Raw genomic sequence first — 57,671 nt, 5'->3', positions numbered from 1 at the left:
CTGCTGTTGCCCAGGCAAGATCCAGTTCCATGAACACTTTATTTTTATCGGTATTACCCAAAACATAGTCGAAAGCAGATGTACCTTCAATGACAGTAAACTCCGACTGATGGTTATGGTATGCAAATTTCATTTTATTTTTCGCAGCGGCATCACCTGCTTTAATAAAGATTTCAGTAGTTTTTTTAATCTCATCAAGATTATTGATTGATGAACTTGAACAAATTACCCAGCCACATCCACCTTCAGCAGCCTCATCGACGATTTGCTGCAAATTATCTCTCAGATTTCGTGAGCCTGCTGCTATCTGTGCAGTACGGGGTAGGCCACCCACATGATTTCCAATCCATTTTAAGCCCAGATCATTCACAATTGCCGCAAAATCCCTGGCAGAATGTCTGTAATATAAGCCACCGGAGCCTGTTGCCGTTTCAAGTTCCTTGATTCCTAGGTCCGCGATTTGTTTAAGAACAGTTTTAGTATCCGCACCTGGAGCATTAATTATGCTGTTCAATGTGTAAACCTGTAAACCGAATGGCGGATATTTAAGTGCAGGATATTCATTTATTGAATTAGCCCATACAGGTAATGCACTACTCAATGCAATAATCCCTGAGGTTTTAAGGAAAGATCTTCTATTGATCATATATTTTTTATTTTATGACTATTTTTCTATAGTGTAGAACTGATATTTAATTGTCCAGTTAAATCCCTTACCCGGATCTGCATCTACCTTAATAAATGGCTCAGGACTCAAGGTGGTAGGAACTGACCAGTACATAAATTTTGATAAGGCCTTGTCGGCAGTTATTCTTACACCGGCACCTGTTTTTTTGTTTTCGATTCTGAAATCATAATCTTCAACCTTATCACCCGAATATCCTGTAGGGTACTCCATTGTACTTTCACCTTTTTTGAGATCTCTTAAATAGCTCATTTTATTTTCACTAAAGTCCATCAGATTTTTACCTGTCGGTTTATTGGCAATTTTAAAAGGAAGGGTAACCGTAAAATCGGATCCCGTAGTCTGACTGTCGATTACGAAGAAATTATGGTTAAAAACACTTGTGTTAATTGATTTCTGACCGGTGTTTTTTAATTTATGCTCCAATATCATCTCAGGTTTGCCTTTTAATAATCTTACCGTTTTAGTATAGGTGTATGAATACCCTTTACCATCATTCAGTTTATGAATAAATACAATCCTGTCATGTTTTTTACGGACTTTCCATGCCCCAGCATTAACCAGCTCAAAAGGAGCATTGAAGCGGTATGGATTATTATTTATCTTTTTAACTGTTCCAATTCCTATTTTAATGAAGGTTTCACCAGGAGCGGCTGATTCATACTCAATCGGATCAAAAGCCTCTACGGGGCCGGTAATCGCATCGTGTCTTTTAGGGTCATGCTTTGCATACCACTCCCCGAAATACTCATGACCCTTATATTTAAGGCTTGGGATTACACCAGCCCAGTCAAACCTGGTACCGCGATAAAACCCTTCTTTTGAATCAGGCAAGTATAATCTGGCTTCAATTTCTCCATTTGAGATTCGGGCTTCAGGATATTGGGCAATGACCTGATAGCTGGAAAGTAGAAGACATATAGTTAAAATCTGTTTTAGCATTATGATTAATATTTATTGTTTATTTTTAAAATAAGGGCTATGGTCTGATCAGTGTACCATCTGCTTTACGTACCTGCCAGTTAGATTTAGTACCAATCGGATATTTTGCAGCTTCCTTTTCATTGATATCCACACCTAATCCCGGAACTTCATTCACATACATGTAGCCATTTTTCATTGTAGGGCATCCTGAGAACACCTCTTTTATTTTATCTGAAAAACGAATCGATTCCTGTATTCCGAAATTCCAGACTGCCAGGTCGATGTGGGCATTTGCTGCATGACCTACAGGTGAAACATCGCCAGGGCCATGCCAGGCAGTTTTTATGTTGAACCATTCCCCAAGTCTCGCAACTTTCATAGCAGGAGTAATGCCCCCGATCTGGGAGATATGAATCCGGATATAATCAAACCATTGGTTCACCATTGGGAGTTTAAATTCGTTAATATTGTTAAATAGTTCGCCCATCGCAATGGGAACAGAAGTGCTTGTTCTGAGTTGCTTGAACCATTCCATATTTTCAGGTGAAAAAGGGTCCTCTATGAAAAAAGGGCGATATGGCTCCAGTTGTTTGATCATATTGATGGCATCCATTGGTTGTACACGTTCATGAATATCATGCAATAGCTCCACATCATCGCCGCACTTTTTTCTGACGGCTTCAAAAATCTTTGGAACAGATCTCAAATAAGTCCGTTCATCCATATAGGCGTCATTGGCCCCACCAAATCCAGCCTCTTTAAAATCCGGCTTTTTCTGAGTTACTCCAACGGCGCCATAACCACCCTGCTGTATCCTGACGTATTTATATCCCTCGTCCATAAATTTCTGGACATTATCTGCCACTTCCTCAGGAGTGCTTCCACTTGCATGGGCATAACAGGGTACGGCAAATCTTACCTTGCCGCCAAGAAGTTGATATACAGGCATATTTGCACGTTTTCCCTTGATATCCCACAAAGCCTGATCTAAGCCGCTAAGCGCATTATTCAGCACCGGGCCATTTCGCCAGTATGAGCTGACATAGACCCCGTGCCACATATCCTCGATATTGTCTACATCCTTTCCAATACAGAAATCATTGAGGTAACTATTGATCGCAGTAACCACAGCCATTGCTCTTTGAGTGAATGTGGCACATCCCAAACCATATAAGCCGGGTTCTGTGGTCTCTACTCTTACTACTATCAAGTTGGATCCAGCCGGAGCGCATGCAATGGCTCTGACGCTTTTAATCTTGACGGGAGCCATTCCACGTGTGTATGATGATGCTTCTTTTTCAGAGGCACTTGCAGAAGATGATGAGCCAAACATACCCATGATTCCTGCGGTTGAGCCTATGCCAAGCATTTTCAATGCTTCACGACGGTCAAAAATGCTTTGATCTTTTTTGGTATTCATATTCAAAAACTGATTAATTTTTATGATTGTTATCCTGATATTACCTGTCAAAAGATAATTATTTTTTAGCTTTTATATCAAAACACACTACTTAAACTCTATGATAATCAGGTTTCCAATTTTTGATTATCAATTTAATGGCTTTATTTGTCATATTCTCTGCCAGTGCTTTTTGTACAAGTTCCAAAAACTCCTCATCAGATGCAAAACGAAGCGCTACAATCTGACTAATGCGTAATCCTGCCGGAAGGGGTTTACCGCTCAGAATGAAGTGTCTGAAATTTTCTTCTGCACGTATTGCTCTGTCCTGGGCCTTGAGTGGAAAAACCCGAACAAACCAGTATAGCATAATACAACATATAAATAAGAGCAGCAGCAGACTTGCAGCGTATAAATTATCAGTCCCAAATGATTCATACAGATTGACTGATGATCCGATTAATCCTGATACTAAAAATAAAGCAAGTATTCTGTGATAACTTGTGATCAAGCGTGTATGATTTTTGAAATTTTGTTCCATTTTATTTCGTTGTGATTTTAAATTCCGTTCTCCTGTTATTTTTTCTGTTTTCTTCAGATGAATTATCATTAAGCGGAAGCCCTTCGCCATAACCCTTGTAACTTATCTTATTTACAGAAATAAAGTTGCTTACGAGATAATCATAAACAGTACGGGCCCTGTTTTCGGAAAGCTCCAGATTTGACTTCTCATCGCCGACATCATCTGTATGCCCGCCAATTTCGATAGAGACTGATGGATTCTCCTTCATAAAACGAATCAAATGTTGTAATTCGGTTTTCGATTCAGGGAGGAGATTATATTTGCCGCTCTCGAAAAAGATATTATTAAGTATTACCAGTCCGCCAACCTCTATTTTCTTTAAAGGAATTTCCAATATAAATGGTTTATTAATCAGGTTCAGATCAGGTGTGAAGTTTTGGGAATAGAACAGGTACCCATCTTTAGAAACATTTAATCCAAAAGACTTACCGGCCATCATGGTCGCCAGAAACTCACCGGTTTCGGGATCGGTAACATCGTCAAAAATGGCTTTCCCGTCTTTAAGATTAATAATTTCGACTTTCGCGTCGAGAATTTCCTTTGTGATTTTGTCAAAAACCATTCCCTTAACATAGGTTACAGTATTGGGTCTCATGGCTTCCGGCAATTCGAAAGAGTAAATGTCAAGTCCGCCAAACCCACCTTTCTGGTTTGTAGAAAAGAAAGCAAGTTTACCATTGCTGCTGATACTTAACCCGCTTTCTTCTCCAAAGGTATTGATTGGATATCCCAGATTATGAGGTTTTTTCCAGCCAGTTTGAATATTCTCCTTAAAAAGTTTGCGGCTCATAAAAAGATCTTTGTTTCCCAGTCCGGGCCAGCCATTTGAAGAAAAATAAAGGCTTTCATCATCGGGGTGAATAAATGGTGATTGCTCATCATATGGGGTATTTATCTCTGGTCCTAGATTTAATGGGATACCCCATGATCCATCATTATTAAGTTCTGATTTCCAGATGTCATAACCGCCGTATCCTCCATTTCGGGTACTTACAAAGTATAAGGTTCTGCCATCAGCACTAATAGATGGTTGAGATTCCCAGCCGGGAGTATTAACTGGCCCACCTATATTAAAAGGTTTACTCCAGGTATTTCCTTCCCACCTGGAAATATAGATATCACATCTTCCCAAACCATCCGGACGGTTACAACCAGTGAAAAACAAATAATTCCCATCTGGCGAAATGCATTGAGCTCCTTCGTTATAATTAAACGTATTAATTTCTTTGCTCAGATACTCAGCTGAAGCCCAGAGACTGTCGCGCTTAACACTTTTGAAAAAATCTTCGTTTCTGTTAGTCTGCCGGGTGAATATTATCATTTTCTCATCGGCAGTAATTACAGGCAGATATTCTTCTTCTTTTGAATTAATTCCGGGGCCCAGATTGACAGGTTTAAAGCTTACTGGATTTTTTATTGCTTCAAGGCTAAAACTGCAATCGGCAATATATTTTGCTGTTTTTTGTTTGCTTTCTGCACTCAGGCCGGGATACGAAAGATATTTATTGAAATGTTCATACGCATTGGCATAATTGCCCGTATTTAATTCGCTTTCGCCAAGACCAAAATATGTTAGTGGTAAGAATTCAGGATCTATTTCAAGAACCTTTTTATAACTGATGAGGGCTTTACTAAAATTTCCGGACTTTCGATAAATATCCCCTAGCTGCTGATAAGCAGCAGTAAAATTTTTATCAAGTATTACTGCCTGATTCAGCTCAGCAATTGCCTTATCATATAGTCTGTAGCTTAAATATTGATTTGCCAGATTGTATGTTTTTTGCGCCTGTTTAACCTGGGAGGAAGTTTGTTTTTGTGCTAAACAAATACAAGGTAAAAGACATAATAATAGCAGTAATATTTTCATTCTTATAAGACTTTCCCTTTGTATGAAGGTAGAAAATATTCTGTATTAAGCCTATTGATTAATTAAGCATCAATAAAAAAAATCGGCATATAATTATATGTCAAATAACCGCCAATAATCCGAATGAAAGAAGAATCAGGGAATATTAAGATATTTATGAGTCTGAAGAGAAATTTCCCATTTTGGGTTCTCCATAACATAATCAATGATTAGCGGAATCACTTCTGCCGATTTTGACCATTCAGGTTGCAGGTATAGTTTACATCCTTCGGATACTGTAGCGGCATATTCCTCCGCCCATTTAAAATCACTTTTGTTGAATACAATCACTTTTAATTCTCCGGCCAGTGGAGCGATATCCGGACGCGGGGCTTTGAATTTCTTTGGTGAAAGACAAATCCAGTCCCAGGTACCTGAAAGGGGATAGGCCCCAGAGGTTTCAATAAATGTTTTAATCCCCCTTTTTTGTAATTCTGATGTAAGATAGTCCAGATTATAGATAAGAGGTTCACCACCAGTCACTACTACTGCTTTGCCGGGGTATTTTTCTGCATTTTTTACGATTTGATCGGTTTCAGTTAATGGGTGTAATTCTGCATCCCAGCTTTCCTTAACATCACACCAGTGACAACCCACATCACAACCGCCCAAACGAATGAAATATGCTGCTTTTCCAGAATGAAATCCTTCACCCTGTATGGTGTAGAACTCTTCCATTAATGGTAATAAGGTGCCGTCGGCTGGAATTTGGTGTGCCATTTTGTAATTTAAGCGCAAATATACTTAAGTTTAAGAGATCAACCTTGTGCAAAACAGATAGAGACACAATGCTGACAATTTAATTTTAATATGAACTGGATTAATATACTTCCCAAAAGCATCACAGCTTCTGAAGATTTTATCAGAACTGTGCAGGTATCTGGAAGAAAGCTGTGTATAGTGAAAACTGGGAAAGAATTTTATGCTGTGCAAAGTAAATGCCCCCATGCAGGTGCTGAACTTAGTAATGGCTGGTGTGCTTCAGGTAAGCTGGTATGTCCTTACCACAGGCATGAATTTGATCTTAAAACAGGCCGTGGTGCCGAAGGACAAGGTAATTATATTGATACCTATCCGGTTGAGCTGAGAAAGGACGGACTTTATGTCGGAATTTCCAGACCCTGGTGGAAGTTCTGGTAAATTTCTAAGCTTTTTTAAAAAGGTATTTTTTGCAGAATTCTTCACTATTCAGTACTTCAATTTCAGAAAAATAGAAATCTGTTTTATTTTCAGTGATGATGCAGTTACACCTACTTTCCAGGGCAGCAAAATATTCAAGTCCATCTTCAAAATCATGAATGGAAGGATTCGCTATACATTTCAAAACAGCTTCACATGAATTTGCTGCAATGCTAATATGTTCTGAAAGTATTTTTATTTTGGACTTTGCAACACTGCTCTTATGCTTTTTTTCTGCAAAATAATAGGCAATAGCTAGACATATTGGTGAAGTCAGTAGACGAAATTTTTTGTTTCCGGCCAGACTCAATATTCTCGCTGAATTTGTAAAAGTGGGATATTCCTTGTTCAATACAGAAACAAGAATATTGGCATCCAGGAAAATATTCATTTTTTTGAATCGAAAAATTCCTTTTTAGCTGATTTTCTGCTTCGTTTAGTTTGATATTCAGCTTTGCCTTCGGCAATCAGATTTACCCAATCAGCTATGGGGTATTCTTCGAGGGATTGGTAATCTGTTGAAGTAACTTTTGTTAAAAGAAATTCTATGAGCCTTGATAGACTGATGTCGTTTTCTTCTGCATACTTTTTTGCTTTATTGATAACCTCTTCATTAAAGCTTAGCGTTAATTTAGCGTTCATGAAAACTCCTTTCTGTTTTGATTCAAAAGTAATATTAATTACGTATATTTTAAAATCATATTACGTATAATTAATAAATTTCTTTTTTTGCAGAGGCCAGGGTGTTTTTCAGTAAACCTACGATTGTCATCAAGCCAACACCTCCCGGAACAGGGGTGATCCATGAGCTTTTAGGTGCTACATTTTCAAAATCTACATCTCCGTATAGTTTGAATCCTGATTTGGTCTCTGAGGAAATCTCTCGATTCATACCAACATCAATCACAATGGCACCCTCTTTTACCATGTCGGCAGTAATGAAATTCTTTTTACCAATAGCAACAATAAGAATGTCAGCATCCAGACTATATTTTTTAATATCCGGAGTTTTACTGTGACAGATAGTAACCGTGCAATTTCCAGGATTTGTATTCCTGGCCATTAATATACTCATCGGTGAACCTACAATATTACTTCTGCCAACAACCACACAATGTTTGCCGGTAGTATCGATTCCATATTCCTGAAGCATCAGTAAAATACCATAAGGAGTTGCTGGTAAAAAGGAGGGAAGGTTACGCTGCATCCTGCCGAGGTTAACCGGATGGAAGCCGTCCACATCTTTTTCAGGAGATATTTTTTCTGTGACTTTATCTGCAGAGATATGTTTTGGTAGAGGAAGCTGAACAAGGATACCATCTGTTTCAGGATCTTTATTTACCTCATCAATTTTTTGAAGTAATTCTTCTTCTGTGATTGTATTCTCAAAGCGATATAAGGTTGAATTAAAACCTACTTTTTCACAGTTTTTTATTTTACTGGCAACATAGGTTTCCGAGCCACCATCATGCCCTACGAGTATGGCTACCAGGTGAGGTTTACGGCCTGTATTCTTTAAAATTTCGGCCGCCTCGATTGCGATTCTTTCTTTTAGTTTCTCTGAAACAAATTTACCGTCGAGTAACTGCATTTTTATTAAAATATGTTATTTATTAACATTTAGTGGCTTATTAACATATTAATTTCGCAATTCGCGTAATGCGAATTATTGAAATTAATCTAATTTAAGGACTGCCATGAAGGCTGTTTGAGGTATTTCAACATTACCTACCTGCCTCATGCGCTTTTTACCTTTTTTCTGCTTCTCAAGAAGCTTACGTTTCCTTGAAATATCACCGCCATAACATTTTGCCGTTACATCTTTACGCAGTGCTTTAACAGTTTCACGGGCAATAATTTTCGCTCCGATGGATGCCTGAATAATAATCTCAAACTGCTGGCGCGGAATCAGTTCCCGAAGTTTTTCACAGATCTTTTTTCCGAAATTATAAGAGTTCGTTCTATGAATCAATGAGGAAAGAGCATCAACAGGCTCACTGTTTAAGAGTATATCCAAACGAACCAGGTCAGACTGCCGGTAACCGATCTGATGATAATCAAATGAAGCGTATCCTTTGGAGATTGTTTTCAGGCGATCATAAAAATCGAATACAATTTCACCCATTGGCATTTCAAATATCAGTTCAACCCGGTCGGATGTTAAATAGGATTGATTGATTATTGTGCCACGTTTCTGAATACATAGCGACATGATTGGCCCTACAAATTCAGATTTCGTGATAATATTAGCCTTAATATAAGGCTCTTCAACATGATCCAGTTTACTTGGATCAGGCAGATCGGATGGGTTATGTACGTCGATCTCCAAACCTTTAGAGGTAAAGGCCTTATAGGATACGTTCGGAACAGTGGTAATCACTGTCATGTCGAACTCTCTTTCCAGTCGCTCCTGTATAATTTCCATGTGGAGCATACCCAGGAAACCGCAACGGAAACCGAATCCTAAAGCCGCTGATGACTCAGGTTCGAAAACGATAGAAGCATCATTCAGCTGCAGTTTGTGCATGCTTTCACGAAGTTCTTCGTACTCATCTGTATCAACCGGATAGATGCCGGCAAATACCATTGGTTTTACTTCCTCAAAACCTTTGATTGGCTCTGAACTTGGCTTATCTTTATGTGTAATCGTATCTCCAACCTTAACCTCACGTGCTTCTTTTATCCCGGAAATGATATATCCCACATCACCGGTTTTAATCACGTCCTTTGGTTTCTGAGTCAGTTTTAAAGTTCCTACTTCCTCTGCGATATAATCCTTATCGGTTGCTACAAACTTCACCTTATCGCCCTTGCGAATCTCACCATTGAGAACCTTGAAATATGCAATGATACCTCTGAATGAATTAAAAACAGAGTCGAATATCAAAGCCTGCAATTCTCCGTCCGGATTACCCTTTGGAGCAGGAATACGTTCAACTATAGCTTTTAAGATGTTATCTACACCTAAGCCTGTTTTGCCTGAAGCCGGAATAATTTCTTCACGTTTACAACCAATCAACTCAATGATCTGGTCTTTCACTTCCTCGGGCATAGCTCCCGGAAGGTCCATCTTGTTCAGGATTGGAATAATTTCCAGATCGTGCTCAAGTGCCAGATACAAATTAGATATGGTCTGCGCTTGTATTCCCTGTGATGCATCCACTATTAATAATGCACCTTCACAGGCAGCAATCGAACGGGAAACTTCATAGGAAAAATCCACATGACCTGGTGTGTCTATCAGATTAAGAACATAGGGCTGGCCATCCTGAATGTAATCCATCTGGATTGCATGACTCTTAATGGTAATCCCGCGCTCACGTTCCAAATCCATATCATCAAGCAGTTGAGCCTGGGATTCACGCTGAGTGATTGTGTTAGTATACTCCAGAAGACGGTCAGCTAAAGTGCTTTTACCGTGATCAATATGAGCAATTATGCAAAAGTTACGTATATACTTCATTTGAGGCGCAAATATAGTTTATTAAGCTCAAATTTTGTTCGACATAAATGATTTCATCATCCTTATTAGTCTGGTAGCATGTACCTGATGCTCAGCTTAAAATATTTGTAATTTTTTCAATGCAGCTTTCTTTATAGCTAATTTTTTTTTCTATTTTGGGAAATAATCACTTAATAATATTAATGAATTCATGACGATTGGTATTTTGCTTGAACCCTCCCCGGAAACACGGGTATCATTAATCCCCGAACACATTTCAGTCCTGAAGAAACAAAATATAAATGTATTAAGCGAAAGCAATTGCGGTGCAAATGCATTTGCTCCAGATACGCTCTATTCTGATCAGGGTGCAGAGGTAAGTTCAAGAGAGAATGTTTTAAAAAATTCAGATATTTTATTGAGTATTCATCCCTTAACTGAGGATGATCTTAACAAAGCCAAAAAATCAGCTGTAATATTGGGTGTTTTTAATCCGCTGGCCAATTTCGAATTAATTAAGAAGTGGGCAGAGCGTGGATTCACTACATTTAGTATGGATATGCTGCCCCGGACAACCAGAGCACAAAGTATGGATATACTGAGCTCTCAGGCTAATATTGCAGGCTATAAAGCTGTGATTCTGGCTGCTATGCAGCTTCCCAAGTATTTTCCAATGTTTATGACCGCTGCAGGAAGTATAGCGCCTGCAAAAGTGATGATACTGGGAGCAGGAGTTGCAGGACTCCAGGCAATCGCAACAGCTAAACGTTTAGGTGCTGTTGTTGAAGTTTTTGATACCCGTCCGGCAGTTAAAGAGGAAGTTATGAGTTTGGGTGCCAAGTTTATAGAAGTTGAAGGTGCCCTTGATGCTTCAAAAGCTGGTGGTTATGCAGTTGATCAGACTGAAGAATATAAACAAAAACAACAGGCAAGGATTGCCGAGGTTGCATCTAAGGCTGATGTAATCATTACAACCGCACAGATTCCGGGAAAAAAAGCTCCAATTCTATTACCCGACAGTATTTTGGATAATATGAAGCCTGGTTCTCTTATTATCGATCTGGCTTCGATCACAGGAGGTAATACAACCAGAACTAAAGACCGTGAAACCGTCGTGTATAAAAATGTAACAATCATTGGCAATTCAAACCTGCAGGGTACAATGCCATCTGATGCAAGTAAATTATATGGAAAGAATATTTTAAACTTTCTGCAACTCATCATCGGTAAAGAGGGACAACTCAATTTAAATTTTGAAGATGACCTGGTGAAAGGTACATGCATCAGCAATAATGGCGAAGTGTGTAATGACAGGGTGAAGGAATTGACAGGTAATAAGTTGTAAGTAATAAGTTGTAGGTAATAAGTGATAAGTTTTAAAACTGCTTCAAACTACTGAACATAATATTGGATAGATAATATATAATATGGACGAGATATTCAACTGGCTTAGCCAGCATCAACAGATGATTTACATTGTTATTCTGAGTGTATTTCTTGGGATTGAGGTCATTGGAAGAGTTCCCAGCGTTTTACATACGCCATTGATGAGTGGTGCTAATGCAATTCACGGAGTGGTTATAATAGGGGCTATTATTGTGATGGGAAAAGCCGAAGGTGATAATTTGCTTGCCCTTATTCTGGGATTCCTTGCGGTGATTCTGGGCACCTTAAATGTTGTGGGTGGTTTTGTGGTGACAGACCGTATGCTTGAAATGTTTAAAAAGAAGAAATAATAAACCTGGTTTATGTCAGATCGGTTTTAATCCAAGCCTTATAAAATTCAGAAATAGAGTACAATGGAATTAAATATCTTAATTATTTGTTACCTGATCGGTTCCGTAACCTTCATTATTGGTTTAAAGATGTTAAGTCATCCGGAGAGTGCAAGAAAAGGTAATCTTATTGCTGCTGCTGGTATGGCTGTTTCTATTTTGGGTACAATCTTTCTTTATGAGGAAGAGGGTCTTAAGCTTGGGAATTATACCTGGATTTTTTCAGCATTAATCATTGGTACAATTTTGGGTACTATGGCTGCAAAGAGAGTAAAAATGACAGCTATGCCCGAAATGGTGAGTTTGTTTAACGGAATGGGAGGGGCCTGTGCTGCACTTATTTCCATTGTAGAATTTGACCACCTCTCTCATCAAATTCAGGCAGGAGCTACAGCTGATCGTGGAATATTGCTGATTATTTTTGCAGGATTGATTATCGGAACGGTTTCATTTTCAGGTAGTATGGTTGCCTGGGGTAAATTAAACGGAAAAATCAAGGACTTTTCATTCAATGGGCAACATATCGTAAACCTGATTATTTTTGGTGTAATAATTGCACTTTCTGCTTATCTTATTATTTCCCTTGATACAGCAGCCAGTACATTATTCTATGTCATATTTGCCTTGTCAATCGTTTACGGACTCTTTTTCGTTTTTCCAATTGGAGGTGCCGACATGCCCGTTGTTATTTCATTATTAAACTCATTTACCGGGGTCGCCGCTGCATTTGGAGGTTTCCTGTATGATAATCCTGTAATGTTAACAGGTGGTATTCTGGTTGGTTCTGCGGGTACTATTCTGACAATTCTGATGTGTAAAGCAATGAACCGTCCGCTGAGCAATGTCTTGATAGGTTCGTTCGGTGGTTCTTCTGCCGGATCTTCAGGAAAGGAGCAGGGGGCCTATAAAGAAATCAGCATCAGCGACTCTGCTGTAGTCATGAGTTATGCTAAACGGGTAATGATCGTGCCGGGTTATGGTCTTGCTGTTGCTCAGGCTCAGCATGTATGCCATGAGCTGGAAAAATTACTGAGTGATAAAGGAGTGGAGGTTAATTATGCTATTCATCCCGTTGCAGGGCGTATGCCTGGTCATATGAACGTTCTTCTTGCCGAAGCAGATGTTGATTATGCAAGATTACTTGAAATGGAACAGGCAAATGAGGAATTTCCTATGACTGATGTTGTCTTGATTTTGGGAGCCAATGATGTGGTCAACCCCGCAGCAAAAACAGATCCCGGATCTCCAATTTATGGTATGCCTGTCTTGGATGTAGAACTTGCTAAGCTGGTAATTATTAATAAGCGTAGCATGAACCCCGGATATGCCGGAATCGAAAATGAGCTTTTCTTTCAGCCTAAATCTTCCATGCTTTTCGGAGATGCTAAATCGGTTCTTCAGCAGCTGGTTACTGAAATAAAAACACTTTAGTAAGCTAAAAGTTTAAAGCTGAAAGGATAAAGCTGGATTCGCTTTAAGCTTTCTGCTTTAAGCTTAATCGGCTCTTTTCAGACCATATTTTTCTATTTTACTGTATAGATGACTTCTTTGTATATCTATGTCATCTGCAGTTTTAGACACATTCCAGTTGTTTTTTTCCAGTTTATATTTGATATAATCCTTTTCGGCAAAGTCTTTATACTCCTGAAAGTTGCTGAACTGATCAAAATTTTGCTGAGGCGCTGCTGACGGGCTTTCAGATCCCAATGAAAAAGAAGAGGGATTTGCATAATTGGTAACATCAGCTTCGGTAATTAATTTATCACTCAAAATGATCAGTCTTTCAATCATATTGCGAAGCTCCCGGATATTTCCGGTCCAGTTCATCTCCTGTAATGCAACCATTGCCGAATCACTGATTTTTTTAACCGGCATTCCGTAATCATTACAGATTTCTTCACAGAAACTTTGTGCAATAAGTGGTATATCTTCCTTCCGCTCAGTTAAATGGGGTACATGAATCAGTATTACACTTAAGCGATGGTATAAATCCATTCTGAAATTTCCTGCTTCAATTTCCTTTTGAAGGTCCTTATTTGTTGCAGCAATTACCCTGACATCTACATCGATCTCTTTTTCGCCACCAACGCGGGTTACTTTATTTTCCTGAAGAGCACGCAGAACTTTTGCCTGTGCTGAAAGACTCATGTCTCCGATTTCATCAAGAAACAAAGTGCCGCCGCTTGCCTGTTCAAATTTCCCAATTCTTTGCTTGATGGCTGAAGTAAAAGATCCTTTCTCATGCCCAAAAAGCTCACTTTCAATTAGTTCTGAGGGTATTGCAGCACAATTTACCTCAACAAGTACAGAGCCGGCACGATTTGATTTTTCATGCAGCCAGCGGGCCACAAGCTCTTTTCCACTTCCATTTGCCCCTGTAATAAGTACCCTTGCGTCAGTAGGGGCAACCCGTTCAATAGTAGCTTTGATTCGTTCAATAGCTGCTGAATTACCCAGCATCTCACGGGTCTTGCTTACCTTACGCTTTAAAACTTTTGTTTCTGTTACCAGAGTTTTACGTTCTAATGCATTTCTTACTGTAATCAGTAAGCGATTAAGATCAGGCGGTTTTGAAATAAAGTCATAGGCTCCCTTTTTACTTGCCTCAACAGCTGTTTCGATCGTCCCATGACCAGAAATCATGATGAATGGCAGATCAGGCTGGATTTTAAGTCCTTCAGTAAGAACCTCCAGACCATCCATTTTATTCATTTTTATATCACAAAGAACCAGATCGTACTCATTTTTCCTGATCAGCTCTAATGCATCAATTCCATTATCTACATCCTCAACCTGGTACTCCTCATATTCAAGTATTTCTCTTAAAGTATTTCGGATTGCCCTCTCATCGTCAATGATTAATATTTTTGCCATAAGTATCGTGTAGATTTTTAATATAAATCGGTTTAATGCCGAATATAATAATCCTATTTTTTATTACAAACAAGATGCCGAAAACCCTATAATTCAGGGGTTTTGAAAAATAAAAAAAATGCAAGCCTGTAAGCCGGGTTCTGTATCCCGCAGATGCGGAACCTCTATCATTTATCTGGTCGCGCAATTGCTTGCGAGATCTAACGACCTACCCATTCCGGATAATCCCGTACGTACGGGATAAGGAAGCGAGCAGCTTCACGTCCGGAACCTATTTGGTCTTTCAACTCCTGGGGTTTACCGCATTGCATGTCACCATACAATACCGTGAGCTCTTACCTCACGTTTTCACCTTTTCCCCCAAACCTAAGTTTAGGAGTAGTATATTTTCTGTGGCACTTTCCGTCTCCACTTTCGTGGAGCCTTCCCGTTAAGAAGCAGGATGCTCTGTGTTGCCCGGACTTTCCTCTCTCCCGCAAATGCGGGACAGCGATAGAACGGCTTGCTTTACAAAGATAGTGATTTGTTATTAAGGGTTTATGCGGACAAGATTTTTGTCAAGACTGATGATGCTTTTCAGGATTGCATTACTCGCTGAATGGAAGAAATCCTGATTGATATTCGCAAAATCATCACTTGGCTTGTGATAATCATCATGGTCTTCAACACCAAAATAAACAAAAGGAATATTCTCCTTTGCAAATGGCCCATGATCACTTTGCATAGTCCAGTCATCTTTCCCTGATCCCGGTTCATCATGACCGAATCTTATAGTAATACCAGTATTCTTATCAGCATGCTGAAGAATTTCTCTAAGAACCGGGGTTTTATTGGTGCCGGCAGCATAAAGTTCGGATTTGTCATTATGGGAAACCATATCCAGATTGATATTCAATTTTATATGTTTCCTTGATGGGATAGGGGCCTTTAAAAACGAATATGCCCCCTGTAAACCCATTTCTTCGGCGTCAAAGGCTATGAACAGAAGCGTATTTTTAGGCTTATGTTCCTTGAAATATTTTGCAATGGATAATATTGCAGCTACTCCTGAAGCATTATCATCAGCCCCGTTAAAAATCTCAGAATTGTTCATTCCGACATGATCATAATGTGCTGAAATAACGATTACCTGGTCCGATTTGCCTTTAATATATCCAATCAGGTTGATGCCTTTGATTTCTTCATTCCTTCGGTTTTTGAATTTAAATGGATGCTTAAAATCCTTATTGTAAGCATCAAGCCCAATCTCTTTGAATCTGTTGATGATATATTCAGCAGCCATGAAATTTCCCCTGCTTCCTGTTTTCCTGCCCTCATACTTGTCGGATGAAAGAGTTTCTATATCATTAAGTAATACTTTCCGATCGATATTTTGTGCATTAACACTATAAACTGAAAATATCAGGAGAATTATTATGAGGTTCTTCATTTTTTGATTTTGAATAAGTACATGAATTTTATCATAATTCATGTGCTTAAAATTGATATGATTTTATGCTACTTCGCGAATATCAACAGCCACCACCCTTGAAACACCCTGTTCTGCCATAGTCACACCATAAATAATATCTGTACTTGCGATTGTCCGTTTATTATGAGAAACAATAATAAACTGTGACTGATCTGAAAATTCCCTAATGATATTATTGAATTTATCAATGTTTGTATCATCCAATGGTGCATCAACTTCATCGAAAATACAGAATGGGGCTGGTTTTAATAGATATAATGAGAAGAGCAATGCTGTGGCCGTCAACGTTTTTTCACCTCCGGATAATTGATTGATGGATAGTGGCCGCTTACCTTTCGGACGGGCAATAATATCAATGTCTGATTCCAGCGGATTCGAAGGATCTGCCAATACCAGATCGCAGCTGTCTTCTTCATTAAAAAGAGAACGGAAAACCTGTATAAAATGTGTCCTGACATCGCTGAAGGCTGCCATAAACTTCTCCTTTGCGGTATCATCAATTTCTTTAATAGTTTGTAATAAAGATGATTTAGCTTCAGCCAGATCTTTTTTCTGAGATTGAATAAAGTTATAGCGTTCATTCATTTCCTGATAGGCTTCCATGGCCATTGGGTTTATTGCACCAAATTCATCCAGTTGTCTTTTTATCCGCTCGGTCTTCTCACGAATATTCTGCTCACTATCAGTCTGTTGCTCGTATGGTTCTTCATCCAGCAATACGGAAATATCAACATCGAATTCTATAGATAGTCTTTCCTTTAAGGCATTTAACTCCAGTTTAATTGCCGTTTTCTCGTCTTTTAACTCGTTGGAAATGAGCTCGGCCTGTTCTTTATTTCTGCGTAGCAGGCTAATTTTTTCTTCCATCTCAGAAATCTGTAATCTGGAAGCATAATAGCTCTGTTCAGCTTCATTAACAGCCGTTTCAAATTCCTCTTTTTGAACATACATCGCGATCAGATCTTCATCAGAATGATCTGCATGCTGAAGTGTTTCTTTAATTCCTGCCTGTGTCTTTTCAAGTTCAGCCTGATTTAAACCGATACGCGTTTCCAGGTTTTTTTGCTGACTTTCACGGTATTCAAGGTCTTTTTCTATACCTGATACTTTATTTTGCTGCTGGTGGAAGCGGATATTCTCCTGGTTATAAAGTGCCGATTTTGAATTTAGGCTTTCTGCAAGCTCATTATAGCTTTGCTGGTCATTTAAAACCTGCTCCTGCTTAATTCGCTTGTTGACTTTTAGCTCAATTAGAAGGGGTTCTGCAGCAATTAACTCGTTTCCTATACTCGCTATTTTTTGCTCGATATCCTGTTTTCTATTGAGGCTATTTTCAATGAAAGCAAGATATTGTTCCTGTTTGGTTTTAACAGAAGTATATTCATTGCTCAATCTGTTGATTTCCAGTTGAGATTCCTGAAGGAGATCTTTTTGTGAAGAATCTATCAGATCTTTTAATTTGATCTCTTCTTCTGCAATGGAGTTCTTTAATTTAGCAATTAAGGTTTCTCCGTTATTAATTTCTTTAGAAAGCTTTTCAAGATTTTTAGCTCTCCCGATTCGTTTTCCTTCAAAAAGTCCGACCGATCCACCCGACATTCCCGTTCTGGTTTTTGTAAACATCCCGGTCTTACTTAAGATAACAACCTGTTCTGATGGCAATGCCGAGCGTAATTCATTTTCTTCTCCTGATTGCAGCAGATAAACATTATAAAGCAGCATTTCACAAAGTGGCCGATATTTGGCGTCTGTGTCGATTATTTCTAAGGCAGGAATCAGGTCTTTACGTTCAGTGTTTACTGAAGGTCGTTTTCCTGCTAAATTTAAAGCCTCCAGAATAAAAAAATTAGCCCGGCCTCTTGATGAATCACTCAGTAATTGGATTGCCTGGACTGCCTCTGCCTGCGTTTCTACGACATAATGATTCATAACCGGTTCGAGGTAGTTCTCAATGGCTATTCTGAATTCTTCCCTGCAAAATAATATGTCTGAGAAAAGTGGTGCCTGTTTTGTCCAGCCTGCATTTTTTTTCAGAAAACGGATCGATTCCGGAAATCCTTCCAGGTTATCAACCATCGATTTGGTCAGGTTATATTCATTCTGTTTGGAATCGAGTTTTCGGCTTTCCTGATTGAGAATTTCTTTTTGCTCCTTCAGATGTTCAGTACTGCGCTGAATTTGTCGCTCGAGTTCATCTTCGAGCTCTTTATTCCGAATATATTCCTTTTGTTTACTTTCCAGTTTGCCCTTTAACTCAGTAATTACCTTGTTAAATTCATTGAGTTCAGTTTCTTTGGATTCTGTATCAGCCATATTCCTGCTGCTTTCCTGATGAAGTGCTTCCTTCTGAATATTCAATATGGCAATCTCCTTTTCAAGTTTATAGACCTGATTTTGGAGTTCATTATTCTCAAGGCTTATGGAATCAAGTGCTGCTTTTGATTTCTGCTGTTCTGATCTTAGTTCAATGATCCCCTGGTGCTGATTTTCTGTCGATATACGAAGTTTCTCAAGAATCTCACTTTCCTGTAAATGTTCCTCATTTAAGCGCTTCTGATTGTAAAAGACATGATTAAGTTGATTCTGATCTTTTTCAAGCTCATCACTTAGTCTGTTTTTTTTATCTTCAAGAAAGCGTAATTGCTCGTTCTTTAATTTCTTATCACTTTCATAAGTTCGAATCTTAGCAATAAATTCATTGGTGGCTTTTTGCTGAATGGAAAGATTCTTTTCCAGATTCAGGTTTTCAAGTTTTAATTTCTGCAGAAATGCCTCTAGATTGCTTATTTCAGTGTTTATTCCGCTGCTCTCTAGTGAATGCTGCTGCTCCTTGTCTTCAAGCTTATTCAGGGATTCTCTAAATCCAATGATACGATAGGAGGCCAGGCTCAGACTTAATGTCTTGTATTGTTCCTTAAGCCGGTAATACCTCTCTGCTTTTTTAGCCTGATTTTCAAGGGTTTTCAGATTTTTTTCAATCTCGAACAAAAGATCCTCTACACGGCTAAGGTCTGCCTCTGTATCTTTTAATTTATTGAAGGTTTGTTTTTTCCTAAGCTTGTATTTAGATATTCCTGAAGCCTCCTCAAATAAAGCTCGTCTTGAATTGTCTTTATTGGCAATGATCTCATCAATCATTTTCAATTCGATAATAGAGTAGGAGTCTGATCCTATACCGGTATCAAGAAACAGATCTGTGATGTCTTTCAGACGGCATTGCACATCATTTAATCGGTATTCGCTTTCGCCCGAACGATATAACTTTCGGGTAATGGTGACCTTTGTAAAATCAGTAGGGAGAATATTTTTGGTGTTATCGAATGTCAGGGATACCTCTGCTAAATTAGAAGGCTTGCGTGTTTTTGTTCCATTGAAAATGATATTTTCCATTTTCTCAGAACGCAGCATACGGGTACTCTGCTCACCAAGTACCCAGCGTATAGCATCTACAACATTTGATTTTCCGCAGCCATTAGGACCCACAATAGCAGTTACACCATCATTGAAATTGATCGTGATCTTATCGCCAAAGCTTTTAAAACCTTTAATTTCCAGTTGTGTAAGCTGCATTTTCTTCTTTCCGCTCCGGGCGGATCATGATTAGTTTTGAGGGTTCAATTTATAAAATTCTCCATATCTATTAATATTTTAAACAATGAAATCATAACTATTTTTTACGATTACAAAACGTATTTTTAACTAAGAAATGAACATTGAATTTTAATTGTATAAAGCTATGGAATACAGACGTTTAGGTAAATCAGGTTTAAAAGTAAGTGCCCTTTCATTAGGAAGCTGGTTAACTTTTGGACAGCAGATAGAGGATAAGGTTGCCGAAGAATTAATGGACATTGCCTATGAAGGTGGAGTAAATTTCTTTGATAATGCCGAAGGGTATGCAGGGGGGAAGTCGGAAATTGTAATGGGCAACATTTTAAAAAAGAAAAAATGGGATCGCAGTTCCTACATTGTATCCAGCAAGATCTTCTTTGGAGCCGAAGAAAAGAAACCGAATATGATCGGGCTCTCAAAAAAGCATTTATTTGAGGGGACTCATAATGCCCTTAAACGCCTGCAGTTGGATTATGTGGATCTGATCTACTGTCACAGACCTGATAAGGAAACCCCGATAGAGGAAACGGTTTGGGCAATGCATCAATTGATTCAGCAAGGAAAAGCATTGTATTGGGGAACATCTGAATGGAGCGCCCTGGAAATAATGCAGGCTTATTATTTTGCTGAAAAAAATCATCTGGTTCCACCGGTGATGGAACAGCCGCAATATAATATGCTTTGGCGTGATAAAATGGAAATGGAATTTTTATTATTGTTCAGGGATTTTGGAATGGGAACCACAATCTGGAGCCCAATGGCCTCCGGATTACTTTCGGGAAAATACAATAATGCCGATCCAAAAGATGCCCGTTTCAGCATGGATAATCTTGAATGGTTAAGAAACAGACTGCTGGTTGAATCAAATATACATAAGGTTAAATTATTGCAGGCAGTTGCAGAGAGACTGAATACCTCATTAGCTAAACTCGCTATTGCATGGTGCTTAAAAAATCCTCACGTCAGTACCGTCATTTTAGGTGCTTCTAAGGCTGCACAACTAAAAGAGAATCTTACTTCACTGGAAGTAGTGCCATTACTCACGAATGAAATTATGCTGGAAATTGATGAAATTACAGGAACTAAACCACAGGTTATAATTCCTTGATTATAAGGCTGACAGGGTTTTAAACCCTGTCAGCCTTTAAAACCCTGTCAGCCTTATAAAATATCAGTTAATTTAAAGGTATCCTTTACACGGATGCCTTTTTCTGTTTCCTGAAGGGTGCAACATTCGTTTACCGGATCGTGTTCCAGATAGAGGATGTAATCGTTCTCAAGGGCCTCAGTAAGAAATTTCTTCTTCTCATTCAGGGTTTTGAGCGGAAACATATCATATGACATTACGTAAGGCATAGGAATATGTCCGATAGAAGGAAGCATATCAGCCATGTAAAGTATCGTCTTGCCTTTATAGTTGATCTGCGGCAGCATCATAGCATCAGTATGCCCGAAAGCAAATCGAATTTTGATATGATCTGTGAAGGCTACACCGTCTGTATTTTCAATGAACTTAAGTTTGCCACTTTCCTTAATCGGGAGAATGTTTTCTTTTAGAAAAGATGCCTTTTCACGATCATTTGGATGAACAGCCCATTCCCAATGTGCCTTATTGCTCCAATAAATAGCGTTTTTAAATGCAGGTACAAGGCTTCCGTCCTCAAGTTTCTCTATCGAGCCACCACAGTGATCGAAATGAAGATGGGTTAAAAAGACATCAGTGATTTCATCTTTGGTAAAACCGTGATTTTCAAGGGATTTTTCAAGAGTATCATCACCATGCAGGTAATAATGCTTTAAAAAGCGCTCATCCTGTTTGTGTCCTATTCCATTGTCAATAAGTATTTTACGATCTCCATCTACGATCAGAAGGCAGCGCATTGCCCAATTGCAAAGGTTGTTCTCATCTGCCGGATTGGTTTTCTGCCAGATTGATTTCGGTACTACTCCAAACATAGCACCACCGTCCAGCTTAAAAAATCCTGCGTTTATTGTAAATAATTTCATTTCAGACTTTGCTTGAAAGTTTTAATCCAATGATTGAAGATATTAAAAGAAACAGGAAAAACAGCCTCCAGAAGTCGGTTGGGTCTTTAAACAGAATTATTCCTGCAATAACCGATCCAGCAGCTCCAATTCCGGCCCAAACGGCATAGGATGTACCCATTGGTAAGGTTTTGGATGCAAGGAATAAGAGATACATACTAATAGACACACTGATCAGAAAGCCCGTTATCCATAAAACAAACTCAATACCTGTAGCTTCCTTTGCTTTAGCCAGACAGCTTGTAAAGGCTACTTCAAATAAGCCACCGATGATGAGATAAATCCAGGCCATGGTCATTTAATTGATAGTTGACAATTGACAGTTGACAACTGGTATCCAGTAGTTGTCAATTGTCAACTATCAATTTTCAATTTTTAAAGATGTATTACTTCACCGTATGCATCAGCTGCCGCTTCCATGATCGCTTCACTCATTGTAGGGTGTGGGTGTACTGTTTTTACAATATCCATACCAGTGGTCTCCAGCTTTCTTGCTACTACCACCTCAGCAATCATTTCAGTCACATTGGCGCCGATCATATGAGCCCCCAGAAACTCTCCGTATTTGGCATCGAATATCACCTTTACGAAGCCGTCTTTAGCACCGGCAGCACTTGCCTTACCTGAAGCAGAAAATGGAAATTTGCCGACTTTAATCTCGTATCCGGCTTCTTTTGCAGCCTTTTCTGTATAACCAACTGATGCAATCTCCGGAGAGCAGTATGTACAACCCGGTATGTTATTATAATTTAAGGGCTCGGGATGGTGACCTGCAATCTTTTCGACACAAATAATGCCTTCGGCAGATGCAACATGTGCCAGAGCCTGACCTTTTACAATATCACCTATTGCATAAACACCATCTATATTGGTTTTGTAAAAATCATCAACCTGAACTCGTCCTTTGTCAATTGTGATACCAAGTTCTTCAAGTCCGATATTTTCAATATTTGGACTTACCCCAATTGCAGAAAGCACAATATCGCACTCAATTGTCTCAGTACCAACAGCTGTCTTTACCAGTACTTTACATCCGCTGCCGGAAGTATCTACCGATTCGACGTTTGTGCCTGTCATAACATTGATACCTGCTTTTTTAAAGCTTCTCAATAATTGTTTTGATATATCTTCGTCCTCTACAGGAACTATATTGTCGAGATATTCAACGATCGTAACTTTAGTTCCTATAGCATTGTAGAAATATGCAAATTCAACTCCTATTGCCCCTGAACCAACAATAACCATAGATTTAGGTTGTTGTGGTAAAACCATTGCCTGACGGTATCCGATCACTTTTTTTCCATCCTGTTTCAGGTTTGGCAATTCCCTTGATCTTCCTCCGGTTGCTAGAATTATATGTTTAGCTGTGAACTCTTTCTCTGTACCATCCGGACCTTTAACCTCAACTTTTCCGCCTTTTTTTATCTTGCCGGTTCCAATGATCACATCGATCTTGTTCTTCTTCATCAGGAACTGAACTCCTTTGCTCATTCCGTCTGCAACACCACGGCTGCGTTTTATTATAGCACCAAAATCAGCCGCAGCATCCTTCACACTTATTCCATAATCCGCAGCATGGTTTATGTATTCAAACACATTAGCACTTTTCAGAAGGGCTTTGGTAGGAATACAACCCCAGTTTAAACAAATACCACCCAGGGATTCCCGTTCAACAACGGCAACTTTTAAGCCTAACTGAGATGCACGAATAGCTGCCACATAACCGCCTGGTCCGCTTCCTATAACTATGATGTCGTAGTTCATATTTTATATAAATAATACAATAGAGATTCAGCGCAAATCTAACAAAATACTTATCGGGTTGAAAATATTTGATTTGACTATCAGCACAGATTTAATTTCAGAATGTTGAAAAGTGTAAATTGTCGAAAAAATCTCCGAAAATTAACATTAACTTAATACTGGAACTGCCTAATATTCAGATTGTGTACATATCTTTGCGCTGATTATAACAAACCAATTAATCAATCTCATTTAAAGTACAATTTATGAAGAAGTTTTTACTCTCAACGCTTGTTGTAGTATTTGTTGCATTTAATATTAGTGCGCAGGTTACAACCAGTAGTTTGTCGGGTACTATTCGCGATTCTAAGGAATCGCTTATTGGTGCTACGATAAAGGCTACACATCAGCCTACAGGTACCGTTTACGGTTCTTCTTCCGGTATAGACGGAAGATTCAACATCCCTAACATGCGTGTTGGAGGTCCCTATTTAATCGTGGTATCCTATGTAGGTTATCAATCAGAGTCATTCAGTGAAGTAATATTGAAACTGGGTGAGCCCTTTGTTTTAAATGTTTTATTGACTCCTTCAGGCAGAGAGCTGCAGGAAGTTGTGATTACGGCCCAGGATCCAAATTCAGTATTGAATGCGAACCGTACCGGCTCAACAACTAACCTTGGCCGTGCTCAGATTCAGTCCGTTCCAACAATAACCAGGAGTGTAAACGATCTTACTAAGTTTACACCTCAAGCAAATGGTGCATCTATCGGCGGTGGTAATTATCGTCAGAACAACTTTACAGTGGATGGTTCTGATTTTAACAACCAGTTTGGAATTGGCAGTAATTTACCGGCAGGTGGTTCACCAATCTCTATCGATGCGATCGAAGAAATTTCAGTGAATGTAACACCCTATGACGTTAGAATGTCTGGTTTTGTGGGTAGTGCCATTAATGCAGTTACCCGTTCAGGAAGAAATGATTTTTTTGGAAATGCCTTTTTTGGATTTAGAAATGAGAGTAATCAGGGAAATAAAGTTGGTGGAAATAACATTGTATTACAACCTCTTGATGAAACCCAATATTCTCTTAGTTTAGGTGGACCGATCATTAAAAACAAGCTTTTTTTCTTTGCAAATATTGACCGAACCAGTCAGGTTAGACCAGGTCAGAGTAGGATGGCAGCGTCTCCATCTGCACCATTTGGTTCTAATCCCAATATCGCTCGTCCAACAATGTCCGAATTGGATAATATTCGCAGTTATTTGATGAGAACATATAATTATGATCCGGGTATTTATCAGGGATATGCCAATGAAAGCTATAATAATAAAATCTTAGCCAGATTGGACTGGAATATTAATAAGGATCACCGCTTTAATATCCGCTATAATCAGGTTGAAAGTGCTACCCCATCTTTTATCAGTACTTCAACAAGTGGAACAGGATATAATTTCCCAAACAATGGCGGAAGAAATAACCCTGGTCACCTGCATTTCAGCAATTCAAATTATACTCAGGAAGCTAATCAATACTCATTGGCTGCGGAGTTGAACTCTTCATTTGGTTCCAAACTTTCAAATACCCTGAGAGGAAGTTTTACACACCAGAATGATCCAAGAGGCTCAGAAAGCGATGTTTTTCCATTAGTTGATATCATGAAAGATGGTACGGCTTTTACAACTTTTGGATATGAGCCTTTTACCTATGGAAACTTAAGAGATGTACAAACCTATAGTTTCACAGATAACCTAACCATGAGTTTGGGAAATCATGAACTAACTCTTGGTTTACAGATGGATTTCAGTACCACGAAGAATGGTTTCCAGCGTTTTGGAACCGGTGCTTACCGGTTTAATTCATGGGATGATTTTGTGAATGGTGCAAATCCAAATGATTATGCAATCACTTATTCACTATCACCTGGTTATGCTCAGGCATTCCCAACCTTTAAATTTCAGCAGTATTCAGCCTATTTTCAAGATAATTTCCGTGTAGGTGAGAAACTGAATATCACAGCAGGTTTACGCCTTGAATTGCCTACCTATCCGGATGTACCTGAAATCAAAACACATCTTCTAATAGCTCCTTTAACTTTTTCGGAAGGCAGAAAACTGGATACAGGAGTTTTACCTAAAGAAAGAATCATGTTATCGCCAAGAATTGGCTTCAATTATGATGTAAAAGGCGATCGTTCTTTACAGTTGAGAGGTGGAACCGGTATATTTACTACCAAAGTGCCTTTTGTATGGATTGTAGCGCAATCAGGTGATGCCGGTCTGATTCAGTTTACCCAAAACTGGAATGGTACCGCAAATACTCCGGGACCTTTCAGTCAGGATATCCGGAAATACCTTCCTGCAACTCCTCCAGCCGCAGGAACGTCTATTCCGGCAACAATCAGTGCTATTGATCCTGATTTCAAGTTTCCTCAAACATGGAAAAGTAGCTTAGCTTTAGATGCGAAATTGCCATGGGGAATTGTCGGTACTTTAGAAGGTATTTATAACAAGGACCTTAACATCGCTAAAGGATTCAATGTCAATCTTGTTGATCCAACTGCATTGAATGTTAGTGGATATCCGGATAATCGTCCAATCTATCCTGCGGCAAATGTTAGTAAGTTTATTAATAAACTTACTAATGGTCAGGCAAGTGCGACTGGAACAGGTGCATTAAACCCTGTAGTTTTAGATAACGTTCAGGATGGCCATTCATGGTTTCTTACCGCATCTTTAAATAAATCATTCAGCAGAGGCTTATCAGCTCAATTGTCTTATACCAGAAGCGAGCAAAAAGTACTTTATGATGGCAATGGTGACCAATTGTTTAATACCTGGTCATTGACTCAAACATCAAATACGGGAAATAATCCGGGATTGAGTTATTCAAACTTCAATATTCCTCACCGTGTAATTGCAGGTATTTCATACCGTAAAGAGTATATCAAAAACCTTGCAACTTCAGTTTCAATGTTCTTAGAGGCTTCACATCAGGGTAGGTTCTCTTATACCTATTCTACTGACTTTAACCGTGATGGGCAGACTAATGACCTGATTTATATACCAAGAGATCCTAGTGAAATTACTTTCGCAGCTCGTCCTGCTTCTTCTGCTACAGGTAATGTAGCTTATACAGCACAACAGCAAAGTGATTTGTTCTTCGCTTATATCGAGCAGGATGATTACCTGAAGAAAAATAAAGGAAAATATGCTGAGCGTAATGGCGGCGTTATGCCGTGGAGAAATCAGGTAGATATCAGATTAACTCAGGAAATTTTCAAAAATTTTGGTAAGAGCAAAAACAATTTCCAGTTCACAATGGATATTATAAACTTTGGAAATATGTTAAACAGCAGCTGGGGTAATGTTGATTTTGTTAAATCTGCTGGTATACTAGTGCCTCAGAACGTTGCTTCTTTAACACCAGGTGGCACAGTAAGGCCTACATTTTGGTTAAATACCTTTGATAACAAGCCTGTGGACTCCACTTTTGGAACTACTCAGACTTTTGCTTCAACTTATTACATGCAATTTGGTTTCCGTTACAATTTCCAATAATAGATTGTACATTTTTAAAAAAGCTCCGGATTTTATCCGGAGCTTTTTTTTTGAACAAAGAAAATCAGTATCAGGTTTTATTGCTTTTGGCTGTATATTTGTCCTAACCAATTAATTAAAATTCCATTTTATGAAAAAAGTGAATTATGCTGTAGCTATGCTGCTGGCATTTGTGCTGGGTTTTGGAAATCCGGTTAAAGCCGACGAAGGTATGTGGCTGCCTATGCTTATAGGCAAGAATTATGATCAAATGAAAAAGCAGGGCTTCAAATTGACCCCTGAAGACTTGTATAGTGTAAATAAGGCAAGTATTAAAGATGCTATTGTATCATTCGGTGGTTTCTGTACCGGTGAAATTGTATCAAAAAATGGTTTGATTTTAACGAATCATCATTGTGGATATGATGCCGTTGCTTCAAATTCAACCGTTGAAAATAATATCCTGGATAATGGATTCTATGCGAAGTCTTATCAGGAAGAGAAACCGATTCAGGGGCTTTTTGTACGTTTTCTTGTACGAATGGAAGATGTTACACCCAAAGTAATGGCTGCTTTAAATGGTGTTGAGGAAAAGGATAAAGCTGCAAAAATTGCAGAAATCAGTAAAACAATCAGTGCTGATGCAACTGCTGGTAAAACCTGGGAGGCAGATGTCAGAGATGTGTATAAAGCCAATCAATACCTGCTTTTTATCTATGAGAGATTTAATGACATCCGTTTGGTAGGGACTCCTCCTCAGTCAATTGGTAAATTCGGTGGAGATACTGATAACTGGGAATGGCCGCGTCAAACCGGTGATTTCTCTGTGTTTCGTGTTTATGCAGATCAGAATAATAAATCTGCAACTTATTCTGCTGCAAATAAGCCTTATACCCCCAAAAAATCACTTCCTATTTCTATCAAAGGGGTAAAGAATGGTGATTTTTCAATGGTTTATGGTTTCCCAGGACGTACAGACCGTTATCTTACCTCTTATGGGGTTCAAATGGCTGTTGAAAAGACAAACCCAACGATTGTTAAACTGCGTGATATTCGCTTAAAAGCATGGAAAGAAGAGATGGATAAAAGTGACGATACACGGCTTGCCCTTTCATCAATCTATGCTAATATTGCAAATTACTGGAAGTATTTTATTGGTCAGACAGAGCAATTAAAGAGATTAAAAATATATGAAGAAAAGCAAAAACAGGAAAATGATTTCAACAAATGGGCTTCGTCATCTCCTGAAAATGCAAATTTAATGGCTCAATATAAAAATGCCTATTCAGCATTCGAGCCATATGCTGTTCATTTTGCATATCTCAATGAAGGGCTTCTTGCCTCACCATGGGTTAGAAATGTATCCCAGCTAGGAAATACAATTAAGTCTATGAATGCCCGTAAGGATGATTCAGCATATATTTCACAGCTAAATCAGAATTTAAATACTATGGTAAATACCTATCAGAAGACTTATAATGAGACTGCTGATAAGAAAATTTTTGCCCAGATATTAAGTTCCTTTTATAACGATGTTCCTAAATCACAACATCCGAAGTTCATTACGCTAATTGTCGAAGATTTTTGGAAAGGTTCTGCAGATGCTACCTTCCAGAACTATGCTGAGTATTTATGGAAAAACAGCAAGCTGATTGAGCCTGAAAGCCTGAGGAATTTTTTAAGTAATCCATCTATGGAAGAACTTCAGAATGATCCTGCTTATAAATATGCTCTTAATTTAGTTCCTCAGGATTATGTGAAGAACAATTTTGGTACAATATACAGTCAGTTTCAGGCAGAGAAAAATCGCCTGGATAATCTTTACCTGAAGGCTTTATTGACAAAAAATAAGGGTGCTTTAATCTATCCTGATGCGAATTCAACAATGCGTATCAGCTACGGGCAAATTCAGAACTATAGTCCGAAAGATGGAATCACCTATAATATCACCACCACCATTGATGGGATGATGGCTAAATATCAGCCTGGTGATGATGAATTTGATCTTCCTCAATCTTTAATTGATGCATATGCCAAACGAGATTTCAGGCAATATGCAGAGAATGGAACTCTTAATGTCGGGTTTATCAGTAATAATGATATTACTGGGGGAAATTCCGGATCTCCGGTACTGAATGGCAATGGAGAGTTGATTGGTATTGCCTTTGATGGCAACTGGGAAGCCATGAGCGGAGATATTGCCTTTGATAAGCAGTATAAGCGTACAATATCTGTAGATATTCGCTTTGTTCTATGGTGTATCGATGTTCTGGGAGGAGCAAAAAATATCATCAATGAAATGGATATCCGGACTAACAAACTACCTGTTCCAAAGGATAAATTGATAATGAGAAAGACGGAGTAAGTGGTCCTCTGTTGTCAGTTGTCAGTTACCAGCCTGACAACTTATAACGGGCATCTATTAGTAAAAAGGCTGACAGTGTTCCAAACCCTGTCAGCCTTCTTTTTAATCCTATAATCCTACAATCCTTTAATCCTATTCCTATCTCAATAATAGACAAACTCCCCATAATCAGAGCGAATAGTTACCTGTTTCTTTTCTGAATCCTCAACACGGCCGATAATTTGCGCATCTACATTGAATTCTTTTGATATTCTGATGATATCATCGGCTATTTCTGAAGGTACATAGAATTCCATCCGATGACCCATATTGAAAACCTTATACATCTCTTTCCAGTCTGTTCCTGATTGCTCCTGAATTAAGCTAAATAGTGGTGGAACAGGCATCATGTTATCTTTTATGATATGAAGCTTATCAATGAAGTGAAGTATCTTGGTCTGAGCACCTCCACTGCAGTGTACCATACCATGGATCTGAGACCGGTATTGATCAAGAATCTTTTTTATGATAGGAGCATAGGTACGGGTTGGGGAAAGAACCAGTTTGCCCGCACTGATGCTTAAACTTTCATTAAATTCTGTAGCAGGAATTTCAATAGTGTCAGTCAGCTTTTTATTACCTGAGAAAAGCAATTCATAGGGAACTGCCGGATCATAACTTTCAGGATATTTCTCTGCAATGTATTTATGAAAAACATCATGTCTCGCAGAGGTCAAACCATTAGATCCCATCCCTCCATTATATTCAGTTTCATAACTGGCTTTACCATAAGAAGATAGTCCGACTATCACATCGCCTTTCCGGATCTTATCATTCGAGATTATATCCGATCTCTTCATTCTGCAGGTTACTGTAGAATCAACAATGATTGTTCTGACGATATCCCCAACATCAGCGGTTTCACCTCCGGTTGAATAAATTCCTATTCCTAATTTGCGTAATTCAGTCAGGATATCTTCAGTCCCGTTAATCAGCTCCGCAATAACTTCACCCGGAACAAGATTTTTATTCCTTCCTATGGTTGATGACAATAAAATACTATCTGTGGCCCCAACACAAAGCAGGTCGTCAAGATTCATAATGATTGCATCCTGAGCAATTCCTCTCCAAACGGAAATATCACCGGTCTCTTTCCAATAAACATAGGCAAGAGATGATTTTGTACCGGCTCCATCTGCATGCATGATATTGCAGTAATCATCATCAGATCCCAGAATATCCGGGATAATCTTGCAAAAAGCCTTTGGGAAAATACCTTTATCTATATTTTTGATGGCATTATGCACATCTTCTTTATCGGCAGAAACGCCCCGCTGGTTATATTTTAGATCTGACATTGATGCAAAAATAGTACTTAGATGTGAGATACGGGATATGAGATATGAGATAAAAGATATAAGACATGCGATGTGAGATGTAAGATAGGAGATTAGGCTATAAACAACAAAGTTCCGCCGAAGCAGAACTTTGTCTCTTATCTCATATCTGAAATCTCATATCTACTTAATAAACAACAACTCTCTAAACTTAGGAAGAGGCCATTTTGTATCATCAACCAGTTGTTCCAATTTATCAACATGATAACGGATTGGTTCAAAGTATGATTTTACTTTTTCATCATAAGCGATAGACTTATCTCTGATATCTTCAATGTTATTAGCTTTTTTACGCTCATTAACCATTTCCAGATTCGCAGTTCTGATAAAGTTTACGTGCGTTGAAATTTTCTTGATTATCTCAAGCTGAGCATTGTAGGTATCTTCTCCAAGCCCGATCTCTTTCAAACCCTTTACGTTTTCGATCAATGTTGTTTGATAATTGATTGCAGTAGGTATAATCATATTATCAATCAAATCACCCATAACACGGGCTTCTATCTGAAGCTTTTTGAAATAGCTTTCCAGTAAGATTTCATGACGTGCATGCGACTCACGTTTGCTGAATACACCGGTATCTTCAAACAACTTATCAGTTTTAGGGTCTAATAAGACATCCAGTGCTTTCGGAGTGGTTTTAATATTTGATAAACCTCTTTTTGCTGCTTCCTTAGCCCATTCATCGCTGTATCCATTGCCTTCAAAACGGATGTTTTTGGATTCTTTAATGTAGCGTTTGATGATGGTCATGATCGCCACATCTTTCTTTTCGCCTTTTTTGATCAGTTTATCTGCTTCTGCTTTAAATTTATTTAACTGATCAGCAACGATAACGTTTAATATTGTCATCGGATTTGCTGAGTTTGCTGATGATCCAACTGCACGAAGCTCGAACTTATTACCGGTAAATGCCATTGGCGAGGTACGGTTACGGTCAGTATTGTCAAGAAGGATAGAAGGTATTTTTGGAATATTAGTCCACAATGCTGAATCCTGCTTCATTTTTGAAGTTACTCTTGATGTCTCGATCTCATCCAGTAAATCATTTAATTGACTTCCAAGGAAGGTTGAAATAATAGCCGGAGGGGCTTCATTGGCTCCCAAACGGTGATCATTATTAACTGAAGCAATCGATGCTCTTAACAAATCTGAATATTCATATACAGCCCTTATTGTATTCACAAAGAATGTAAGGAACATCAGGTTGTTTTTTGGAGTTTTACCCGGAGAAAGAAGATTCTTGCCTGTATTGGTAATCAGCGACCAGTTATTGTGCTTACCTGAACCATTGATACCAGCATATGGCTTTTCATGTAATAAAACCTTGAAGTTATGTCTTCTGGCTACTTTATCCATTAAATCCATTAGTAGTGAATTATGGTCGATAGCAAGGTTCATCTCCTCATATAAGGGAGCACATTCAAATTGTGAAGGTGCAACCTCATTGTGACGGGTTTTTAAAGGTATACCAAGTTTTATCGCCTCAATTTCCAGATCTTCCATATAGGCAAGAACACGTTCCGGAATTGATCCGAAATAATGATCGTCTAATTGCTGGTTTTTAGCTGACATGTGACCGAATAAGGTACGGCCTGTCAGATACATATCTGGTCTTGCATTAAATAAAGCAATGTCAACCAGGAAATACTCCTGTTCAATTCCCAGTGAACTGTTAACCTTTTCAATTCCTTTGTCAAAGTACTGAGCCACAGCAACTGCTGCCTTATCCATCAGGCTGATTGCCTTCAGAAGTGGAGCCTTGTAATCCAGAGCCTCACCAGTATAAGAAATAAATACAGTAGGTATACATAAGGTAGATCCTATAATAAAGGCGGGTGATGATGGATCCCATGCAGTATATCCGCGGGCTTCAAAAGTGCTTCTGATACCACCATTAGGGAAACTTGAAGCATCCGGCTCTTGTTGTGCTAAAGCCTCACCAGAGAATTTTTCAATCCCATGGCCGTCTGATCCTGGCTCAAAAAAAGAATCATGCTTTTCAGCAGTGCTTCCTGTTAGTGGCTGGAACCAGTGTGTATAATGTGTTGCACCTTTTGCCATAGCCCATGATTTCATTGCTGAAGCCACTTGCTCTGAAATACTTCTGTCAATCGGAGTGCCCGAGTTAACAGACTCAATAATACCGTTGTAAGCTTCCTTGGATAAAGTGTCTTTCATTTTTTTCTGGTCGAAGACATTTACACCATATAATTCAGAAAGTTTTGAGGATAGAGATTTTCCTTCAGGAATTGTCCTGGAAAGTACCGCATTTAATGCTTGGAATCTTAAAGATGACATCGTTTTGCTTGGGTTTGATTAAAATTTTGATAAAAATAAATGTTTTGATGCGTAAAAACATAAAAAATGTCAAAAAAAACATAAAAAAATCAAAAAAATTGATTAAAAATCAAAAAATTACAGAAAAAATCTGTTTTTGGTCTTCAGTTCTCTTAAAATCATCGATTTTTATTTGCGGGATGACAAAATGTGCTTTGTATTAAATATAGGCATAACCTGTCATATGAAATTTTGAAATCTTTCCTTAATGTATCCTGAAAGAAATCCTATTTCATATTCATCAAAAGAAAGCAAAGCTTTTTTCTAAATTTGGATTCCGGGGTATGTTAAGTCTGTACTGCTTGATCTGCGCACATTTGAGATTCGGGAATTCCTGTGAAATGGACTTAATCCCTGTTAATCAAATGCTTTTATCTTATTTTATTGAGAATAAATATGCTTAAATTGAATTCCATACATCATCTGGCAATAATATGTTCCGATTATGAAGTCTCTAAACACTTTTACACTGAAATATTAGGTCTTAAAATATTGAATGAAGTTTACAGAGCTGATCGAAATTCTCATAAACTGGATCTTTCAGTAAATGGCAGATACCAGATCGAATTATTCTCTTTTCCTGATCCTCCTGAGCGGGTTTCAGGTCCCGAAGCCAGAGGTTTGCGGCATATTGCTTTTGAAATAGACGATTTGACTCAATCTGTAAGTGAATTGAAAAGGATGGGGGTGATTACAGAAGAAATAAGGGTTGATGAGTATACCGGTAAGAAGTTAGTATTTTTTTCTGATCCCGATGGATTACCAATAGAATTGTACGAGAGCTGATGTCTTCTATTTTTCATTTCAAGCAGTTTAGAATTGATCAGTCAAACTGTGCTATGAAAGTAAATACCGATGGAGTGTTGCTTGCTGCGATGGCCGATTTCAAATGTCCTGCAAAAATACTCGATGTTGGAACAGGGACAGGATTGATTGCTTTAATGCTTGCTCAGAAATATACTTCGGCAATTGTTCATGCTGTTGAGATAGATCAGAGTGCTGCTGATACGGCTAAATTGAATTTCTTAAAATCTCCATTTTCGAATAGAATAGCATTATTCCACAGTTCAATCAAAGAGCATTTTACAAATAGTACTGAACAGTACGACCTTATTATTTCTAATCCGCCTTTTTTTATTAATTCACTAAGTTCTCAAAACGAGAAAAAAAGTGTTGCCCGTCATACAGATCTTTCTTTTTTTGAGGTATTGCTGACGGAATCAGCGAAACATTTAGATCAATCAGGACATCTATGTATTATTCTTCCTCTGGAAACTGCTGAAATGGTAAAAAAAATGGATTCCGGCTTAAAAGTTCAGAAGGAGATATTGATTTATTCATTTGCTGATTCAAAACCACATCGTACAATTATGGTTATGGGCTTTGAGATACTCGTTCCTCTAGAACAGAAAATCGTTATCTATGAGAGTAAAGGCGTTTATTCAATGGTTTATAGAGATCTTTTAAAGGACTATCTTACAATTTTTTAATGCATATTCAGCAATGAAAACAATCGGACTAATTTCAGATACACATGGATACCTGGATGATTCCGTTTTCAGGCATTTTGAAAACTGCGATGAGATCTGGCATGCCGGTGATTTCGGTACCATTGAAATTGCGGATCAATTGAATGCATTTAAACCACTCAGGGGAGTTTATGGAAATATTGACGGGCAGGATGTAAGGTCACAGTATCCCGAACATTTGAGATTCGACTGTGAAGAACTAAACGTTTGGATTACTCATATTGGAGGTTATCCCGGGAGGTATTCCCCGGGAATCAGAGAGGAAATATACCGAAATCCTCCCGGACTTTTCATCAGTGGTCATTCCCATATCCTCAAGGTTATTTATGATAAAAAAATAAGTTGTTTACACTTAAATCCCGGAGCTGCCGGAAAGCAAGGCTGGCATAAAGTTCGCACATTGCTTCGGTTTTGCATTTCAGGAGAAAAAATTCATAACTTAGACGTCATAGAATTAGCGAATAGATAACGTAAAAAGTACACTAAGTATATGAAGGGCATTTTAACATTAGGACAGTTCATTATTGAAAAGCAAAGCGATTTTCCATATGCAAAAGGGGAGTTGTCACGATTGCTGAGAGATATAGGAATTGCTGCAAAAATTGTTAATCGTGAAGTAAATAAAGCAGGCCTGATGGACATACTTGGGGATGTCGGGACGATCAATATACAAGGTGAATCACAGAAAAAATTGGATGTATTTGCCAATGAACAATTTATAGCTGCACTGAAGAGTGGTGGCGAATGTTGCATCGTTGCTTCAGAGGAGAATGATGAGTTTGTGCATATTGATGGCGAAGTTTCCAAGAACGCAAAATACATAGTAGCTATGGATCCTTTGGACGGATCATCCAATATTGATGTCAATGTAGCAGTAGGTACTATTTTTTCTATTTACAGAAGGGTATCAACAGATGGTAAAGCTACTATTGAAGATGTACTCCAAAAAGGTACAGAGCAGGTCGCTGCAGGCTATATAATTTATGGATCCTCAACTATGCTGGTTTATACAACTGGCAAAGGAGTAAATGGATTTACACTAGACCCTTCTATCGGAGAATTTTGTCTTTCACATCCGAAAATGAAGATTCCTGAGGATGGAACTATTTATTCATTAAATGAAGGAAATTACGTTCACTTTCCTGATGGTGTCAAGAAATACCTGAAATATTGCCAGGTTGAAGACCAGCAAACTTCACGTCCTTATACCTCACGTTATATTGGTTCTATGGTTGCTGATGTGCATCGTAATATGATCAAAGGCGGAATATTTATTTATCCTACCACATCAGGAGCTCCAAATGGTAAACTTCGTCTGGTTTATGAATGTAATCCAATGGCATTTATAATTGAACAGGCCGGTGGCCGGGCAACCGACGGATTCAATAGAATACTCGATAAAGATGTTACTTCTTTGCATCAGCGATCTGCGATTTTTATAGGGTCAAAGAATATGGTACTGAAGGCAGAGGAATTAATGCATAAATTTTCCCGAGAAACCCCTGATGAGAAAGCAGAAGCAACAATGGAGAAATTGGGTATAGTGGGAGGGATTGATTAAAGATTGAGTTTCAGCTCTTCTTTCTCAAAGTAAGTATCAATAAGAAGATTTTTTTGTTTTGAAGCCTGAACTGCCAGTTCATCGCATCGTTCATTCTCCGGATGCCCGTTATGCCCTTTTACCCAGGTAAAACGAATTTTATGTTGTTTGTATACTTCCAGAAATCTCAGCCAGAGGTCCTTGTTTTTCTTATCCTTAAAATTGGTCCTGACCCAGTTAAATACCCATTTTTTCTCAACAGAGTCGATAATATATTTAGAATCTGAATAGATCATAATCTCCTGGCCCGGATTTTTGATACTTTCCAGTCCGGTGATTACGGCGAGCAATTCCATGCGGTTATTGGTTGTTTTTCGATAGCCCTCCGAAATTTCTTTATAATGCTTGCCTGAATGAAGTATTACTCCAAATCCTCCTGGACCAGGATTCCCGCTCGATGCACCGTCAGTATAAATATTGATCATTAAAAATGCTTTTAAGGCGCAATTATAGTGATTTAGTTTTTAAGCGGATAGAATTACCGATCACAATGACATCAGAAAAAGCCATTGTTAAGGCTCCAACCATTGGGTTAAGAAAACCAAATGCCGCTACGGGTATCGCCACGACATTGTAGAAAAATGCCCAGAACAGATTTTGTTTAATCGTTAAGAGGGTATGTTTCCCGATTCTTAACATTTGATCGATAACTCCGAGCTCATTCTTTAACAGGACCACTTCAGCAGACTGGATCGCGATCTGACTGGAATCACTCATTGAAATTCCGACGTCAGAAGTGGTTAAGGCGGGACCATCATTTATTCCATCGCCCACCATTGCCGTTTTACCTCTTTTTTTAATCCTTTCAATGATCTCAAGCTTTTGATGTGGCTGAGTTTCGGCATATACCTCCTCTATACCTAAAATAGCAGCCAGATCTTCACATTTCTTTTTCAGATCACCGCTCAGTAAAACCGGCTGAATACCCATAGATTTCAGGGTGCCGATCAGTTTCAGTGCATCCGGTTTAATTTCATCCTCAATTTCAATTTTCGCAAGGAGGCTTCCATTCATTTTAAGGAAAAGGCTAAAATTTCCCTGTTCTTCTTCCGGATTTAAGATTTGTCTCGATCCGAATTGATAGGTATTACCCTCTGAATCAGTTCCGCTCATTCCGAGGCCCTTTTCTTCTGATACTTTCGTGAATATTATTTTTTCAGGATTCCCTGCACTAAGTTCTGAAACCAGGGATCGTGCAATGGGATGATTTGAATAAGCCTCAATACCATAAATAATCGATTCGGCTTTCTTCTGAGAAATCTTTATACTCTCGATCTTTTTGATTTTGAAGTTTCCGGTTGTGAGAGTCCCTGTTTTATCAAAGACCATATATTTTAACTTCGCTATCTCCTCAAGCGTATTTCCACCCTTGATTAGAATGCCATTTTTAGCCGCCCTGCCCAATCCAACCATCACTGCAGTAGGTGTGGCTAAACCCATAGCACAGGGGCAGGATATAACCAGAACAGCAATTGCATTCAGCATAGATTTTTGAAAGCTGAGATCGAAGGAATAATAGGCCAAAACAAAAGTTAGAACAGCAATACCAACTACTACAGGCACAAATATCGCAGCTACCTGATCTCCAAGCTTCTGAATTGGCGGTTTTGCCGACTGTGCCTTTTTCATCAGATCAATGATCTGGGATAAAATAGTATGTTTTCCGGTTTTAGTTACCAGGATGTGGATGCTGCCCTTCTCAATCAAAGTACCACCGATTACCTTGTCGTATTTCGACTTCTCTACCGGCAGACTCTCGCCGGTAAGCATCGATTCATTAACCGAGGCTTCACCCCAGATGATTTCCCCATCCACAGGAATTTTATCACCTGAATTGATGACCAGTGTATCCCCCGGGACTACTTCCTGTGAGTTTATTGTTATTATTTCTCCATTGAGCAGTTTATTTGCCTTTGCTTCCTGAAATTTCATCAGATCTCTTACAGCTGATGTGGTTTGTGTTACAGACCTCTTTTCTAAAACATTTCCTAATAGCACCAGGGTAATAATGGTTGCTGCAGTCTCATAAAACAAAAAATCAGGACCCAAATTCTGAACTGTCCCATACAAACTATAAATAAAAGCTGCACTCGAACCGATAAAAATCAGTACATCCATATTTGGGATTCCATTCTTTAATGAATTGAAAGCACTTTTGCCGAAATGAATACATCCTAAAATATAAACCGGAATACATAAGCCTAACTGAACCAAAGGGTTGTGAAGCCAATGAAAAGGCAGAAACATATGTGAGAAGAGGGGAATAGTAAAAATGAGGCTGAAATAGAATTTGTTCTCCACTTTTTCGAAGAATTTTTCCTGAATAGGGATACTTTCCTCACTTACCTTATAACCTAAACCTTCGATATCCTTGATAATTAGTGGAGTTTCTGAAGGGTTACTGGTTTTGAATTTTACCTCATCGTTCGCAAAATCAACATAGATATCCTGCAGCCCCTTTTTTTCAAGTAATTTATGGACTGATAACGCACAGTTATTGCAATGCATACCGCTTACCTGAAGTTCAATCAATTCTTCTTTTTCCATAACATGTCTTTTAAGAGGCTGTATACAAATTTAATACTTAAGAAGGCTAAATGTATAAGCTCAGAATATAATGTTCTAAATATGACAGGAACCTCATGTTTAGATTAGGGCTAAACTGAGCTTAAAGCTGTTCTGGAACACCATCATGCTGATTATCAGTATTGAAATTTAATATAAAAAATTTGCAATATCTCCCGAAATGCTTAGTTTTGCAGAAATAAAACGGTGGCTGTAGCTCAGTTGGTTAGAGTATTGGTTTGTGGTGCCGAGGGTCGTGGGTTCGAGCCCCATCAGCCACCCGATTTGGAAAGCAGTTCAGAAATGAGCTGCTTTTTTTTTGTTCCAAGAATTTTTAAGGCTGTAGCTCTTCAGATAGTTATAGGGATGGTGAGATTTCGCGATAATTATCGGGAGGTTTGTGGTGCCAAGGGTCGTGGTCCCGATAGCTATCGGGACGAGCCCCATCAGCCACCCTTAATAGAAAGGTCTTAGTTAAAACTAAGGCTTTTTTAGGTTATTGCTACCCCGATGGTAATTGGGATGCTTAGAGTTCCTGATTGTTATCGGGAGGTTTGTGGTTCTTTTTTTATTTACACATCCCTGGAACAAAATTTTCTCAATAGATTATCTAAAGAATCTTTGCACGATTCTATTTATCAAAATTAGCCCGCAATTTATTGACATAAGCTATATTTATTTATATGTTAATTCAGCAGTTTGAAGTTCTTCCAGAGTTGCAGTCCTACGTAAAACTGATATGCACAATGGACTGCGATAATGGCACTGATACTAACCATATCCGTGTTTTACCTGATACTTGTGTTGAGTTATTTCTGAACTACACCAGTACACCTCTTGCTATTATTGGAAATGAATTATATGATAGGAGCATTGTAACCTCCCGGATGAGCCGTTATTCGGATGTGCAGATGCGCAAAGGCGCTGGTTGCATAGCCATTTGTTTTTATCCCGGAGCAGCATACAGATTTTTTAATTTACCGATGCATTTGTTAGCCGACAGAATTTTAGTGTTGTCTGATTTATGGAATAGTATGGCGGGAGAGATAGAGAGCAAGCTGGCTGATGCCTTTAGTCATAATGAACGTTCAGCTATTGTACAGAAGTATCTCTTGCAGGAATTGACACGAAATGAACATGATCAGCAGATAGCCCATTGTTTGGAGAAGATCCGGCGTTCAGCTGGACACATTCATGTAAGCCAGCTCAGTAGCGATACCGGCATTAGCCAACGCCATCTTTCAAGAAAATTTCAGCAAATTGTAGGTTTGTCGCCAAAGGAATTCCTGCGTGTCTGCAGGTTTATCAGATCGCTTGATCACCTGAAAAAGTATCCTTTACTTTCTTTAACCGAGGTAGCTTATGAAAGTGCTTATTACGATCAGGCGCATTTTAACCGGGATTACAAGTTCTTTACAGGACATACGCCAGGGCAGGTTGCTCTCGCCTCACATATTTTATATTGATGTCCGTTTTGTACAATTTGGAATGACTGGATCTTTTCAATTTTGCCTGACAAAAACATAAAAAATATGCGAAAACTTATATTGGGACTGGCCATAACTTTAGATGGATATATTGAAGGGCCAAATGGTGAATACGACTGGTGTTTTACAGACCAGGACTATGGTTTGAATGAATTCTTTACCCGTGTGGATTCTATCTTCATTGGCCGTAAAAGCTACGAAATAGCGCAGAAGCACGCCGATAGTAATAATGGAGAATCTATACCCGGCATGCCGGTCATGAAGGAATATGTATTCTCCAGAACACTTAAATCAGTAAAGGAAGGTGCTGTGCTTATATCCGAAGATAGTATGACAGAAGCGCGAAAAATAAAAGAACAGTCAGGTAAGGATATCTGGCTTTTTGGCGGTGCATCGCTCACAGATGCACTTTTTAAAGAAGGATTGGTAGACGAATTATGGCTGTCAGTACACCCTATACTGCTTGGTAGTGGTAAAGCTCTTTTCCGTGAAAAGGAAAGTCATACTAAAATTACTCTGCTGGAATCCAAAGCTTATGAGACTGGTTTGGTATCTCTGCGATACAGTATTGATAATTAAGCATTTGGTTTTAGAGCAGATCAGGTTCAGAACCTGTCTGTCCTCTTTTATTTTGAAAATATCAAATGCAAACAGCTCTTAATTTAAAATTAAAAAAAATACCATAGCGGGGAAATATATCTACATATTGGGGTATATTCTCTTCAATCTGGGAATTCCATTCCCGTTAATTCATTCATTTTAAGCATTTGGCATTGATTGCTAAATGGCATATAAATTGTCTTAAATAAGTGCCCCCCAAAGGGCATGTTTTTCATAGGTAGATGTAGGGTCGAATACTAGTTATTCGGCCCTTTTTTTTGCTGTTGCAAGTTTAGGTTCTGAATAGGGGTATGCAGAATCAGTATAAATGAGAATTAATATAATTCATTTGCATTTCTGCCCAATAAATCATAGTTTCATATAGTTTTCCTGATCATAATATAGTGGGAATTAGCTAATCAGGTTTTTCTCCTGGTCTTCGAAATCTCTTGAAGCTATTTAACTTTTAAGAAATATTATCCTTTCAATAATTCCGAAACTTAATTAACCCGGTTTCACTCGGGAACCCTGGGGGAATTGTTCGTATTTTCTTCGTACCAGTTCTGGGACAGTTCCGAGACAGTTCCGGGAAGGCTTCGGGAAAATACCGAAAGCATCCCGGATCCTTCTCGGATACATCCCAGTTCTTTTACGAACCAGAGTCGAACAAATCATAGCCCGGATTCGAACAGAATATGAAGAAATCTTGTATTGGGGAATGTAAGTTTGGAGGGAGGATTTTCGTTTAAGTAAATATAAACATTTACTTTAAAAATAAAAAAAGTGATAAGAATAAGGGAGTAAATGATCGTGTTAGATTCTTCCTAAAGCCTCAGGTAATTATCTGCAATTTTAAAAGAAATAGTGGCACTATTACCTAAGACCTAACACCTAATACCTAACACCTAATGCCTAATACCTCCCACCTCATCAAATACTACCGATAACCATCATTTGATCCATGGTTGGATTGGCACTGCCACCGCGGAGTTCGAGGGTGACTGCAAAAGCCTGTGCATTTTTAACTGACTTCATTTTTTTCATGCCGGTACTGTCGCCCTCGGCGTCGAATACTCCAAGATCTACCGGTTTACCATCTACCATTGCCCATAGCTGATATTGGTGTTCTTTATCGTTGGATGGCATTTTGAGGGAAGAAAGATCAATCATGACTTCTTCTTCATCAGGATTGAAGGCAACCAGCATACTTGCTGCCGGAGCTTTAGCTGAGCCTTTTAATGTCACAAGTTTATAGGCAGCCTGGTTTTGATAAAAGTGTAATGCATTACGGGTATCCCTTAATTCTTCATCAATATAATTGACCTGATTTGAAAAGCGCTGATTTCCGGATTGCAGCACAGCAATCTGGGTATATGAATCGTTGAGTTTACTATTCAGATTAATCAGTAAAACAACGCTAAGGAAAAGCAGGGCGAGAGATGCAGCGAATGCATATTTATAAAATTGTCCCGGTTTTGATGATGCAGGATATAGAGGGTGTATTTCAGCTTCGGCTATTTCGAGGGAATTTAATACTTTATTACGTAATGCTGTTGAAGGTTCAATTGCATTTGAGATAGCATAACTTAAAAGAGCAGATTCAATTTCAATCAGTTCTGCTTTGATCTCAGGATATTTAAGGGCGTTTTTTTCTACTTCAAGCCTCTCTTCAATGCTTAAATCACCAAGAACATATTGTTCAAGGATACCGCTTTCCAAATATGATTTGAGGTTTTCCACTTAGTTAAATACCTTTCTTAAACTGATTATCGCATTTCTTAACCTGGTTTTGACTGTTCCTAATGGAATTTCAAGTTCTTCCGAGACCTCTGCATGAGTAAATCCCCGGAAATAAACCATGTCAAGAATTATTTTCTGTTCGGGCTTCAATTTAGCAACAAGTTCTTTCAATCCCATAGTTTCAGGATTCAAAGTATTATCAGCCCGCATTTCTAAAGATAATACGTTATTTTCTATGTCTTCGGTTTTCGAACTGTTACGAAAATCTTTTGAACGGGTTTTGTCAATTGAAATATTTCGTGCAATATTAACCATCCAGGTGAATAACCTTCCCTTAGAGGCATCATAAGAAGAAAAGGAGTTCCAGATTCTTACAAAGGTGTCCTGAAGCAAATCTTCTGCGATTTCTTCGTGCTGAACAATTCTAAAAATTATACCGTAGAGAGAAGAGGAGTACATATCATACAAAGCTTCAGCTCCGGCTTTTTCCTTATTACGGAGAGCCATCACTAATTCATCTTCAGATAAGGATATTTTTGTTCTAGGGCTCAATGTTTGAATATGTTCACCACAGTTTTCAAGCTGTTATGACAAATATATAAAAACAATAACCCCGGATATATTCCGGGGATATTTTGACATTTAGCTGATTATTTACTTAGGTAAAACTACAGAGTCAATAACATGAATAACTCCATTCTTTTGATTAACATCAGCAATGGTTACTGTAGCAGTGCCACCATTCTCATCTTTTAACACTACATTTTTACCATTCATCATCGCAGATAATTTTCCACCGCTTACAGTTGTAAATACTGCAGTTCCTTTGCCTGCTTTGATTGCTTTTACAACATCTCCTGCAGAAAATTTGCCTGAAACAACATGATAGGTAAGAATTTTTGTAAGCATAGCCTTGTTTTCAGGCTTAACAAGTGTACCAACTGTTCCTTCCGGCAGTTTGTTGAAGGCATCATTTGTTGGAGCAAACACTGTAAACGGACCATCACTTTTCAATGTTTCTACAAGTCCGGCGGCTTTTACCGCTGCCACTAATGTGGTATGGTCTTTTGAGTTTACCGCATTGTCTACAATGTCTTTACTTGGGTACATCTCAGCACCACCTACCATTTTGGTTCCTTGTGCAAAACCAGTTGTGCTCATTGCAGAAGCTACTAATGCAACAGCCAGAATTATTATTTTTTTCATTTGTCTTTTGTTATTTGGCCTGAATTACGAAGTGCAGCAGAAGATGGATTTTGATTTTTTTTTATTTTTATCTAAATCATTGTTCCTCAGTTTATTTGGAGGTATTTTTTTTAAATGAAATGAAATCATTCAATTTTGCTTAATATTTTATTGATCGGATTTAAAACTCTATAATTTTATAGTTATATTCGGGTACGTACACGATTCTTATCAATCTCAACATAAATGGCCGATCATGATTAATAAATTATTTATAGCATTCCTATATCTTGCATTTCTTATGCCCGCATTTGTTTATGGACAGCAGAAATCTGAAAATATAGAAGCTCAAATTGCATCAGTTGAACCTTTGATGAAAATGTCTCTGACTGATGTGAAGAATATGGTGCCACCCGGATCAGGTATTTTCTTTATCGGTTGCCCGAATTGTAAGGGAGGCGCCCAGGAGATGGGAATATTGAACTGGGAGCCTGGAATGGGGGATCAGGTAAAATGTAAGTTCTGCAGCATGACTTTCCCAAATGAAAAATATCCCCATAATGGCGAAAAAGTAATCATAGCACCAAGTGGCGCAAAACAGGTTTACCGTTATTTTCAGGACGCCAAGGGTACTCAATATTTCTATGAGGCACATGCCTGGTTTGATCGCTGGAAATGGATTCAGCAAATGGCGGTACAATTGTCTCAGATATGGTCCCAGACAAAAGATCCTGCTTATGGCGACAGGGCGGCAATGATTGCGGGTCGTTTTGCACAGTTATTCCCTGATTATGCAATACGATACGATTATCCAAGTGCTCCCAAGAAGTTTTTTCCTGCAAATCAGAAATGGCCTTATGAAGGGCTCGTTCCTTACCGGGGGGCCAAATGGAACTGGTGGGCTTATGGGGATATTCCGGTACAGATTGCCATAGCGTATGAAAATTTGCAGAAAGGGGCTTATGACTGGAACAGAATGGATTCACAAATAGGTAAGGACACAGACCAAAGAATCGTAAAAGATCTGTTGATTTTGGGTTATGAGTTTACCGCGGCTAACCCTGAAATTTATACCAATATGTCGCCCGGTATGTACAGAGATATGGTGAGAGTGGGTCGGATACTTAACAGGCCCGACATTGTTCACGATGGAGTGAATCGCTTCAGGGAATTTTTAAAACTCGGGTTTTTTGCGGATGGCTGGTGGAAAGAGGGGACTGTTTCTTATCATGACCAGACGATTGGAGGACTGGAGAGCGTTGCTCAAGCAGCCAGGGGTTATACAGATCCTGCGGACTGGAAGGGGGAGCGTTTTGAAAATCTTGATCTGACTAATGCAATGCCTTTTTATAAAAGTGCTTTAAATGTCAGCCTGCAGGCAGTATTTCCAAATGGTCATAAACTCCCTCTTAATGATACCTGGGCTAACAGAGCTAAACCCGTAAAAACTGAAGGTTTTGCTGTTTCGCGCCTATGGCCATCGCTCGGGAATGCAGCTTTAGCTGCCGGTACCGGAAAGGATCAAACCATGCTCAATGTAAACTGGAGTGGTAATTACGGGCATTCGCATTATGACAATGCTTCCATAATCTTGTTTGCAAATGGTTCTGAGCTGCTTTCAGATATCGGTTATACACATTCCAAGTATCGCGGATGGACATTACATACAGCATCACACAATACCGTTGTTATAGATCAGAAAGCCCAGGACCAGGGAACTTTATTAAAACCTGTAACAGGCCGGCTCATGTATTATGATGATCAGAATCCTCAGGTTAAGGTTATTGATCTTGATGCGTCTCCGGCTTATTCTACGGCCACCCAATACAGGAGAAGGCTGATATTTGTTCATGCGGCTGAAGGCAAGGACTATGTGATTGACCGTTTTGATGTGGAAGGAGGGGAGACACATGACTGGTTTCTGCATGGCATGTGCGAAGAAGAGGGAAAACTGGTAACCAGTATTTCATTGGATCGGGCTGTTAAAACACTGGTACCTGAGTGGGGAGGGACTGCTATACCCATGAACCAGTATGATTCAGATATTATCGGAAAAAAAATCCATGCTTATTCCTATATGAAAGATATTAAGGCTGGGATAACAAGCAAACCATGGACAGCAACCTGGAATTATCAAAATTCTGGGCTGCGCACTCATCATATACCCCAAAAAGATGCTGAGATATTCAGTTTTCGTGCCCCATCGGTCAGACTCGCCGCTGAGGATGATAATAAACTTGATAATTTTATGCGCCTTGGAATTATGCAAAGACATACCGGTAGCAAATCGAGTTTTGTTGCCATTCACGAACCTTTTCTAGGCAAACCATGGATAAAATCAGTCCGTGCAGATGGTGATAGCTATCTTATAGATTATGAATTGAATGGTAAAAATATTCAGGACAGGATTAGTCTGAATGGGAATGAAATTAGTCTTATTTCGAGTGCCGGTTGGAAATATGCGAAGGGGAGAGCAAAGTCGGGCATATTAAAAGGAACCGAAAACTCAGGAGGAAAGCATAATCTTGAATTGGATTCTGCTCAACCTGATGTCACCCATATTCGCCTGGATTTCCCGGATGGATCCAGTTTGTACTTTCCGGCCAGAAATGTTTCGGGAAATATTGTTCAATTGGAAAATGATCCGGGTTTTTCTATGGATAATGACGGAAAGATCCGTTTCTATACCTTTCCTCATAATGAATATTCACAACCAGTGCGTTATACTGTGTTCAGTAAATCCATTCAATGATTTTTATAGTCAAATGGAATCTGCTTGTTCTTTTTATAAGAAAGCAAATAGTTTTTACGTGATAGAAGTAAATAAAATTTGGATATTAAGATTTTATATTTAATTTTCGGGTACGTTACCGTTATGTAAATTTGTCGGTACCAGGGATGTTTTTTTTTAATAAATACGTACTCTTGTAAATGAGGGGCAATATTTTGACATAAATCAGAATATTAAGATGAATAATTATTTAAACAACAACCTTTCTCAATCTGATCAGGAAAGAGGATGTGAAAAATTACCAGATCATATATAATCAAGCAGGGAATGAAGACTAATTTCAGTGGCCGCTCAGCCATATTATTATTACCATTTATTTTATTAGCAGGAAACAGCATGGCTCAGCGTTATCCCGGGCCATTAAGTCCGGAGGAGTCAATGAAGAAACTTAATGTGGCTAAAGGCTATAAAGTTTCCTTATTTGCATCAGAACCTCATGTTTTTGACCCGGTATCACTTGAATTTGACGAACAGGGAAATGCCTATGTGATTGAAATGCCTGATTATCCGTATGAGGTTGAACCTGGTAAGGGTCATGGCCGTATCCGGATACTGAAAGATACTGATGGTGATGGTAAAATTGATCAGTCGATCATATTTGCTGAAAATGTAACCGAAGCAACCAGTATGCTGCCATGGAAAGGCGGACTTATCGTGACTGCCGCTCCCAATATTCTTTATCTGAAGGATACCAATGGGGATGGAAAATCAGATATCAGGGAAATTTTGTTCTCAGGATTTTTTCAGAATAACTCTGAGGCTCAGGTTACCAGTTTGAAATTGGGGATCGATAACTGGATTTATGCAAATAATCGTGGTCAGAGTGGTAAAGTGATTTATAGTAAATCGCCAGATGCGACGCCTGTTGAGGTTAGAGGAGCAGATTTTCGTTTCAGATTGGACCGTGATGTTTTTGAACTTGAGACTGGTCCGGGACAGTTCGGACAAACTATTGACGACTGGGGACATCGTTTCTTTACAGAGAATTCAATACACTTACAGCAGGCAGTAATTCCCTGGAGATATACTCACAGACATGCATTCATGCCAAGCAGTAAGTTTAATGTAACTATAACAGATCATGAAGAGATCATGTTTCAGGAAATCCCGCCGGCTTACTGGAGATCTGAAAGAAGTGCCCGTAGAAACAGGATGTTCAAAGAAGCGAATCTTAATCGGATAGAATGGGCAGAAGATCACTTTACAGGCGCATCCGGAGGTACTATTTATAATGGTGATGCCCTGCCACAGGAATTTTATGGCAATATTTTTACAACGGATGTTTCCGGTAGTCTGATTCACAGAGATATTTTAAGTCCAAGTGAAACAAGTCCGGTTCTGGTTGCAAAACGTGCCGAATCCGAAAAGAACAGAGAATTTATTTATTCCACTGACACCTGGTTCCGACCGGTAACATTCTCTGTTGGCCCTGACGGATACTTATATATTCTTGATTATTACAGACAGCATATCGAAACACCGGTTTCAATTCCCGATGATCTTAAAGCTGAAATGGATTTTATGGCGGGTAGTGATATGGGTAGGATTTATCGACTCCTGCCTGAAAATGGCACATACCAGGGAGTAAAAGTAGATTTGAAGAACGCTACCGGACTTCAATTGGTCGATTATCTGTCGCACAAGAACGGCTGGTATCGCAGTAATGCCCAGCGTTTGCTGCTTGAACGTCAGGATAAAACTGTTATTCCTGCTGTGATTTCATTGTTTTCTAATAGTCAGGATGCAAGAACAAGACTACATGCACTTTACGTGCTCGAAGGTTTGAATGCACTTACTGAAAAGATCGTTAAAAAGTCCCTGCTGGATTCTGAGCCTGGTGTTAGGGAAAATGGCATTATACTTGCAGAAAGATATCCAAAAACCGTTAAACTGTTAATTCCAATGGTTAATGACCCATCTAAGCGGGTTGCCATGCAAGCTGCACTTAGTCTGGGACAGTTTAAAGGAAAGAAGGTGATTGAGGCTTTAGCTGAGGTGATCAGAAAATACGGACAGAATGATTGGTTCAGGAGTGCAGTTATAAGCTCTGAAGCAGGTTCGTCAGTTGAAATTTTAAATTCACTGATGAAGGATAATACATTCTTCAGCAGTGAAGAAAGCTGGAAACTCAGCTTTATTCAGGATTTGTCAAATATTATTGCTGCCAGATATAATAAGGAACAGTATTCAGCGTATTTGAATACACTTTCATCCGGAGCATTATCCGGAGCAAATGTCCAGCTAGCTGCCTTAAAAGGGCTTAAAGCAGGATTAAATAAAAATGAGTCTACAAAAGAGCTTGCAGGACAATTAAATACAGGCTCAATGGAGGAAGTGAAAGCAGGATTTCAATTGCTTAGAAAAAATTAAGGATATACTGAATTTTAAATTGACCGGTAAATAATAGAAAGATGGAAGAACAAAAGTATTCAAGAAGAAGGTTCATTGGTAAGTATATACTTGCTGGTTCAGTTGCAATAGGAACAGGAATATTGGTTGCCGGCAGTTCAGTTAGCAGCATGGCTAAAGAAGGGGATTCGAATCAGCAGCCCAAAACTCCACAGCCAGCACAAAAAAATCCTTGCGATGACCTAACAGGAGTAAGTGCCGAAGAAGTTGCAAAACGTAAAAAGCTTGCATATGTAAACAAAACACCAATACCGGATAGCCATTGCAGTAATTGCGCACTTTACCTTCCGCCGGCGAAGGATAAGCCTTGCGGTGGTTGTATGTTGTTTAAAGGGCCAGTTCGCTCTGAGGGATATTGTGCTTATTGGGCACCGGTTAATAGTTAGGGGAATAGGGAATAGGAAATAGGGAATAGGGAATAGGAAATAGGAAATAGGAAATAGGAAATAGGAAATAGGGAATGGTCATTAAGACTAGTACCTGCTTCTTGAAAATAATTTCCTGGAACAATGAATAAAGAATAATGAAGTTACGTGTTCATTTTAAATATAGCAGGATATTTCTGGCAACAGACAACTGACAACTGACATCTAAACATGAAAGCTCTGATCTGCATTTTTTTCTTATTTCTGGGTTATTCCGGTTTTGCTCAGAAAGGGCAACACATTCAATATTCAGGATCTGCGAATTTTCCGGGAGCTTCGGATGCAGTAGTTGTTGATGATGTTCCGCTAGTTCATACCACACAATTCCTGCCTGTGGATAGATCAGGCAGTATTGTTGGATCTGGTGATATCAATGCGCAGACCAACCAGGTTTTTTTAAATATTATTTCTGCTTTGAAACAGGCTGGGTCAAAACCAGATCAGATCGTTAAACTTAATATCTATATCAGGAATTCAAGTCTGATCTCTACAGTTCAGGAGCAGATATATAAGCGGTTTAAATCAGGGAAGTGTCCTGCTCTGAGTTTTGTTGCCGGGGATCTTTCTCATACCGACGCTTTGATTTCAATGGACGCAATTGCAGTTACAGCTAAAATCAATACAAAGAGTGTTAGTTATTTTATGCCCGGGAATTTATCCTCAGCTCCGGCTGTCGCCCGGGCGTCAATTTTACCTGCAGGTCCTGTTGTTTATGTTTCAGGTCAGGCGGTTAAAGGTGAACTTGCAGAAGCAACACGCGGAACCCTGGAGCAGCTTCAGACTACTCTTGTTTCATTGGGATTAGAGAAAAAGGATATTGTTCAGATTAAATCCTTCGTCAGGCCAATGTCTGACCTTAAAATAGTAGAGGAGGAGTTTGCCAAATTTTTTAAGGGGGGTACTATACCACCCATGGTCAATGTTGAATGGACAAGTAAAGATCCGGTAATTGAAATAGAATTAATTGCTTCATCTCCCAATACAGCATCTAAATCAAATCAGCAGCTTGATTTTATTACTCCTCCCGGAATGACAGCTTCACCCGTTTACTGTAAAGTTACCCGGATTAACTATGGTCAAAAGGTTTATATATCAGGATTATACGGACAAATTTCCGGTAATGCTGATTCTGAATTGGCATCTGTCTTCAATCTAATGGGTACCATATTGAAAAATACGGGCAGTGATTTCAGGCATCTTGTAAAAGCAACCTATTATGTTAGCAATGATGCTCATAGTGCTAAATTAAATGAAATTCGTCCTAAATATTATGATCCGCTTCGTCCGCCAGCCGCCTCGAAAGCTATGGTAAAGGATGTCGGAAAGGCTGAGGCGGGAATTTCTATTGATATGATTGGGGTTGTGATCAGGTAAATAATTTCCATTTTAACTCACATTTATCTTGATAATTCTCCCTGTGAACTATTGTTTTAATAAAAATAATTTATATATTCGGGTACGTAAACGTTAATGTACGCCTAAATCTTTTCGACCTAGCAGACCGGTATTAAAGCAGGAGGATTCCTGACAGGTATTATGTGAATCACTCTTGTTATAATAAACTATAGCTGAAACCTTATATCAAAGCCAAAAAATTGAATTGAAATAAAATAGCCATGAAAAATAAGAATACTGATTCATCGAGACGTAAGTTTTTAAAGCAGAGCTCTCTGGCTGGAGTGGGAGCTGTGCTGACGATGGGTATGACACCTTCTCTGCTAGCAGGGGATTTAAACAATGCAGCGAGACCAGCGATTTTAGGCGGCCCTTCAGCATGGGATAAAGCCAAATGGATCAAATGGCCTATCTGGGTACCAGAAACGGATGAAAAGCGCGTTCTTGAAGTCCTGAGAAGCGGTGTTTGGTCGCGTGCGGGAGTAGTCAACGAGTTTGAAGCCGCCTGGGCAAATGTCAATGGTGCTAAGCGTTGTTTGGTTGTTAACAATGGAACCAATGCTTTGATTGTGGCGTTGAATCAACTGGATATTAAAGGCGGTGATGAAGTACTTGTTCCGCCATATACATTTATATCAACCGTGCAGGCTATTCTTATGAATGGAGCTATGCCGGTATTTGTGGATATTGATCCGGAAACATATCAGATTGATCCTGCAAAAATAGAAGCAAAGATAACACCACGTACAAAAGCAATTTTGCCGGTCCATATTTTAGGAATGCCAGCAGATATGCCAAGAATAATGGAAATTGCAAAAAAGCACAATCTGTTTGTGGTTGAAGATGCCTGCCAGGCTCCATTAACTGAGGTCAATAACCAAAAAGTTGGAACAATCGGCAATGCGGGTTGTTTTAGTTTTCAAAACTCAAAAAATATTCCAATTGGTGAAGGTGGTGCAATTATTAGTAATGACGGAGCCTTTATGGACCGCTGTGTTTCTTTTCAGAATCTTGGCTTACCCTTTGGTACTGCGGTAGGAACTTTTAATGCAGGGAGCATAAGGATTGGCACCAAGGTTCGTATTACTGAATATCAGGCTGCTATTGGTTTAGCTCAGCTGCAAAGACTTGATGCACAAACGACTGTACGTGAAGAGAATGCGAAGTATTTGAAGTCAAAGATTAAGGATATTCCCGGGATTGTTCCTTATAAATTATATGATTGTGCAACCCGGGTTTCATTCCATTTGTTTTCATTCAGATATAAGAAAGAGGACTTTAAAGGTTTATCCAGAAATTCATTTTTACAGGCTTTGCGTGCAGAAGGAGTGCCTTGTTCTGGTGGTTATACTCCTTTGAACAAGCAGGAATTTCTTAAAGAAGCTTTCGCATCAAAGAATTTTAAAAGGATGTACCATAAGGATATGCTCGATTATGATAAATATATGGAGCGAAATCAGTGCCCTGAGAATGATCTTTTATGTACAGAAATGGTATGGTTTACTCAGAACCTTCTTCTTGGCAGCAGGGAAGACATGGATTCAATTGCTAATGCAATCAGCAAGATACAGGCTAGTGCAGAATCAGTAAAAAAATCATTGGAAAAATAAAAAATTAAAAAGCATATAGGCCAATGGTCTTGTTGGGAATATTTTGATACAAAATAATATTGCATGGACAAATTAGACGGAATTGTTGAATTGAATCAATTAAAAGCTGAAACTTATATTAATGAAACGGATGAAGTAAATCATCTTACCGCCACTACTTATAATTCGGGATTTCAAGAGGCCCATGATACTTACAATGCATTATCAGCTGCAAGTGATGGGAATATTTATTATATATTATCATCAGACCAGATCCATGTTGGAGGTAAAATGTACCTGTATAATCCCAGGACTGATAAGACAGAGTTTCTTGGAGATCTTACTGAAATCTGTGGCGAAAAAGATCAGATGTTCATTCCGCAGGGGAAAAGTCATGCAAGGTTCTTTGAAAGGAATGGGAAGCTTTACTTCTCAACTCATGTAGGTTATTATGAACTAATCAATGGAATGGACCGGCTTCCGGTTAATCCTCCTTCCGGGTATAAATTATACCCGGGTGGACATATTCTTTCTTATGACATGCAAACAAGAGAGTTCGAAAACCTTGCTTTGGTACCTAATGGAGAAGGTATGGTTTCGATGACAATGGATCGTGACCGTGGACATATTTTTGGTATTTCCTGGCCCAAAGGTAATTTTATACATTATGATATTGAAAAAAATGAATTAAAAGACCTGGGTCGTACATCAGGAAATGGTGAAGGAGGGGAACCAGGTGATGATTTTCGTTCATTATGCCGTTCTCTTGTGGTAGACCCTTCTGATGGAACTGTACATTTTTCTACTTCAGAGGGTGATATTTTTAGCTATAACCCTGAAGAAGGGCGCATCAATAAACTTGAAAACGTAAACCTCAGGCTTGATTATTTTGGTAAATACGATCCAACCAGACCTGGAAGTATGGGTTATAACTGGAGAAAAGTTTTCTGGTATAAACCTGAGGGTTTAGCCTATGGAGTTCATGGGAATTCAGGATATTTATTTAAGTTCGATCCTAAAAAATCTAAAATAGAGCTTGTCAGACGTATTACTTCAGAGCCTTCAGCTAAAAGCGGTATGTTCGATCAGTTTAGTTATGGCTATCTTGGCTTTCAACTTGGACCCGATGGTAAGACTATTTATTACCTGACAGGCGGTCCTGTATATATTGACGGAAAGCGTGTCACAGGTCAAACTGAGATTGCTAAAGGTGCAGCAAAAGGCCTTGAAAATCTGCATTTGGTAACTTATAATATACCAGAGGGAATATATCAGGATCATGGCCCAATCTTTTATCCCAATGGGGATCGCCCATTGTATGTAAATTCTATTGCTGTAGGGCAGAGGGGTGAAGTTTACGCACTTGCAAGGGTCACAGAAAATGATTTCACACGAACCGATCTTATAAAAATCGCTGATCCTTTTAATAAGTCTTAAGTTTAATTTCTGCAAATTGAGCTAAATAAATTTTTAATTTTTACAATTATTTATATATTAGTGTACGTAACCGAATGATAGTTTTCTCTTGTTGCAGCATCAGAAATGTATATTTTAAAATATTTTAACTTTCTGTATTCGTCGCTTTTTATATAATTTGCCACAGATCAATATAAATAAATGCCGTCAAAGTGATTTTTTGACATGTTAAACTAACTATTTTAACTCTTGCCTTTTATTTTTTATGATTAAGAATGCATTTTTTTTTTAATTTTTTTACATACGGGTACGCACCCGTATTGCTCACCTGCCTATTTATTTACTATTAATTATAAACTATGCTAAAAATTTACATGATGAAGTTTAAAAAACAAAGGTATTATCCCTCCGGAGTAGGGGTAGTAATGCTGCTGATGCTTTTCCTCAGTTTTTCTGAGCAGGTTTTTTCCCAGCAATTAAAAACTATAACTGGTACAGTTTTCGAAGCTGGACAGCCATTACCCGGAGTGACAGTACGGGTTAAGGGTTCAACCAGAGGTACCACAACTCTGGCAAATGGAAAATACAGCATCCAGGCTGCAAGTACTGAAACACTTGTATTTGCATTTCTTGGAATGGAAACCAGAGAACTTGTTGTGGGTAACCGAACCACAATCGATGTAACTATGCTTGTCTCAAGCTCTTCCCTAAGTGAAGTAGTTGTCATTGGTTATGGTACTGTTGCGAAACCCGATCTTACAGGATCTGTTGGAGTTGTTCCAATGGATGAAATGATGAAAGCTCCTGTTGGAACATTTGCTGAGGCTTTAGCGGGTCGTGTGGCCGGTGTTAAGGTTAACGCAGCTGATGGTCAGCCGGGTGGTGGTATCAATATTGTGATCAGGGGTGCGGGTTCTTTAACTCAAAGTACATCTCCTTTATACGTTATTGATGGATTTCCGGTAGAAGATCCGGATCCTGGATCTATCAATCCTGAGGAAATCGAATCAATGACCATATTAAAGGATGCTTCTTCAACTGCGATCTACGGATCAAGGGCAGCAAACGGAGTAATTTTGATTCAGACAAAGCGTGGAAAGGTAGGCAAACCAACTGTAAACTTCTCCAGTTCATATGGTATTCAATCTGTTCCAACTCCTATGGAATTAATGAGTCCATACGAGTTTATCAAATATCAGGATGAATTAAACCCGAATTCTGCGACTACAAGGGCATTTTTTGCAAATGGTAAAACACTTGAAGATTACAGAGGAGTTGAAGGGATCAATTTTCAGGATTATGTTTTGAGACAAGGAACAATTCAGAATTATAATCTTGCATTAAGAGGAGGTACTGAGCAGACTAAATATTCTATATCAGGTTCTTTATTCGATCAGGCTGGTTCTATTATAAATACTGGTTTCAATCGCTATTCTGGAAGGGTAACAGTTGACCAAACAATCAGCAATAAGATTAAAGCAGGAATTACGGCTAATTACAGTGGTATTAAGCAAAACGGTCAGATTATCAGTGAGGGTGCAGTGACATCGGGTAACCCAACTGCTTTTGCACTAGCAAGAACATGGTTATACCGTCCGATAACGCCTAATCCAAATGATAACCTTCTGACAGATTTAGTTGATGATGAAGCCTTGAATGCTTCAGATTTTAGGGTTAACCCATTTATTGATCTTCAGAATCAGCACTCATACAACATCACTAACCTGGTTGAAGGAAACGGTTATATCAGTTATGATATCAATAAAGATCTGGTCTTAAAGTCAACTGCTGGTATCCGTCATAATAAATTAACACTTGAACGTTTCTACAATTCGAAAACGGCACAGGGAGGATCCAGCCCGAATAATGTAAATGGGGTTAATGGTTCGATCAGTAATATTTTTTCAAATAGTTTCTCTAATGAAACAACCCTGAATTACAAGAAAACATTTAAAAAGGATCACACTATAACAGGACTCGGCTTATTTGCTATTAACAGTAGTAATTCAAATGGGAAGTCTTATGGTGGCAGGTTATTGCCAAATGAGAATCTTGGGATGGATGGATTGGATGAAGGTCTGGCTTATAATCAGGACTCATATTCAAGCCGAAATACTATGGCATCTTATGCCGGCCGTTTAGACTATAACTATAAATCCAAATATATTGTTACCGGTACCTTCAGAGCAGATGGTTCCTCCAAGTTCATCAACCACTGGGGATATTTCCCTGGAGCGGCATTAGCGTGGAATATGCATAAAGAAGGCTTTTTTGCTAAAACCTTTCCTGGCATTTCAACGTCCAAGCTGAGAACCAGTTATGGTAGTAATGGTAATAACCGGGTTAATGATTTTGCTACGTATGCACGTTTGGATCAAAATATCAATGGTTATTCATTTAATAATTCAACCCCAATTGCTTCAAACTATGTCTCAGCGGTTGGTAATCCTGATCTGCAGTGGGAAAAAGTCAACACTATTGATTTAGGTTATGAAATTGGGATTCTAAAAGACAGGATCACATTTGAGGTTGATTTATATCGTAAAACAACAGAAGATTTGTTGCTTAACGCTATTTTGCCTCCATCTACCGGATTTACCTCTGCTGTTAAAAATATTGGTAAGTTAAGAAATGATGGTCTGGAATTAACCTTGAACACTGTAAACGTTCAGTCAAAGAACTTCATGTGGGAAAGTAATTTCAATATCAGTTTCAACAGAAACAAGGTAATGGAACTAACACGTGGTCAGCGTTCACTGAACAGTAATTCTACATACGTATCTCAGTTTAATAAGCCATTGTACGTTGCTGAAGTTGGTAAGCCAGCTGGTATGATGATCGGCTTTATTTGGGAAGGGAACTATCAGTATGAAGATTTTGATAATCCTTCACCAGGTGTTTATCTACTGAAGCCTTCAATAGCTACCAACGGAGCTGTTCGTAATACAATTCAGCCGGGTGATATCAGATACAGGGATATGAATGGTGATGGGATCATGAATGATGCTGATCTAACTTTCATCGGAAGGGGTCAACCAATTCATACTGGTGGTTTCTCAAATAATTTCACTTATAAGGCGTTCAATCTGAATGTGTTCTTCCAATGGTCTTATGGTAATGATATCTATAATGCCAACAGGCTGATTATGGAAGGTAACAGTAACGGCTGGGCGAATATAAACCAGTTTGCAAGTTATTCAAACCGCTGGTCGCCTACCAATCCAACAAATGAAAATTATCGTACCCGCGGACAAGGTCCAATTGGTTTCCACTCTTCCAGAGTAGTAGAGGATGGTTCCTTCCTGCGTATGAAAACGGTTTCATTAAATTATAATTTACCTGCAAAATTAATTAAGACTGCATATCTGAGTAATTTAAGTGTTAATGTTTCTGCCCAGAACCTGATTACATGGACAAACTATTCAGGAATGGATCCGGAAGTTTCTACCCGAAATAATACCTTAACGCCGGGTTTTGACTATTCATCATATCCAAGATCACCAACAATTGCCTTTGGTATTAAAGCAGGATTTTAACGAAATTAATTTAAAGAAAATGAAAATTAAACACTATATACTCGCAACACTATTCTTAATGAGTTTAGGCTCTTGTAAGAAATATCTGGCGACAGAACCAACGGATTTCCTGAATCCGGATAATTATTATCAGACTGAAGCCCAGTTA

Annotated in this window: 44 protein-coding genes, 1 tRNA gene and 1 other RNA gene (2 of these 46 cut by a window edge); 22 read left to right on the top strand and 24 right to left on the bottom strand. The window is 38.7% G+C overall.

The annotated features are described in order from the left end of the window. From VGE44_RS08890 to VGE44_RS08865, 6 genes are all read right to left on the bottom strand, one after another. Positions 1–646, bottom strand: the 5' portion of a protein-coding gene (locus VGE44_RS08890) for a sugar phosphate isomerase/epimerase family protein (RefSeq protein WP_331078098.1). 254 nt of this gene lie to the left of the window's left edge; the window shows 646 of its 900 coding nt (coding positions 1–646); its start codon is at positions 644–646; the stop codon falls past the left edge of the window. 18 nt (positions 647–664) lie between these two features. Then, positions 665–1,627, bottom strand: a complete 963-nt coding sequence (locus VGE44_RS08885; protein WP_331078096.1) for a hypothetical protein — start codon at positions 1,625–1,627, stop codon at positions 665–667. A gap of 37 nt (positions 1,628–1,664) precedes the next feature. Beyond that, positions 1,665–3,029, bottom strand: a complete 1,365-nt coding sequence (locus VGE44_RS08880) for an enolase C-terminal domain-like protein (RefSeq protein WP_331078094.1) — start codon at positions 3,027–3,029, stop codon at positions 1,665–1,667. A gap of 91 nt (positions 3,030–3,120) precedes the next feature. Next, positions 3,121–3,549 (bottom strand): DUF6526 family protein, encoded by a 429-nt coding sequence (locus VGE44_RS08875; protein ID WP_331078092.1) that lies wholly within the window; start codon positions 3,547–3,549, stop codon positions 3,121–3,123. 1 nt (position 3,550) lies between these two features. Continuing rightward, positions 3,551–5,458, bottom strand: coding sequence for an OmpA family protein (locus VGE44_RS08870; RefSeq protein WP_331078089.1), 1,908 nt, complete (start codon positions 5,456–5,458; stop codon positions 3,551–3,553). A gap of 135 nt (positions 5,459–5,593) precedes the next feature. Beyond that, positions 5,594–6,217, bottom strand: coding sequence for a 7-carboxy-7-deazaguanine synthase QueE (locus tag VGE44_RS08865; protein WP_331078087.1), 624 nt, complete (start codon positions 6,215–6,217; stop codon positions 5,594–5,596). Positions 6,218–6,307: 90 nt separating this feature from the next. Here VGE44_RS08865 and VGE44_RS08860 point away from each other — a divergent pair, with 90 nt between their 5' ends. After that, a complete protein-coding gene (locus tag VGE44_RS08860; protein ID WP_331078085.1) occupies positions 6,308–6,637 on the top strand; it encodes a Rieske (2Fe-2S) protein in 330 nt (109 codons plus the stop codon). 4 nt (positions 6,638–6,641) lie between these two features. Here the strand turns inward: VGE44_RS08860 and VGE44_RS08855 are convergent, their stop codons facing one another. From VGE44_RS08855 to lepA, 4 genes are all read right to left on the bottom strand, one after another. Beyond that, the gene (locus VGE44_RS08855; protein WP_331078083.1) at positions 6,642–7,067 is read right to left on the bottom strand and encodes a PIN domain-containing protein; all 426 of its coding nucleotides are present in this window, start codon (positions 7,065–7,067) and stop codon (positions 6,642–6,644) included. Continuing rightward, positions 7,064–7,318, bottom strand: coding sequence for a DUF6364 family protein (locus VGE44_RS08850; RefSeq protein ID WP_324483978.1), 255 nt, complete (start codon positions 7,316–7,318; stop codon positions 7,064–7,066). The genes VGE44_RS08855 and VGE44_RS08850 overlap by 4 nt, the downstream gene beginning before the upstream one ends. A gap of 70 nt (positions 7,319–7,388) precedes the next feature. Beyond that, positions 7,389–8,267, bottom strand: coding sequence for a bifunctional 5,10-methylenetetrahydrofolate dehydrogenase/5,10-methenyltetrahydrofolate cyclohydrolase (locus tag VGE44_RS08845; protein WP_331078080.1), 879 nt, complete (start codon positions 8,265–8,267; stop codon positions 7,389–7,391). Positions 8,268–8,351: 84 nt separating this feature from the next. Further along, entirely contained in the window at positions 8,352–10,139 is a 1,788-nt protein-coding gene (gene lepA, locus VGE44_RS08840; protein WP_331078078.1) for a translation elongation factor 4, read from the bottom strand. A 190-nt stretch (positions 10,140–10,329) separates the two neighbouring features. On the opposite strand from lepA, the gene VGE44_RS08835 reads away from it, so the two are divergent. From VGE44_RS08835 to VGE44_RS08825, 3 genes are all read left to right on the top strand, one after another. Further along, entirely contained in the window at positions 10,330–11,463 is a 1,134-nt protein-coding gene (locus tag VGE44_RS08835) for an NAD(P) transhydrogenase subunit alpha (RefSeq protein ID WP_331078076.1), read from the top strand. 82 nt (positions 11,464–11,545) lie between these two features. Continuing rightward, on the top strand, positions 11,546–11,854 hold the full coding sequence (locus tag VGE44_RS08830) for an NAD(P) transhydrogenase subunit alpha (RefSeq protein ID WP_331078074.1): 309 nt from the start codon (positions 11,546–11,548) through the stop codon (positions 11,852–11,854). Between the two features lie 63 nt (positions 11,855–11,917). Then, the gene (locus VGE44_RS08825; protein WP_331078073.1) at positions 11,918–13,324 is read left to right on the top strand and encodes an NAD(P)(+) transhydrogenase (Re/Si-specific) subunit beta; all 1,407 of its coding nucleotides are present in this window, start codon (positions 11,918–11,920) and stop codon (positions 13,322–13,324) included. 63 nt (positions 13,325–13,387) lie between these two features. Here VGE44_RS08825 and VGE44_RS08820 read toward each other — a convergent pair whose 3' ends face one another. The 4 genes from VGE44_RS08820 to smc all read right to left on the bottom strand — a co-directional run bounded on the left by VGE44_RS08820 (position 13,388) and on the right by smc (position 19,808). After that, on the bottom strand, positions 13,388–14,767 hold the full coding sequence (locus VGE44_RS08820) for a sigma-54 dependent transcriptional regulator (protein WP_331078071.1): 1,380 nt from the start codon (positions 14,765–14,767) through the stop codon (positions 13,388–13,390). A 113-nt stretch (positions 14,768–14,880) separates the two neighbouring features. After that, positions 14,881–15,276: RNase P RNA component class A (gene rnpB / locus VGE44_RS08815), an RNA gene on the bottom strand. Positions 15,277–15,296: 20 nt separating this feature from the next. Then, positions 15,297–16,196 carry a M20/M25/M40 family metallo-hydrolase gene (locus tag VGE44_RS08810; RefSeq protein ID WP_331078069.1) on the bottom strand — a complete coding sequence of 300 codons (900 nt, stop codon included), beginning with the start codon at positions 16,194–16,196 and terminating at the stop codon, positions 15,297–15,299. 63 nt (positions 16,197–16,259) lie between these two features. Then, positions 16,260–19,808: a chromosome segregation protein SMC gene (gene smc, locus VGE44_RS08805; RefSeq protein WP_331078067.1), complete on the bottom strand. Its 3,549-nt coding sequence runs from the start codon at positions 19,806–19,808 to the stop codon at positions 16,260–16,262. A gap of 166 nt (positions 19,809–19,974) precedes the next feature. Here smc and VGE44_RS08800 point away from each other — a divergent pair, with 166 nt between their 5' ends. Then, a complete protein-coding gene (locus tag VGE44_RS08800; RefSeq protein ID WP_331078065.1) occupies positions 19,975–20,958 on the top strand; it encodes an aldo/keto reductase in 984 nt (327 codons plus the stop codon). Positions 20,959–21,011: 53 nt separating this feature from the next. On the opposite strand, the gene VGE44_RS08795 is transcribed toward VGE44_RS08800, so the two are convergent. The 3 genes from VGE44_RS08795 to lpdA all read right to left on the bottom strand — a co-directional run bounded on the left by VGE44_RS08795 (position 21,012) and on the right by lpdA (position 23,660). Further along, on the bottom strand, positions 21,012–21,857 hold the full coding sequence (locus VGE44_RS08795) for an MBL fold metallo-hydrolase (RefSeq protein ID WP_331078063.1): 846 nt from the start codon (positions 21,855–21,857) through the stop codon (positions 21,012–21,014). A gap of 1 nt (position 21,858) precedes the next feature. Next, on the bottom strand, positions 21,859–22,188 hold the full coding sequence (locus VGE44_RS08790; RefSeq protein WP_331078061.1) for a DMT family transporter: 330 nt from the start codon (positions 22,186–22,188) through the stop codon (positions 21,859–21,861). Between the two features lie 83 nt (positions 22,189–22,271). Then, complete coding sequence (lpdA, locus tag VGE44_RS08785) at positions 22,272–23,660, bottom strand: dihydrolipoyl dehydrogenase (protein WP_331078059.1); 1,389 nt, start codon at positions 23,658–23,660, stop codon at positions 22,272–22,274. 245 nt (positions 23,661–23,905) lie between these two features. On the opposite strand from lpdA, the gene VGE44_RS08780 reads away from it, so the two are divergent. Together VGE44_RS08780 and VGE44_RS08775 are read left to right on the top strand one after the other, a co-directional pair. Continuing rightward, the gene (locus VGE44_RS08780) at positions 23,906–27,199 is read left to right on the top strand and encodes a carboxypeptidase regulatory-like domain-containing protein (RefSeq protein ID WP_331078057.1); all 3,294 of its coding nucleotides are present in this window, start codon (positions 23,906–23,908) and stop codon (positions 27,197–27,199) included. 130 nt (positions 27,200–27,329) lie between these two features. After that, the gene (locus tag VGE44_RS08775; protein ID WP_331078055.1) at positions 27,330–29,543 is read left to right on the top strand and encodes a S46 family peptidase; all 2,214 of its coding nucleotides are present in this window, start codon (positions 27,330–27,332) and stop codon (positions 29,541–29,543) included. A 143-nt stretch (positions 29,544–29,686) separates the two neighbouring features. On the opposite strand, the gene VGE44_RS08770 is transcribed toward VGE44_RS08775, so the two are convergent. Beyond that, the gene (locus VGE44_RS08770) at positions 29,687–30,880 is read right to left on the bottom strand and encodes an AIR synthase related protein (RefSeq protein ID WP_331078053.1); all 1,194 of its coding nucleotides are present in this window, start codon (positions 30,878–30,880) and stop codon (positions 29,687–29,689) included. Positions 30,881–31,042: 162 nt separating this feature from the next. Beyond that, positions 31,043–33,217 (bottom strand): glutamine synthetase III, encoded by a 2,175-nt coding sequence (locus VGE44_RS08765; RefSeq protein WP_331078051.1) that lies wholly within the window; start codon positions 33,215–33,217, stop codon positions 31,043–31,045. A gap of 435 nt (positions 33,218–33,652) precedes the next feature. Between VGE44_RS08765 and VGE44_RS08760 the strand changes: the two genes are divergently transcribed. From VGE44_RS08760 to fbp, 4 genes are read left to right on the top strand one after another with little or no spacing between them, the layout of a single operon-like run. Further along, positions 33,653–34,042 carry a VOC family protein gene (locus tag VGE44_RS08760; protein WP_331078049.1) on the top strand — a complete coding sequence of 130 codons (390 nt, stop codon included), beginning with the start codon at positions 33,653–33,655 and terminating at the stop codon, positions 34,040–34,042. Positions 34,043–34,095: 53 nt separating this feature from the next. Next, the gene (locus tag VGE44_RS08755; RefSeq protein WP_331078047.1) at positions 34,096–34,746 is read left to right on the top strand and encodes a tRNA1(Val) (adenine(37)-N6)-methyltransferase; all 651 of its coding nucleotides are present in this window, start codon (positions 34,096–34,098) and stop codon (positions 34,744–34,746) included. Positions 34,747–34,759: 13 nt separating this feature from the next. Then, positions 34,760–35,254: a metallophosphoesterase family protein gene (locus VGE44_RS08750; protein ID WP_331078045.1), complete on the top strand. Its 495-nt coding sequence runs from the start codon at positions 34,760–34,762 to the stop codon at positions 35,252–35,254. A 21-nt stretch (positions 35,255–35,275) separates the two neighbouring features. Then, positions 35,276–36,346 carry a class 1 fructose-bisphosphatase gene (fbp, locus tag VGE44_RS08745; protein ID WP_331078042.1) on the top strand — a complete coding sequence of 357 codons (1,071 nt, stop codon included), beginning with the start codon at positions 35,276–35,278 and terminating at the stop codon, positions 36,344–36,346. Here fbp and rnhA read toward each other — a convergent pair. Both rnhA and VGE44_RS08735 read right to left on the bottom strand, forming a co-directional pair. Continuing rightward, positions 36,343–36,810 carry a ribonuclease HI gene (rnhA, locus tag VGE44_RS08740; protein ID WP_324483939.1) on the bottom strand — a complete coding sequence of 156 codons (468 nt, stop codon included), beginning with the start codon at positions 36,808–36,810 and terminating at the stop codon, positions 36,343–36,345. The two genes, fbp and rnhA, sit on opposite strands and share 4 nt — an antisense overlap. Positions 36,811–36,832: 22 nt before the next feature. After that, on the bottom strand, positions 36,833–38,932 hold the full coding sequence (locus VGE44_RS08735; RefSeq protein WP_331078036.1) for a cation-translocating P-type ATPase: 2,100 nt from the start codon (positions 38,930–38,932) through the stop codon (positions 36,833–36,835). A 225-nt stretch (positions 38,933–39,157) separates the two neighbouring features. Between VGE44_RS08735 and VGE44_RS08730 the strand changes: the two genes are divergently transcribed. The 3 genes from VGE44_RS08730 (at position 39,158) to VGE44_RS08720 (ending at position 41,016) form a co-directional block, all read left to right on the top strand. Further along, a tRNA-His gene (locus VGE44_RS08730) sits at positions 39,158–39,231 on the top strand. Between the two features lie 402 nt (positions 39,232–39,633). Next, positions 39,634–40,416 (top strand): helix-turn-helix domain-containing protein, encoded by a 783-nt coding sequence (locus VGE44_RS08725; protein WP_331078034.1) that lies wholly within the window; start codon positions 39,634–39,636, stop codon positions 40,414–40,416. Positions 40,417–40,482: 66 nt separating this feature from the next. After that, entirely contained in the window at positions 40,483–41,016 is a 534-nt protein-coding gene (locus VGE44_RS08720; RefSeq protein WP_331078032.1) for a dihydrofolate reductase family protein, read from the top strand. Between the two features lie 951 nt (positions 41,017–41,967). Here VGE44_RS08720 and VGE44_RS08715 read toward each other — a convergent pair. From VGE44_RS08715 to VGE44_RS08705, 3 genes are all read right to left on the bottom strand, one after another. Then, the gene (locus tag VGE44_RS08715) at positions 41,968–42,777 is read right to left on the bottom strand and encodes an anti-sigma factor (protein WP_331078030.1); all 810 of its coding nucleotides are present in this window, start codon (positions 42,775–42,777) and stop codon (positions 41,968–41,970) included. Continuing rightward, a complete protein-coding gene (locus VGE44_RS08710) occupies positions 42,778–43,329 on the bottom strand; it encodes an RNA polymerase sigma factor (RefSeq protein ID WP_331078028.1) in 552 nt (183 codons plus the stop codon). A 102-nt stretch (positions 43,330–43,431) separates the two neighbouring features. Beyond that, positions 43,432–43,983 (bottom strand): fasciclin domain-containing protein, encoded by a 552-nt coding sequence (locus tag VGE44_RS08705; protein ID WP_331078026.1) that lies wholly within the window; start codon positions 43,981–43,983, stop codon positions 43,432–43,434. A gap of 235 nt (positions 43,984–44,218) precedes the next feature. On the opposite strand from VGE44_RS08705, the gene VGE44_RS08700 reads away from it, so the two are divergent. The 8 genes from VGE44_RS08700 to VGE44_RS08665 form a co-directional block, all read left to right on the top strand. Then, complete coding sequence (locus tag VGE44_RS08700) at positions 44,219–46,714, top strand: heparinase II/III domain-containing protein (RefSeq protein WP_331078024.1); 2,496 nt, start codon at positions 44,219–44,221, stop codon at positions 46,712–46,714. Between the two features lie 306 nt (positions 46,715–47,020). Continuing rightward, complete coding sequence (locus VGE44_RS08695; RefSeq protein WP_331078022.1) at positions 47,021–49,123, top strand: PVC-type heme-binding CxxCH protein; 2,103 nt, start codon at positions 47,021–47,023, stop codon at positions 49,121–49,123. A 41-nt stretch (positions 49,124–49,164) separates the two neighbouring features. Further along, complete coding sequence (locus VGE44_RS08690) at positions 49,165–49,548, top strand: high-potential iron-sulfur protein (RefSeq protein WP_331078020.1); 384 nt, start codon at positions 49,165–49,167, stop codon at positions 49,546–49,548. A 210-nt stretch (positions 49,549–49,758) separates the two neighbouring features. Beyond that, a complete protein-coding gene (locus VGE44_RS08685; protein ID WP_331078018.1) occupies positions 49,759–50,961 on the top strand; it encodes a RidA family protein in 1,203 nt (400 codons plus the stop codon). Positions 50,962–51,203: 242 nt separating this feature from the next. Further along, positions 51,204–52,592, top strand: a complete 1,389-nt coding sequence (locus tag VGE44_RS08680) for a DegT/DnrJ/EryC1/StrS family aminotransferase (RefSeq protein WP_331078016.1) — start codon at positions 51,204–51,206, stop codon at positions 52,590–52,592. A 63-nt stretch (positions 52,593–52,655) separates the two neighbouring features. Further along, positions 52,656–54,008, top strand: a complete 1,353-nt coding sequence (locus VGE44_RS08675; RefSeq protein ID WP_331078014.1) for a hypothetical protein — start codon at positions 52,656–52,658, stop codon at positions 54,006–54,008. Between the two features lie 338 nt (positions 54,009–54,346). Further along, the gene (locus VGE44_RS08670) at positions 54,347–57,523 is read left to right on the top strand and encodes a TonB-dependent receptor (RefSeq protein WP_331078012.1); all 3,177 of its coding nucleotides are present in this window, start codon (positions 54,347–54,349) and stop codon (positions 57,521–57,523) included. 19 nt (positions 57,524–57,542) lie between these two features. Continuing rightward, positions 57,543–57,671, top strand: the 5' portion of a protein-coding gene (locus VGE44_RS08665; protein WP_331078010.1) for a RagB/SusD family nutrient uptake outer membrane protein. Its footprint extends 1,695 nt past the window's final position; only the first 129 of its 1,824 coding nucleotides appear in the window; its start codon is at positions 57,543–57,545; its stop codon lies off the right edge, out of view.

Origin of the sequence: Daejeonella sp. (assembly GCF_036405355.1) — a bacterium.
In the GTDB taxonomy this organism is placed as follows: Bacteria; Bacteroidota; Bacteroidia; order Sphingobacteriales; family Sphingobacteriaceae; genus Daejeonella.
The sequence above is the reverse complement of the archived record's forward strand: the minus strand, read 5'-3'. Positions and strand labels throughout refer to the sequence as shown.

Bases quoted from the DNA above. Each gene is read 5' to 3' on its own strand.
- VGE44_RS08780 (WP_331078057.1), top strand. From the start codon at position 23,906: ATGAAGAAGTTTTTACTCTCAACGCTTGTTGTAGTATTTGTTGCATTT.
- VGE44_RS08865 (WP_331078087.1), bottom strand. From the start codon at position 6,217: ATGGCACACCAAATTCCAGCCGACGGCACCTTATTACCATTAATGGAA.
- VGE44_RS08830 (WP_331078074.1), top strand. From the start codon at position 11,546: ATGGACGAGATATTCAACTGGCTTAGCCAGCATCAACAGATGATTTAC.
- VGE44_RS08725 (WP_331078034.1), top strand. From the start codon at position 39,634: ATGTTAATTCAGCAGTTTGAAGTTCTTCCAGAGTTGCAGTCCTACGTA.
- VGE44_RS08695 (WP_331078022.1), top strand. From the start codon at position 47,021: ATGAAGACTAATTTCAGTGGCCGCTCAGCCATATTATTATTACCATTT.
- rnhA (WP_324483939.1), bottom strand. From the start codon at position 36,810: ATGATCAATATTTATACTGACGGTGCATCGAGCGGGAATCCTGGTCCA.
- VGE44_RS08800 (WP_331078065.1), top strand. From the start codon at position 19,975: ATGGAATACAGACGTTTAGGTAAATCAGGTTTAAAAGTAAGTGCCCTT.
- VGE44_RS08885 (WP_331078096.1), bottom strand. From the start codon at position 1,627: ATGCTAAAACAGATTTTAACTATATGTCTTCTACTTTCCAGCTATCAG.
- VGE44_RS08790 (WP_331078061.1), bottom strand. From the start codon at position 22,188: ATGGCCTGGATTTATCTCATCATCGGTGGCTTATTTGAAGTAGCCTTT.
- VGE44_RS08835 (WP_331078076.1), top strand. From the start codon at position 10,330: ATGACGATTGGTATTTTGCTTGAACCCTCCCCGGAAACACGGGTATCA.
- lepA (WP_331078078.1), bottom strand. From the start codon at position 10,139: ATGAAGTATATACGTAACTTTTGCATAATTGCTCATATTGATCACGGT.
- fbp (WP_331078042.1), top strand. From the start codon at position 35,276: ATGAAGGGCATTTTAACATTAGGACAGTTCATTATTGAAAAGCAAAGC.
- VGE44_RS08680 (WP_331078016.1), top strand. From the start codon at position 51,204: ATGAAAAATAAGAATACTGATTCATCGAGACGTAAGTTTTTAAAGCAG.
- VGE44_RS08820 (WP_331078071.1), bottom strand. From the start codon at position 14,767: ATGGCAAAAATATTAATCATTGACGATGAGAGGGCAATCCGAAATACT.
- VGE44_RS08690 (WP_331078020.1), top strand. From the start codon at position 49,165: ATGGAAGAACAAAAGTATTCAAGAAGAAGGTTCATTGGTAAGTATATA.
- VGE44_RS08700 (WP_331078024.1), top strand. From the start codon at position 44,219: ATGATTAATAAATTATTTATAGCATTCCTATATCTTGCATTTCTTATG.
- VGE44_RS08675 (WP_331078014.1), top strand. From the start codon at position 52,656: ATGGACAAATTAGACGGAATTGTTGAATTGAATCAATTAAAAGCTGAA.
- VGE44_RS08720 (WP_331078032.1), top strand. From the start codon at position 40,483: ATGCGAAAACTTATATTGGGACTGGCCATAACTTTAGATGGATATATT.
- smc (WP_331078067.1), bottom strand. From the start codon at position 19,808: ATGCAGCTTACACAACTGGAAATTAAAGGTTTTAAAAGCTTTGGCGAT.
- VGE44_RS08760 (WP_331078049.1), top strand. From the start codon at position 33,653: ATGCTTAAATTGAATTCCATACATCATCTGGCAATAATATGTTCCGAT.
- VGE44_RS08880 (WP_331078094.1), bottom strand. From the start codon at position 3,029: ATGAATACCAAAAAAGATCAAAGCATTTTTGACCGTCGTGAAGCATTG.
- VGE44_RS08845 (WP_331078080.1), bottom strand. From the start codon at position 8,267: ATGCAGTTACTCGACGGTAAATTTGTTTCAGAGAAACTAAAAGAAAGA.
- VGE44_RS08795 (WP_331078063.1), bottom strand. From the start codon at position 21,857: ATGAAATTATTTACAATAAACGCAGGATTTTTTAAGCTGGACGGTGGT.
- VGE44_RS08670 (WP_331078012.1), top strand. From the start codon at position 54,347: ATGCTAAAAATTTACATGATGAAGTTTAAAAAACAAAGGTATTATCCC.
- VGE44_RS08770 (WP_331078053.1), bottom strand. From the start codon at position 30,880: ATGTCAGATCTAAAATATAACCAGCGGGGCGTTTCTGCCGATAAAGAA.
- VGE44_RS08825 (WP_331078073.1), top strand. From the start codon at position 11,918: ATGGAATTAAATATCTTAATTATTTGTTACCTGATCGGTTCCGTAACC.
- VGE44_RS08860 (WP_331078085.1), top strand. From the start codon at position 6,308: ATGAACTGGATTAATATACTTCCCAAAAGCATCACAGCTTCTGAAGAT.
- VGE44_RS08810 (WP_331078069.1), bottom strand. From the start codon at position 16,196: ATGAAGAACCTCATAATAATTCTCCTGATATTTTCAGTTTATAGTGTT.
- lpdA (WP_331078059.1), bottom strand. From the start codon at position 23,660: ATGAACTACGACATCATAGTTATAGGAAGCGGACCAGGCGGTTATGTG.
- VGE44_RS08855 (WP_331078083.1), bottom strand. From the start codon at position 7,067: ATGAATATTTTCCTGGATGCCAATATTCTTGTTTCTGTATTGAACAAG.
- VGE44_RS08765 (WP_331078051.1), bottom strand. From the start codon at position 33,217: ATGTCATCTTTAAGATTCCAAGCATTAAATGCGGTACTTTCCAGGACA.
- VGE44_RS08755 (WP_331078047.1), top strand. From the start codon at position 34,096: ATGAAAGTAAATACCGATGGAGTGTTGCTTGCTGCGATGGCCGATTTC.
- VGE44_RS08735 (WP_331078036.1), bottom strand. From the start codon at position 38,932: ATGGAAAAAGAAGAATTGATTGAACTTCAGGTAAGCGGTATGCATTGC.
- VGE44_RS08875 (WP_331078092.1), bottom strand. From the start codon at position 3,549: ATGGAACAAAATTTCAAAAATCATACACGCTTGATCACAAGTTATCAC.
- VGE44_RS08850 (WP_324483978.1), bottom strand. From the start codon at position 7,318: ATGAACGCTAAATTAACGCTAAGCTTTAATGAAGAGGTTATCAATAAA.
- VGE44_RS08750 (WP_331078045.1), top strand. From the start codon at position 34,760: ATGAAAACAATCGGACTAATTTCAGATACACATGGATACCTGGATGAT.
- VGE44_RS08775 (WP_331078055.1), top strand. From the start codon at position 27,330: ATGAAAAAAGTGAATTATGCTGTAGCTATGCTGCTGGCATTTGTGCTG.
- VGE44_RS08685 (WP_331078018.1), top strand. From the start codon at position 49,759: ATGAAAGCTCTGATCTGCATTTTTTTCTTATTTCTGGGTTATTCCGGT.
- VGE44_RS08705 (WP_331078026.1), bottom strand. From the start codon at position 43,983: ATGAAAAAAATAATAATTCTGGCTGTTGCATTAGTAGCTTCTGCAATG.
- VGE44_RS08870 (WP_331078089.1), bottom strand. From the start codon at position 5,458: ATGAAAATATTACTGCTATTATTATGTCTTTTACCTTGTATTTGTTTA.